This window comes from Pseudofrankia coriaricola (genome assembly GCF_001854805.1).
Classification (GTDB): Bacteria; Actinomycetota; Actinomycetes; order Frankiales; family Frankiaceae; genus Pseudofrankia.
This window is the reverse complement of record NZ_MBLO01000277.1, coordinates 1-57,671: the sequence shown is the minus strand read 5'-3', so window position 1 is coordinate 57,671 and position 57,671 is coordinate 1. Positions and strand designations below refer to the sequence as shown.

General features: G+C 68.9%; 44 protein-coding genes and 7 pseudogenes (1 of these 51 running past the window's edge). 27 read left to right on the top strand and 24 right to left on the bottom strand.

The window, feature by feature from the left end:
- A pseudogene (locus BCD48_RS57115) lies at positions 1 to 143 on the bottom strand (amidohydrolase family protein) (its annotated part extends 113 nt beyond the left edge of the window); the annotation flags it as partial.
- A 356-nt stretch (positions 144 to 499) separates the two neighbouring features.
- On the opposite strand from BCD48_RS57115, the gene BCD48_RS44205 reads away from it, so the two are divergent.
- The 8 genes from BCD48_RS44205 (at position 500) to BCD48_RS44170 (ending at position 12,478) form a co-directional block, all read left to right on the top strand.
- Complete coding sequence (locus tag BCD48_RS44205; protein ID WP_241842461.1) at positions 500 to 2,107, top strand: acyl-CoA carboxylase subunit beta; 1,608 nt, start codon at positions 500 to 502, stop codon at positions 2,105 to 2,107.
- Positions 2,108 to 2,111: 4 nt separating this feature from the next.
- Entirely contained in the window at positions 2,112 to 4,112 is a 2,001-nt protein-coding gene (locus tag BCD48_RS44200; protein ID WP_071054764.1) for an ATP-binding protein, read from the top strand.
- Entirely contained in the window at positions 4,109 to 4,918 is an 810-nt protein-coding gene (locus BCD48_RS44195; protein ID WP_071054762.1) for an enoyl-CoA hydratase/isomerase family protein, read from the top strand. The genes BCD48_RS44200 and BCD48_RS44195 overlap by 4 nt, the downstream gene beginning before the upstream one ends.
- 1 nt (position 4,919) lies before the next feature.
- Positions 4,920 to 5,819 (top strand): TIGR03084 family metal-binding protein, encoded by a 900-nt coding sequence (locus BCD48_RS44190; protein WP_071054760.1) that lies wholly within the window; start codon positions 4,920 to 4,922, stop codon positions 5,817 to 5,819.
- Positions 5,816 to 7,678, top strand: coding sequence for an acyclic terpene utilization AtuA family protein (locus BCD48_RS44185; RefSeq protein WP_071054759.1), 1,863 nt, complete (start codon positions 5,816 to 5,818; stop codon positions 7,676 to 7,678). Before BCD48_RS44190 ends, BCD48_RS44185 begins: the two co-directional genes overlap by 4 nt.
- Positions 7,675 to 8,289, top strand: a complete 615-nt coding sequence (locus BCD48_RS44180; protein WP_071054757.1) for a TetR/AcrR family transcriptional regulator — start codon at positions 7,675 to 7,677, stop codon at positions 8,287 to 8,289. The genes BCD48_RS44185 and BCD48_RS44180 overlap by 4 nt, the downstream gene beginning before the upstream one ends.
- A 533-nt stretch (positions 8,290 to 8,822) precedes the next feature.
- Positions 8,823 to 11,336, top strand: a complete 2,514-nt coding sequence (locus BCD48_RS44175; RefSeq protein WP_071054755.1) for a CaiB/BaiF CoA transferase family protein — start codon at positions 8,823 to 8,825, stop codon at positions 11,334 to 11,336.
- Between the two features lie 68 nt (positions 11,337 to 11,404).
- The gene (locus tag BCD48_RS44170; RefSeq protein WP_083420148.1) at positions 11,405 to 12,478 is read left to right on the top strand and encodes an amidohydrolase family protein; all 1,074 of its coding nucleotides are present in this window, start codon (positions 11,405 to 11,407) and stop codon (positions 12,476 to 12,478) included.
- A gap of 124 nt (positions 12,479 to 12,602) precedes the next feature.
- Here the strand turns inward: BCD48_RS44170 and BCD48_RS44165 are convergent, their stop codons facing one another.
- From BCD48_RS44165 to BCD48_RS44155, 3 genes are all read right to left on the bottom strand, one after another.
- Entirely contained in the window at positions 12,603 to 13,427 is an 825-nt protein-coding gene (locus BCD48_RS44165; RefSeq protein WP_071054750.1) for an SDR family NAD(P)-dependent oxidoreductase, read from the bottom strand.
- A 128-nt stretch (positions 13,428 to 13,555) separates the two neighbouring features.
- Positions 13,556 to 14,422: an SDR family NAD(P)-dependent oxidoreductase gene (locus BCD48_RS44160; protein WP_157910644.1), complete on the bottom strand. Its 867-nt coding sequence runs from the start codon at positions 14,420 to 14,422 to the stop codon at positions 13,556 to 13,558.
- A 127-nt stretch (positions 14,423 to 14,549) separates the two neighbouring features.
- The gene (locus BCD48_RS44155; protein WP_071054746.1) at positions 14,550 to 15,941 is read right to left on the bottom strand and encodes an aldehyde dehydrogenase family protein; all 1,392 of its coding nucleotides are present in this window, start codon (positions 15,939 to 15,941) and stop codon (positions 14,550 to 14,552) included.
- Positions 15,942 to 16,242: 301 nt separating this feature from the next.
- Between BCD48_RS44155 and BCD48_RS44150 the strand changes: the two genes are divergently transcribed.
- The 3 genes from BCD48_RS44150 (at position 16,243) to BCD48_RS44140 (ending at position 19,243) form a co-directional block, all read left to right on the top strand.
- Positions 16,243 to 16,710, top strand: coding sequence for an SRPBCC family protein (locus BCD48_RS44150; protein WP_083420151.1), 468 nt, complete (start codon positions 16,243 to 16,245; stop codon positions 16,708 to 16,710).
- Between the two features lie 198 nt (positions 16,711 to 16,908).
- Positions 16,909 to 17,820, top strand: a complete 912-nt coding sequence (locus BCD48_RS44145) for a crotonase/enoyl-CoA hydratase family protein (protein ID WP_071054744.1) — start codon at positions 16,909 to 16,911, stop codon at positions 17,818 to 17,820.
- 535 nt (positions 17,821 to 18,355) lie between these two features.
- On the top strand, positions 18,356 to 19,243 hold the full coding sequence (locus tag BCD48_RS44140) for a nuclear transport factor 2 family protein (protein WP_071054742.1): 888 nt from the start codon (positions 18,356 to 18,358) through the stop codon (positions 19,241 to 19,243).
- A 127-nt stretch (positions 19,244 to 19,370) separates the two neighbouring features.
- Here the strand turns inward: BCD48_RS44140 and BCD48_RS44135 are convergent, their stop codons facing one another.
- A complete protein-coding gene (locus tag BCD48_RS44135) occupies positions 19,371 to 20,069 on the bottom strand; it encodes a TetR/AcrR family transcriptional regulator (RefSeq protein ID WP_083420144.1) in 699 nt (232 codons plus the stop codon).
- Positions 20,066 to 21,118 (bottom strand): amidohydrolase family protein, encoded by a 1,053-nt coding sequence (locus BCD48_RS44130; protein WP_071054737.1) that lies wholly within the window; start codon positions 21,116 to 21,118, stop codon positions 20,066 to 20,068. The genes BCD48_RS44135 and BCD48_RS44130 overlap by 4 nt, the downstream gene beginning before the upstream one ends.
- A 54-nt stretch (positions 21,119 to 21,172) precedes the next feature.
- Between BCD48_RS44130 and BCD48_RS44125 the strand changes: the two genes are divergently transcribed.
- From BCD48_RS44125 to BCD48_RS50395, 5 genes are all read left to right on the top strand, one after another.
- Positions 21,173 to 21,574, top strand: a complete 402-nt coding sequence (locus BCD48_RS44125) for a Zn-ribbon domain-containing OB-fold protein (protein WP_071054734.1) — start codon at positions 21,173 to 21,175, stop codon at positions 21,572 to 21,574.
- A complete protein-coding gene (locus BCD48_RS44120) occupies positions 21,571 to 22,740 on the top strand; it encodes a thiolase C-terminal domain-containing protein (RefSeq protein WP_071054731.1) in 1,170 nt (389 codons plus the stop codon). Before BCD48_RS44125 ends, BCD48_RS44120 begins: the two co-directional genes overlap by 4 nt.
- Before the next feature lie 96 nt (positions 22,741 to 22,836).
- A complete protein-coding gene (locus BCD48_RS44115) occupies positions 22,837 to 25,251 on the top strand; it encodes a CaiB/BaiF CoA transferase family protein (protein WP_071054727.1) in 2,415 nt (804 codons plus the stop codon).
- An 11-nt stretch (positions 25,252 to 25,262) separates the two neighbouring features.
- Positions 25,263 to 26,294 carry an alpha/beta hydrolase gene (locus BCD48_RS44110; RefSeq protein WP_131804243.1) on the top strand — a complete coding sequence of 344 codons (1,032 nt, stop codon included), beginning with the start codon at positions 25,263 to 25,265 and terminating at the stop codon, positions 26,292 to 26,294.
- 122 nt (positions 26,295 to 26,416) lie between these two features.
- Positions 26,417 to 26,581, top strand: a complete 165-nt coding sequence (locus tag BCD48_RS50395; RefSeq protein WP_116271864.1) for a hotdog family protein — start codon at positions 26,417 to 26,419, stop codon at positions 26,579 to 26,581.
- 27 nt (positions 26,582 to 26,608) lie between these two features.
- Here the strand turns inward: BCD48_RS50395 and BCD48_RS44105 are convergent, their stop codons facing one another.
- Positions 26,609 to 27,781, bottom strand: coding sequence for an acyl-CoA dehydrogenase family protein (locus BCD48_RS44105; protein WP_071054719.1), 1,173 nt, complete (start codon positions 27,779 to 27,781; stop codon positions 26,609 to 26,611).
- Between the two features lie 123 nt (positions 27,782 to 27,904).
- Positions 27,905 to 29,200 (bottom strand): ABC transporter substrate-binding protein, encoded by a 1,296-nt coding sequence (locus BCD48_RS44100; protein ID WP_071054716.1) that lies wholly within the window; start codon positions 29,198 to 29,200, stop codon positions 27,905 to 27,907.
- 479 nt (positions 29,201 to 29,679) lie between these two features.
- Here BCD48_RS44100 and BCD48_RS44095 point away from each other — a divergent pair, with 479 nt between their 5' ends.
- On the top strand, positions 29,680 to 30,429 hold the full coding sequence (locus BCD48_RS44095) for a cytochrome P450 (protein ID WP_312623725.1): 750 nt from the start codon (positions 29,680 to 29,682) through the stop codon (positions 30,427 to 30,429).
- Between the two features lie 91 nt (positions 30,430 to 30,520).
- On the opposite strand, the gene BCD48_RS44090 is transcribed toward BCD48_RS44095, so the two are convergent.
- Positions 30,521 to 31,186, bottom strand: coding sequence for a TetR/AcrR family transcriptional regulator (locus tag BCD48_RS44090; RefSeq protein ID WP_071054711.1), 666 nt, complete (start codon positions 31,184 to 31,186; stop codon positions 30,521 to 30,523).
- A 445-nt stretch (positions 31,187 to 31,631) separates the two neighbouring features.
- Between BCD48_RS44090 and BCD48_RS44085 the strand changes: the two are divergent.
- The 3 genes and pseudogenes from BCD48_RS44085 to BCD48_RS57110 form a co-directional block, all read left to right on the top strand.
- Positions 31,632 to 32,027: pseudogene (locus BCD48_RS44085) on the top strand (alcohol dehydrogenase catalytic domain-containing protein); the annotation flags it as partial.
- Between the two features lie 152 nt (positions 32,028 to 32,179).
- On the top strand, positions 32,180 to 33,187 hold the full coding sequence (locus BCD48_RS44080) for an LLM class F420-dependent oxidoreductase (RefSeq protein WP_071054709.1): 1,008 nt from the start codon (positions 32,180 to 32,182) through the stop codon (positions 33,185 to 33,187).
- Positions 33,111 to 33,563, top strand: a pseudogene (locus BCD48_RS57110) (ABC transporter substrate-binding protein); the annotation flags it as partial. The gene BCD48_RS44080 and the pseudogene BCD48_RS57110, both read left to right, overlap by 77 nt.
- Positions 33,564 to 33,700: 137 nt before the next feature.
- Here the strand turns inward: BCD48_RS57110 and BCD48_RS44075 are convergent.
- The 7 genes and pseudogenes from BCD48_RS44075 to BCD48_RS48310 form a co-directional block, all read right to left on the bottom strand.
- Positions 33,701 to 34,561: an SDR family NAD(P)-dependent oxidoreductase gene (locus BCD48_RS44075; RefSeq protein WP_071054707.1), complete on the bottom strand. Its 861-nt coding sequence runs from the start codon at positions 34,559 to 34,561 to the stop codon at positions 33,701 to 33,703.
- On the bottom strand, positions 34,561 to 35,445 hold the full coding sequence (locus tag BCD48_RS44070; protein ID WP_071054705.1) for an SDR family NAD(P)-dependent oxidoreductase: 885 nt from the start codon (positions 35,443 to 35,445) through the stop codon (positions 34,561 to 34,563). Before BCD48_RS44070 ends, BCD48_RS44075 begins: the two co-directional genes overlap by 1 nt.
- A 231-nt stretch (positions 35,446 to 35,676) precedes the next feature.
- Positions 35,677 to 36,462, bottom strand: a complete 786-nt coding sequence (locus tag BCD48_RS44065) for a class II aldolase/adducin family protein (RefSeq protein ID WP_071054703.1) — start codon at positions 36,460 to 36,462, stop codon at positions 35,677 to 35,679.
- Between the two features lie 34 nt (positions 36,463 to 36,496).
- Positions 36,497 to 37,267 carry an enoyl-CoA hydratase-related protein gene (locus tag BCD48_RS44060; protein ID WP_071054701.1) on the bottom strand — a complete coding sequence of 257 codons (771 nt, stop codon included), beginning with the start codon at positions 37,265 to 37,267 and terminating at the stop codon, positions 36,497 to 36,499.
- A 60-nt stretch (positions 37,268 to 37,327) separates the two neighbouring features.
- A pseudogene (locus BCD48_RS44055) lies at positions 37,328 to 37,957 on the bottom strand (acyclic terpene utilization AtuA family protein); the annotation flags it as partial.
- 688 nt (positions 37,958 to 38,645) lie between these two features.
- Positions 38,646 to 40,031: an ABC transporter substrate-binding protein gene (locus BCD48_RS44050; protein ID WP_071054698.1), complete on the bottom strand. Its 1,386-nt coding sequence runs from the start codon at positions 40,029 to 40,031 to the stop codon at positions 38,646 to 38,648.
- Between the two features lie 1,079 nt (positions 40,032 to 41,110).
- Positions 41,111 to 41,362: pseudogene (locus BCD48_RS48310) on the bottom strand (alpha/beta hydrolase); the annotation flags it as partial.
- Positions 41,363 to 42,743: 1,381 nt separating this feature from the next.
- Between BCD48_RS48310 and BCD48_RS44045 the strand changes: the two are divergent.
- The 5 genes and pseudogenes from BCD48_RS44045 to BCD48_RS48300 all read left to right on the top strand — a co-directional run.
- A complete protein-coding gene (locus BCD48_RS44045) occupies positions 42,744 to 43,496 on the top strand; it encodes an SDR family NAD(P)-dependent oxidoreductase (RefSeq protein WP_071054696.1) in 753 nt (250 codons plus the stop codon).
- Between the two features lie 526 nt (positions 43,497 to 44,022).
- Positions 44,023 to 46,413 carry a putative bifunctional diguanylate cyclase/phosphodiesterase gene (locus BCD48_RS44040; RefSeq protein WP_083420139.1) on the top strand — a complete coding sequence of 797 codons (2,391 nt, stop codon included), beginning with the start codon at positions 44,023 to 44,025 and terminating at the stop codon, positions 46,411 to 46,413.
- Between the two features lie 74 nt (positions 46,414 to 46,487).
- Positions 46,488 to 46,661, top strand: a pseudogene (locus BCD48_RS44035) (IS6 family transposase); the annotation flags it as partial.
- A gap of 774 nt (positions 46,662 to 47,435) precedes the next feature.
- Entirely contained in the window at positions 47,436 to 47,603 is a 168-nt protein-coding gene (locus tag BCD48_RS48305; RefSeq protein WP_241842460.1) for a hypothetical protein, read from the top strand.
- Positions 47,600 to 48,208 (top strand): annotated as a pseudogene (locus tag BCD48_RS48300) (transposase); the annotation flags it as partial. The gene BCD48_RS48305 and the pseudogene BCD48_RS48300, both read left to right, overlap by 4 nt.
- Here the strand turns inward: BCD48_RS48300 and BCD48_RS44030 are convergent.
- The 8 genes from BCD48_RS44030 to BCD48_RS51835 form a co-directional block, all read right to left on the bottom strand.
- Positions 48,200 to 49,228: an aldo/keto reductase gene (locus tag BCD48_RS44030; RefSeq protein WP_071054691.1), complete on the bottom strand. Its 1,029-nt coding sequence runs from the start codon at positions 49,226 to 49,228 to the stop codon at positions 48,200 to 48,202. The pseudogene BCD48_RS48300 and the gene BCD48_RS44030 sit on opposite strands and share 9 nt — an antisense overlap.
- A gap of 122 nt (positions 49,229 to 49,350) precedes the next feature.
- Complete coding sequence (locus BCD48_RS44025; RefSeq protein ID WP_198543651.1) at positions 49,351 to 49,800, bottom strand: nitroreductase/quinone reductase family protein; 450 nt, start codon at positions 49,798 to 49,800, stop codon at positions 49,351 to 49,353.
- A 259-nt stretch (positions 49,801 to 50,059) separates the two neighbouring features.
- Positions 50,060 to 50,965, bottom strand: a complete 906-nt coding sequence (locus BCD48_RS44020) for an AraC family transcriptional regulator (protein ID WP_071054689.1) — start codon at positions 50,963 to 50,965, stop codon at positions 50,060 to 50,062.
- A gap of 311 nt (positions 50,966 to 51,276) precedes the next feature.
- Positions 51,277 to 52,032, bottom strand: coding sequence for an SDR family NAD(P)-dependent oxidoreductase (locus tag BCD48_RS44015; protein WP_071054687.1), 756 nt, complete (start codon positions 52,030 to 52,032; stop codon positions 51,277 to 51,279).
- A gap of 222 nt (positions 52,033 to 52,254) precedes the next feature.
- Complete coding sequence (locus BCD48_RS44010) at positions 52,255 to 53,418, bottom strand: alpha-hydroxy acid oxidase (protein WP_071054773.1); 1,164 nt, start codon at positions 53,416 to 53,418, stop codon at positions 52,255 to 52,257.
- A 146-nt stretch (positions 53,419 to 53,564) separates the two neighbouring features.
- Complete coding sequence (locus tag BCD48_RS44005) at positions 53,565 to 54,620, bottom strand: helix-turn-helix domain-containing protein (RefSeq protein ID WP_071054686.1); 1,056 nt, start codon at positions 54,618 to 54,620, stop codon at positions 53,565 to 53,567.
- Between the two features lie 75 nt (positions 54,621 to 54,695).
- Positions 54,696 to 55,691 (bottom strand): alpha/beta hydrolase, encoded by a 996-nt coding sequence (locus BCD48_RS44000; protein ID WP_071054685.1) that lies wholly within the window; start codon positions 55,689 to 55,691, stop codon positions 54,696 to 54,698.
- Between the two features lie 90 nt (positions 55,692 to 55,781).
- Entirely contained in the window at positions 55,782 to 55,958 is a 177-nt protein-coding gene (locus BCD48_RS51835) for a hypothetical protein (RefSeq protein WP_157910641.1), read from the bottom strand.
- A 257-nt stretch (positions 55,959 to 56,215) separates the two neighbouring features.
- Here BCD48_RS51835 and BCD48_RS57105 point away from each other — a divergent pair, with 257 nt between their 5' ends.
- Positions 56,216 to 56,698 carry a glycosyltransferase gene (locus BCD48_RS57105; RefSeq protein ID WP_071054681.1) on the top strand — a complete coding sequence of 161 codons (483 nt, stop codon included), beginning with the start codon at positions 56,216 to 56,218 and terminating at the stop codon, positions 56,696 to 56,698.
- A 15-nt stretch (positions 56,699 to 56,713) separates the two neighbouring features.
- Positions 56,714 to 57,244, top strand: coding sequence for a DUF302 domain-containing protein (locus tag BCD48_RS43985; protein WP_071054679.1), 531 nt, complete (start codon positions 56,714 to 56,716; stop codon positions 57,242 to 57,244).
- Positions 57,245 to 57,671 lie beyond the last annotated feature (427 nt).

Below are 57,671 nucleotides of genomic sequence, written 5' to 3'. Positions count from 1 at the left end.
TCCAGGTGGATGTGGCCGTCGACGAAGCCTGGCGTGACAACCAGGTCCGTCGTGTTGATCTCCCGGCGACCGTGGGCCAGCACATCGCGGTCCTCCAGGTCTGCGTCCAAGCGACGAACGACGAGGGACCGCCAGGGGCCGATCGGCCGTGTCGCTAGGACGGAACCAGGTCGAGAAGCTGGCTCCCGGCTCCGTCTGGAGCGGTCGTTCGCTACACCGAGGCCAGATGAGCCTCGCAACCGTCTTTCGGCGGCCGTTGACGCGCCGCCGCTTCTCGGCGCCCTGGGATGTGATCCCTGCCACAAACGGTTGTAGAGAATGCAGATTCACTAGTTCGCTGTCCAGGCACCCGGCGGTCGGTCCCGATAGTGCTTCAGAGTCGGGCATTGTGCCCGCCAGTGGCGGCCGGGGTAAGAGCCGGCGAATATCGATCATTCACTAACGGTGTGGCGGGAGACCTATGGGCGTCGGCATCCTGCACGGTCGGAGCTGTCCCCGCATGGACGAGGGGGTCGTCCTGCGGTCGCGGGTCGACCTGTCGTCGGAGGGCTACCGGGCCAACCGCGACGCCCAGCTCGCCAACCTCGCCGCGTTGGAAGAGCAGTTCGAGCTGGCCAGCGCGGGCGGCGGCGAGCGTTACCAGGCCCGGCACCGGGAGCGGGGGCGCCTACTGGTCCGGGAGCGCATCGAGCTGTTGCTCGACCGGGACGCCCCGTTCCTCGAGCTGTCGACCCTGGCGGCTTGGGGGAGCGAGTTCACAGTCGGTGCGAGCGTGGTCACCGGTATCGGTGAGGTGTCCGGCGTCGAGATCGTGATCATCGCGCATGACCCCACCGTCCGCGGCGGCGCGATGAACCCATATTCGCTGCGCAAGACCCTGCGCGCGCTCGAGATCGCCAGACGCAACCGCCTGCCGGTGGTCAACCTGGTCGAGTCCGGTGGCGCGGACCTGCCGAGCCAGTCCGATCTCTTCGTGCAGGCAGGAAAGATCTTCCATGACCTGTCCGAGCTGTCGGCGGCGGGCGTCCCGACGATCGCGCTGGTGTTCGGCAACTCGACCGCCGGCGGCGCCTACGTGCCCGGGATGTGTGACCACACGGTGCTCGTCGACCTGCAGGCGAAGGTGTTCCTCGGCGGGCCCCCGCTGGTCAGGATGGCGACCGGTGAGGAGGCCGACGACGAAGAGCTCGGCGGCGCCGCCATGCACACCCGGATCTCAGGGCTCGGCGACTACTTCGCGGTCGACGAACACGACGCCATCAGGATCGGCCGGCGCATTCTGTCGGAGATCAACTGGCGGAAGGCCGGCCCCGGGCCGAGACTGCCGGCCGACCCGCCCCTCCATGATCCCGAGGAACTGCTCGGCATCGCCCCGGCCGATTTCCGGGTGCCGTTCGACCCGAGGGAGGCCATCGCCCGCGTGGTCGATGGCTCTCGGTTCGGCGAGTACAAGCCGGACTTCGGCACCAGCCTGGTCACCGGTTGGGCCTCGATCCACGGCTTCGGTGTCGGCATCCTGGCCAACGCCAATGGCGTGCTGTTCAGCGCTGAGGCCAAGAAGGGCGCGGAGTTCATCCAGATTGCCAACCAGATCGACACCCCCCTGGTCTTCCTGCAGAACACGACCGGCTTCATGGTCGGGACCCAGTACGAGCGGGGAGGCATCATCCCGGACGGCGCTAAGTTGATCAACGCGGTGACGAACAGCGCGGTGCCACATCTGACGGTCAACATGGCGGCATCGTTCGGCGCCGGCAACTACGGCATGTCGGGCAGAGCCTACGACCCTCGGTTCATGTTCACCTGGGTTGGCGCTCGGTGCGCGGTGATGGGCTCCGCTCAGCTCGCCGGCGTGCTGTCGATCGTCGGCAGGGCCTCGGCGAGCGCCGCCGGCCGACCGTTCGACGAGGAGGCCGACGCGCGGCGCCGGGCCGAGATCGAACGGCAGATTGACGCCGAGTCCCACTCCTTCTTCATGAGCGGCAAGGTGTACGACGACGGCGTCATCGACCCGCGCGACACCCGCACGGTGCTTGGCCTCGCGCTGTCGGCCGTCCACTCCGCACCGGTCGAGGGACGCCGCGGCTACGGCGTCTTCCGGATGTGAGGCGATGCCGGTGAACCGAATCAAGAAGCTGCTGGTCGCGAACCGGGGCGAGATCGCCTCCCGGATCCTTCGCACCGCCCACGAGATGGACATCGCGACGGTTGCTGTGTTCAGCGACCCGGACGCGGAGACTCCTTTCGTCGACGAGGCCGACGAGGCTGTCCGGCTCCCCGGCGCGACGCCGGCCGAGACATACCTGCGCCTCGACGCGATCCTCGACGCGGCGCGGCGGACCGGCGCCGATGCCGTCCACCCCGGCTACGGGTTCCTGTCGGAGAACGCCGGTTTCGCCCGTGCCTGCGCGCACGCCGGGCTCGTGTTCGTCGGGCCGCCGCCGGAGGCCATCGAGGCGATGGGCTCCAAGACCCAGGCCAAGACGCTGATGGCGCAGGCGGGTGTGCCGGTGCTCGCTGGCCTGGTGGTCGACGACGAGCTGGCCGCCGACCCCGCGCGACTGGTACAGGCCACGGCGAGTCTGGAGTTCCCGCTGCTGGTCAAGGCGGTCTACGGCGGTGGCGGTCGGGGCATGCGGATCGTGCGCGAGCCGGCCGGGCTGGCCACGGCCGTCGCGGGCGCGCGCCGCGAGGCGGCGGCGGCGTTCGGCGACGGCGCGGTCTTCCTTGAGACCTACGTCGAGCGGCCCCGCCACATCGAGGTGCAGATCTTCGGCGACGCGTTCGGTGACGTGGTGCACCTGTTCGAGCGTGAGTGCTCGGTTCAGCGACGCTTCCAAAAGATCATCGAGGAGGCGCCGTCGGTCGCCGTCGATGACGAGCTGCGGGGGAGTCTGGGTTCGGCCGCGATCGCCGCCGCCAAGGCGATCGGGTACGTCGGAGCGGGCACCGTCGAGTTCGTGCTCGACCCGCGGGGCCGGTTCTTCTTCCTCGAGGTGAACACCCGCCTGCAGGTCGAGCATCCGGTCACTGAGGAGATCACCGGCCTGGACCTGGTCCGCGCCCAGCTGCGGGTCGCTGAAGGCGAGCCGTTGCCCGATGAGCTGCGCGCGGCCCGCATCGACGGGCACGCGATCGAGGCCCGCCTCTATGCCGAGGATGTCGCGGCCGGATTCCTGCCCGCGATCGGTACCGTTCACCGCTTCGACGTCCCCGCGCTCGCCGGCATTCGGGTCGACCGGGGCGTGGCGGACGGGTCGGTGGTCGGCGTTCACTACGACGCAATGCTGGCCAAGGTGATCGCCCACGGAGCCACCCGGGACCAGGCGATCCGCCGGCTGGCCCGCGCCCTCGACCGGACCCGCGTGCACGGGCTGACCACGAACCGGTCCCTGCTGGTGGCGATCCTGCGCGACGAGCGGTTCCGCTCTGGCCAGGTGGATACCGGCTACCTCGACGGCCTGGACCTCACCGCGCTCGGATCGAGCGGACTGCCGGACGCGGTGGTGGCCACCCATCTGCTCGCGGCCACCCTCGCCGGGGTCGAGCGGCGGCGGGCGGCCGCCGTCCTGCCGACCGCCCCTGCGGGCTGGCGCAACGTCGCCGTCGTCCCCCAGCGGGTCGCCTTCGAGGTCGACGGCCGGCAGATCGAGGTGCTGTATCGACGCCGCGCCGATCGGATCGAGGCGACCGTCGACGGCAGGGACTACGAGGTGCTCGCGCACCGGACCGAGGCCGAGATGGTGGACCTCACCGTAGCCGGGATCCGCGCGACGGTGCACCTCACCCACGCCGCCGACGGCTGGTGGTATGCCGACGGCCGGGGCGGTTCGACGGCCGCCCGGGAAGTGCCGCGCTTCGTCGAGCCGGGGGCGGCCGAGGCGCCGGGCTCGCTCGCGGCGCCCATGCCCGGCGTCGTGGTGCGCCTGGCCGTGGCCGTAGGCGACCGGGTCACTGCAGGTGACCCAATCCTCGTGCTGGAGGCGATGAAGATGGAGCACACCGTCCGCACGCCGGTCGACGGCGTCGTCACCGAGATCTCCGCCGGGCCGGGCGACACCGTCGACAGCGGGCACATCCTGGCCATCGTCACCGCGGACGGCACGGCGTGACCGGTGAGGCCGCGCCGGACGAGGGCGCGGCGGACGGCAGCGAGCGTCCGGCGGTCGGCTACGCCCTCGACGGGCCGGTCGCCTGGCTGACGATCGATCGTCCAGAACGCCGCAACGCGCTGTCGGCGGAGGTCCGCGCGGGGCTGTGGACGGGCGTGCGGCGGTTCCGCGACGACGTCGATGCCGCGGTGCTCGTCATGACCGCGGCCGGGGACAGGGCCTTCTGCGCGGGCGGCGACCTCAAGGAGATGGCAACCGAGACACTGCGGGTCCCGCCACCCGACTACCTCCCGCAGATCGGGCGGAACATCGAGATCGACAAGCCGGTCATCGCGGCGGTCAACGGCGTCGCATATGCCGGCGGTTTCCTGCTGACCCAGTGCGCCGACCTGGTCGTGGCCGCCGAGCATGCCCGCTTCGCGATCACCGAGGCGAAGGTGGGGCGGGGAACACCGTGGGCCGCGTCGCTGCCCTACCTGCTGCCCCCGCGGGTGGTCATGCACATGCTGCTGACCGGCGAGCCGGTCTCCGCGCGGCGCGGCTATGAGCTGGGCCTGGTCAACGAGGTCGTGCCGGCCGATCAGCTGCGCGCGGCCGCCCACGACCTCGCGCTGCGCGTGGCCGCCAACGCACCACTGTCGGTCCGGCTGGCCAAGCAGACCGTCGGACTGTTGGCCCGGTATCCGGTGGAACGTGCTTACGAGGAGGCCGAGCGGCTGTGGGAGCCGGTCTACCTGAGTGACGACGCCCAGGAGGGGCCGCGGGCATTCCGAGAGGGCCGCCGGCCGGTATGGAAGGGACGCTGAGATGGGGGACGACGCGAGGGCGGCGCGGGTCCGCGCGCTGTGTGACGATCTGACAGCCGAGACCGTCGATCTGCTGGCGCTGCTGGAGCCGTTGGACGAGGACGCCTGGCTCACCCCGACTCCAGCCGCCGGGTGGAACATCCGCGACCAGGTCACGCACCTGGCCTACTTTGATGAGGCGACGGCGCTCGCCGCGACCGACCCCGAGGCCTTCGCGGCCAGGGCACGGGAGCTGACCGGACTCGGCGACGACTTCAGCGACGTGATCGCCGCGCGCTGCCGTGATCTCGCCGGGCCCGCCGCCCTCGACTGGTTCATCCAGGCCAGGGCCGCGCTGTCGGCGGCCCTGCTGGCAGCAGATCCGACCGTGAAGTTGCCGTGGTTCGGCCCGCCGATGAACTCCGCCTCGTCAGCCACGGCGCGGCTGATGGAAACGTGGGCCCACGGTCAGGACGTCGCCGACGCGCTGGGACGGGAGCGGGTCCCGACCGTCCGGCTCCGCCCCATCGCCCATCTGGGTGTGGCCACCATGGCCTGGGGTTTCACCGTGCGCGGCCGGCCCATCCCAGCCGATCCAGTCCGGGTGGAGCTCACCGCGCCCGAGTGCGACCGATGGGAGTGGGGCCCCGATTCCGCCACCTCCGTCCTGCGAGGACCGGCCCTGGACTTCTGCCTGCTCGTCACCCAGCGCCGCCACCGCGACGACCTGCGGCTGGAGGCGACCGGCGAGCCGGCGCGGCGCTGGTTGGAGGTGGCCCAGATCTTCGCCGGCCCACCGGGGCCTGGCCGACCGCCTGGTGCCAACGTCCCTGACCCGTCGGGCGGCGACCGGATCCTGGCCGGCGGCGCCGTCCCCGCCCGCTGCGTCCCCGGCGGATCGACTGGCGGGAGCCAGTCGTGAGCGGACTCAGGCGGCCGGTGCGCATCGCCAATTGCTCCGGGTTCTACGGCGACCGGATCGATGCCGCCCGACTCATGGTGGATGGCGGGCCGATCGACGTCCTCACCGGTGACTACCTGGCCGAGCTGACCATGTTCATCCTGTGGAAGGCCCGCGCCCGCGGCGGCGCTGGCTACGCCCGGACCTTCGTCGACCAGCTCACCGAGGTCCTCGGTAGTTGCCTGGACCGGGGGATCAGGATCGTCACCAACGCGGGCGGGCTCGACCCCGCCGGGCTGGCCGAGCGAGTGGCGAGGATCGCGGCCGAGCTGGGGCTGGCGCCGAACGTCGCGTACGTCACCGGCGATGACCTGGTGGGCCGGCTCGGCGACCTGCAGGCGACCGGTGAGCGGTTCACGCACCTCGACACCGGGCGGGACCTGGCCGCGGCCGCCGTGGAGCCGCTCACCGCCAATGCCTACCTCGGGGGATGGGGCATCGCCGCGGCCCTGGCCGGCGGCGCCGACGTCGTCGTGACCTCCCGGGTCACCGACGCCTCCCTCGTCGTCGGCCCGGCCGCCTGGTGGCACGGCTGGGGGCGGACGGACTGGGACCGGCTGGCCGGCGCGGTCGCCGCTGGGCATGTCATCGAATGCGGGCCCCAGGCGACCGGCGGCAACTACGCGTTCCTCGACGAGATCACCGATCTGCGCTACCCAGGATTCCCGATCGCCGAGGTCGCCGCCGACGGTTCCAGCGTCATCACGAAGCATCCGGGCACCGGCGGCCTGGTATCGGTGGGAACCGTGACCGCCCAGCTTCTGTACGAGATCGCCGGACCGGAGTACGCCGGCCCGGACGTCACCACCCACTTTGACACTGTGCGCCTGACCCAGGATGCACTCGACCGGGTGCGCCTGTCCGGAACGCGGGGCAGCGCGCCGTCGGGCCGTCTCAAGGTGGCCTTGAACTATCTGGGTGGCTACCGCAACACGATGACGCTGGTCCTGACCGGTCTCGACATCGAGCGGAAGGCGGCGTGGGCCCGCCGGGAGCTATTCGATCTCCTCGGCGGCGAGGAGTCGTTCGACGAGGTCGACGTGCGGCTGCTGCGCTTCGACCGGCCGGACGCCGACGCCAACGCGCATGCCACGGCGCACCTGAGAATCACGGTCAAGGACGCCGACCGCAGTCGGGTCGGCCGGGCGTTCTCCAACGCGACCCAGGCGCTGGCCCTGGGTGGATACGCCGGCTTCCACACCACCACCCCGCCCGGTCCCGAGAGCGCCTACGGCGTGTACTGGCCGACGACCGTGGCCAGGGATGCCGTCGAGCATCGAGTAACGTTCGCCGACGGTTCGTCGTCCGTCATCCCGCACAGCCCGCGCGGCCAGGGAACCGATGTCGCGCTCGGCACCCTGGAAAATGGCGGCCCCGCGCTGACGACCGAGAGGCAGCCCGTTTCGCGGCCGACAGCCGATGAAGGCTCGACGGTACGAATACCGCTCGGCCGCCTGGTCGGTGCCCGGTCGGGAGACAAAGGCGGCAACGCGAACGTCGGGCTTTGGGCCAGCGACCACGCCGTCTACGACTGGCTGCGGGACACACTGACCATCCAGCGGTTCACCGAGCTGCTGCCGGAGGCGCGGGGGCTGGTGGTCCGGCGGTACGACCTGCCCAACCTGCGGGCGCTCAACTTCGTGATCGTCGGCTTGCTGGGAGAGGGCGTCGCCTCGTCGACCCGTCCCGACCCGCAGGCGAAGGGGCTCGGGGAGTACATGCGCTCCCGTCACCTCGCCGTCCCGGTAGCCCTGGTTCCGGCCAACGCCGTCCCGGACGCCCCCGCCCCGACCACGCGTCGGACCCGGGCTGCCCAGTGAGCGAGGGTGCGCAGGCCGCGCCGGCGACCCGCGTTCGGGTGCGTGACCCGGAACGGCGGGAGCGGATCCTGGCCGCCTCGGCCGAGCTGATCGCCGCCCGTGGCTACCACGCGGTGACCATGGCGGACATCGGTGAGGCCGCCGGGATCGTCGGCTCCGGGATCTACCGACACTTCAACGGAAAGTCCGAGGTGCTGGCGGCCCTTCTCGAGGGCGTCATGGACAACCTGTGGGCGGACGCGATGCGGATCGTCGACGCGGGCGCTGACCCGGCGACCACGCTGAGCCAACTGATCGCGGCCCAGGTGGCCTTCTCCATCGATCGTCGGGTTTTGGTCGCGCTCTACCTGCGGGAGGCCGCCACGCTGCCACCCGATCGCGGCCGCGGGCTGCGGCGCATGCAGCGGCGCTACATCGAGGAATGGGTGACCAACCTCCACGAGGCCCGGCCCGAGCTGAACGAGGCCGAAGCGCGGACTCTGGTGCACGCCGCGATCGGCGCGATCCAGTCAGTGGTCAACCATGACAGCGGCCTGCCGCGTGGCGACCTCGCAGCCGTTCTGACCGGCGTGGCTCACGCCTGCCTGGGTCTTTCCCGGATGACCACGTGAGGAGGGCATGGGTGAGAGCGGTGGATGAGGGTCGAATCTCCTACTCTGCTGGAGGCACCCGTGGAGTTCGCTGAGGACGCGGAGCTGCTGTCGCGCAGCACACGCTCGGCCTGCCACGGTCGTACTGAGTCGTCCCGACCAGTGCCACCGCGTACTCCTGTGCGCTGGGAGGCGGGGACGGGCGGACCTTGTTCGTGGCGACGTCGTCCGGCGTCGACGGAGTGACGCCATCCGGTCGGATCAAGACCGCGCGGGTCGCGATACCCGCCGCCCGCGCGCCAAGCGGGCCCTCCCTGGCCGCCTCCCGGAGGAGCACGGTGTCCTCCGGGAGCGCCGGAGCAGGCCGCGACGGCTCACCGCAGTTATGGTACCTACCACATAGTGCATGCTATCTTCGTAGCTGAGTGGCTGGATCGCGTGATCGTCGATCGGCGGATCCTGCCCGCTGTTGCCGTCCGAGGGGACGCCCGCGCCCTCGCGGGCATGCTCGCCCCCGCCGTCTTGGTACGCCGATCCGATTCCGGGAGGATCTGGTGCTTGATCCGACGCCTCTTCGGGGCGGGCCGCTCGCCGGCCTGAGTGTGCTCGATCTGTCCTGGGGCGCGGCCGGTCCGATGACCACGATGCTGCTGGCCGACTCCGGCGCGGACGTGCTGCGGATCGAGTCGCCCGCTGGAGATCCGGCACGTGACGAGGTCGCCTACCGGGTGTGGAACAGGGGCAAGCGCAGCGCCGTCCTCGACCTGCGCGACGACGACCAGCGCGCGGCGTTCCTGCGGCTGGCCGAGCGATCCGACGTACTGGTGGAGTCGTTCGAGCCCGGCGTGACCGAGCGGCTGGGTATCGACGAGGCGACGCTGCGCCGGCGCAGCCCACGGCTGGTGTACTGCTCGATCACCGGCTACGGGCCGGACGGCCCGGACGCGCACCGCCCGGGCTATGACTCCCTCGTCGCCGCCCGCACCGGATTGCAGTGGGAGGCCCGGGGCTATCCGGGGACGGCGCTGAACCGGATCAGCCGGGCGGGGATCCCGTTGCCGGACCTGGAGGTGCCGGACCTGCCAGCGAGCCGGTTCGGCCAGGAAGGACCGGTGTTCCTGCGCTCGATGTGGCCGAGCCTGGGCGCCGCCTACCTGGCCACCGCCGGCATCAGCGCGGCGCTGCGCGCCCGCGAGGTGACCGGGCTCGGCGAGCACGTCCAGACGTCCCTCCTGCAGGGCGCGATGGCCGCGGCCGGGCCGAACTGGCAGCGGGTGGACAACGCGGACGCGCCCGGCTACTGGATGTGGGTGACCGACCGGCGAGCGCCCGAGGGCCTGTTCGAATGCGCCGACGGTCGCTGGGTGCATTTCTGGACGATTCGTCCCACCTTGGTGCTCGACGCGGCGGTCGGCGACGAGCTGATGCTCGACGGTCCGCGGGACGACATGCGGGGCGGAGGCGGCGTGCGCATCGGCATGGACGCGGACGAGCTGCCGATCCTGTACCTGTTCCACCAGGAGCTCGTCGAGGCGTTCCGGAAGTTTCCCAGTGAGCAGTGGGTCGCGTTCGGCGCGGCGCGCAACCTGGGTATCGCCCTGGTCCGCTCGCCGGAGGAGGCGTTCGCCGACCAGGCGCTGCTCGACCACGGATGCGTCGTCGAGGTCGCCGACCCCGAGGTAGGGCCCATCCGGCACGCCGGAGTCCTCCTGGAGTTCGCGGCCGCCCCCGGCGCCGTGACCGGCCCGGCACCGCGCCCCGGCGAGCACACCCACCAGGTCCTGGCCGCCTCCGCCGGCGTCGGCCTCGCTGACGGAGGCGGCCAGCACGGGCAGGCGTCGACTCCCGCGGCCACCCGGCAGGGCGCGCCGCTGCGGCGCGGACCGCTGGACGGCGTGCGGGTACTCGACCTCGGTATCGGGGTGGCCGGCCCGTGGGGCGGCCGGGTGCTCGCCGACCTCGGCGCCGATGTGATCAAGGTGCACGCCCTGCACGACGGTTACTGGTCCACCACCCACCTGGGCCTCGGCACCAACTGGGGCAAGCGCAGCATCGCCCTCAACCTCAAGGACCCAGCTGGTCGCGAAGTGCTCGACCGCCTCCTCGCCACCGCCGACGTCGTCGCCCACAACATGCGCCCCGGCGCGGCCGAGCGACTCGGCATCGGCTACGAACAGCTGCGCACCCGGTTCCCCGGGCTGATCTACTGCCACACCCGCGGCTTCGAGGACGGGCCGCGCTCGTCGCAGCCGGGCACCGACCAGACCGCGAACGCGCTGGCCGGCACCGAGTACGAGGACGGCGCCTGCCGGCTTGGCGGCCCGCCGCTCTGGAGCCGGGTCAACATGGGCGACACCGGCAACGGCTACCTCTGGGCGATCGCCGTCATGCAGGCGCTCTACCATCGCGAGCGCACCGGCGAGGGGCAGCGGGTCGGCACCGCGATCATCAACGCCGCCCTACTGGCGACGTCCTACGCCTACAGCCTGGCCGACGGCACACCGGTCGAGCGGCCACGCATCGACGCCGCCCAACGTGGCCTTTCAGCCCTGCACGGGCTGTACCGGCTCGCCGACGACAGCTGGCTGTCCATCGCCGTCCTCGCCGCGCCTGCCTGGTCCGACCTGTGTGACGTGCTGGAGGCCGCCGAGCTGCGAGACGACCCGCGGTTCGCCGACTTTGCCGCTCGCCGCGCCCACGACGCGGAGCTGAGGGCCGCACTCGAGCCGCTGTTTGCCCGCCGGACCGCCGAGGAGATCGTCCCCGCGTTCGACAAACGCGACCTGCCCTGCGAGATCTCCTCCACGACCTACTCCACCCAGCTGTTCGACGACCCGGACATCCGCGCCCGCGGCTGGATCGCCACCGCCCATCGCCCCGGGGTCGGCCGCCTCGAGCAGCCCGGCGTCCTGGTCGACCTCACGGTTCACCCCGGCGGAGTCTCCGGGCCGCCCTGCCTCGCCGGCGAACACACCCGACCGGTGCTAGCCGAGCTCGGCTACCAGTCCGACGCGATCGACGCGCTGATCGCCTCCCGGACCGTGCTGGAAACCGCGCCCACCCCCTGAACCCGGAACACCCAACCAGCTGTGTTCCCCCACGGGACCAAAGCCACCATCACCGTAGGAGGTGCCCTGTGCCCGGACTCGATCGACTCATCTCCGTGGACTCCCACTACCGGGTCACGATCGACCAGCTCAAGGAAGCGGTACCAGCCCGCTTCCACGACGGGATCGACCACGCCAACCGACTGGTCGAGGCACCCAGGTTGGCCGCGATGCAGCGCCGCGGAACCCCGCCGCTCGGCCTGGGCTCCTACCTGCACGAGGCCGCCCGCCACCCCGGGTACTCCGACCCCACCGCCCGGCTCGCGGCGATGGACGAGGACGGCGTCGACGTCGAGATTCTCTTCAGCGACCTGTCCGCGTTCCGGATCTTCCACAAGATGCTCGACGGCTGGAAGGAGACCGCCCGCGCCTTCGCCGACATCAGCTCCGCCTTCGCCGCCGCCGATCCCGCCCGGCTGCTCGTCGCCTACCAGCTCCCCCTGCTCGACATCGACCAGGCGGTCGCCGAGCTCGAACGGCTGGTGACCGACCACCAGGCGCGCACCGTGCACCTGCCCACCAAGCCCGGCTCGGTCGGCCTGCCCGAGTACTACGACCCCCGCTACGACCCGCTGTGGGCGCGGCTGCAGGAGCTGGACATGCCCGTCTGCCTGCACCTCGGCGTCGAGGACGAGTACTGGCAGCTCGCCGCCGTCGACCCCACCCCGCAGCTGGGTGTCTTCACCTCCCAGCCGCCGATGCGGCTGTCCGAACAGCTCGGCATGTTGCTGCTGTCGGGTCTGTTCGAGCGCTTCCCAGGGCTGAAGTTCGTCTTCGTCGAGCCCGGCCTGAGCTGGGTGCCGTACTACCTCGACATCCTCGACTACATGACCACGCACGGCTACGAGTTCCCCGCCCTGAAGCAGAAGCCCAGCGCCTACTTCCAGAGCAACATCTTCCTCACCTTCATGGACGAGCGGCGCGGCGTGAACATGCGCCACGACATCGGCATCGACAACATCATGTGGTCCACCGACTTCCCCCACCCGGCCTGCACCTGGCCCAACTCGCGCAAGGTCGTCGCCGAACTCATGCGCGACGTCCCCGCCAACGAGGCCCACAAGCTCGTCTACGGCAACGCCAAGCGGGTCTTCCACCTCTGAGCCCGGGCCCGGGCCACCCACTGTCGCGGAGCCGACCCCCGGCGCCGGGGGTCGGGGGAGCAGCCGTCGCCGGTGGCAGCTGCCGTCCACCGGGACGACGCGCGGCCCGGCCCAATACGGCCGTCTACAGCCCGAGCATGGAGACGCTGCGGTCCCACAGCTCCTCCGCGAGGCGAGCGTCTTCCGCCTGGGGGGCGCTGCGGGCGAGCTTGTTGCCGGAGTAGTACTCGCCGGGCTCCCAGGTCGAGCCAGGGGTTCCCTCGGCGAGCCAGGCCAGGGCGTCGCCGCCTTCGTCCGCTCCCTTGAGAAGCAATCGCGAGAACGGAGGACGGTAGATCCAACGAAACCAGCTGGTGGTTTCGCTGGCGAAGTTGGTCGCGAGGTTGCCAGGGTGGAACGCGACCGCCGAGACACCCCGGTCGTGGTACCGGCGGTGCAGCTCGCTCGTGAACAGGATGTTGGCCAGCTTGCTGTCGCCGTAGGCCTTGTTCGGCGAGTACCTCCGTTCGTTCTGCAGGTCGTCAAGGTCGAGGTGGCCGTAGCGCTTCGCCGCGACGCTGGAGGTCTGCAGCAGCTTGGCTCGCGACGACACGAGCGTCGGCATGAGTAGGTAGGTGAGCAGGAACGGCGCGAGGTGATTGATCTGGAAGGTCTTCTCGAAGCCGTCCTTCGTGACCTCCCGGTCCCCGAAGATGCCGCCGGCGTTGTTGGCGAGCACCTCGATCCGCGGATACCCGGCGGAGAGCTGGTCGGCGAGGCCGCGGACGCTCTCGAGGTCCTCGAAGTCGGCGAGGTGGTAGGGAACGTCGATCTCGGCGGCGACCGCCGCCGTCCTGTCCTGGGAGCGGCCGACCAGCACCACCCGCTCGCCCTTGGCCGCCAGTTGTCGGGCGGCGGCGGCACCGACACCACTGCTTCCGCCCGTGATGACGATGGTCTGATCTCCCACGACGTTCCTCCCCGTGCTGGCCAAGCCCGCAGCCTCGACTGTCGACCTGGATGTGGTCCCGCGAGCTGGTGCCTTTCCGACCTGGGTCCTGATATGGGACCTGCAGGCAGCAGCCCAGTCCCGCTACGTCACATTCCCCACAGGTAGGGATCGGGAGCCGACCGGTCGATGATGGCCGCCGCCCGCCGGCGAATCACTTCATCCTGCCAGTCGATATCGGCGGCGAACCGGCCACCGTGGAGCCGCTTGTCGGCCTCGTGGTCGTGGTGAGCCCAGAAGTTCCCGCTACGCACGGTCTCCAGCACCGTCGTCGCGACTTCCGCCGGCTCCGCGAGCACGGCCGCCACGCCGCCCGCCTCAAGGCCTCGCTGCACGAACGTCATAGTCTCGCGGTCGCCCGCCAGGTTCGTCTTCGTCAGGGGAGGGAGCACGACGTGCGCCTGGATCAGTGACCGCTGGTCGCGTAGCTGGCCGTGTAGGCATTCCATCAGCGTGCAGACAGCCTGCTTGGAGGTCGAGTACGCAGGCGTCTGGTACATGACGCCAACGGCTCCGGACCCGGACGACGTACCGAGAATATGGCCGGGAGTTCCCTGGGCGATCATGCGTGGGGCGAACGCCTTGATGCCGTGCAGGATCCCGAAGAAGTTGATGTCGTAGATGCGGCGCCAGTCGGAGATCTCGTCGTCGAACAGGCCGCCGCCCCCGGCGACACCGGCGTTGAGGAACAGGATGTCCACCTGTCCGTACTGCTCGAAGGCGGCGTCGGCCAACTGTCGGACCGAGTCGAAGTCCGCGACGTCGGTCGGCACGCCGAGCACGTCGTGACCGAGGTCGTGCAGCTCCCCGACGGCGTCCGCCAACGCCGCAGCGTCGACGTCGGACAGCACGACCCTGCAGCCCTGCTGCGCGAAGAGCCGGGCCGTGGCCCGGCCGATGCCGTGCGGCCCGCCGCTGCCAGTGACGACGGCGACCTTTCCTTCGAGGTCCTCCACGCACTTCTCCATTCCATTCTGCGGCGGCCTCGCCCGGTGCGGCTTTGCTACAGCGGCCGCTGTTCTGGCTTCTGTCTGGCTCATTGGGGTGAGCCTTCTTACCCGCGGAGACGAAATGAGATTTCGATCAGACCCGCTCCGGGTCCTTGTAGACGATGACGGTCTTGAGCTCGGCGTAGGCGTCGAGGCCGACCTGGCCGTTGTTCCGACCGATGCCGCTGGACTTCACGCCGCCGAACGGGATTTTCGGGTCGATCTCGGTGTGCTGGTTCACCCAGGCGGTGCCGGCTTCGAGGCGGGTGGCGAGCTGCTCGCCCCGTGCGAGGTCCGAGGTCCAGACGGAGGCGCACAGCCCGTACTCGGTGGCGTTGGCCTGCTTGACGGCCCACTCGACGTCGCTGAACGGGATGACCGGCAGGACCGGCCCGAACTGCTCCTCGTCCACGACCCGCACGCCAGGGCCGACGCCCGTCAGGATGGTCGGCGGGTAGAAGTAGCCGGAGCCGTTGACCGCGGCGCCGCCGGTGACCGCCTTCCCGCCGTTGTCGAGGGCATCGGTGACGAGCGCGCTGACACGGTCGAACTGGGGCTTGGTGGATAGCGGGATCATGCCGGCAACCCGTTCGCGGGCGATCACCGCGAGTTCGTCGACGAGGTCCTGGTAGACCGTCTCATGGGCGTACACCCGTTTGATCGCGGCGCAGACCTGGCCGTGGCCGGTGAACGCGGAATCGAAGATTCGCTGCGCGACCTTCTTCGGGTCGACGTCGTCGAGCACGATAGCGGCGTCGTTGCCGCCCAGTTCGAGCAGCAGGTTCTTGAGGCCCGGCGCGGCGGCGGCGGCGATCGCGCGGCCCGCCGCGACGCTGCCCGTGAAGCTGATCAGCCGGGTGGTCGGGTGCGAGACCATCGCCTTTCCGACCTCGTCGTCGCCAGCGAGGATGTTGACCACGCCCGGTGGGACGAGGTCTTTCCAGATCTTCGCGACGTAGAGCGTGGCCAGCGGCGTGAACGGTGAGGGCTTCGCGACGATCGTGTTTCCGACCAGCAGGGCGCTGAAGACCTTCTCGGCGAGAATGAGGATTGGCGCGTTCCATGGGATGATCGCCGCGACGACGCCGACGGGGGCGCGAACCACCTTGACGGTGCGCTCGGCGGAGTCCTCGATGACGTCGACGGGGAGCTCCTGCTCGGCGATGTGGTTGCCGAACCAGGGCGCGGCCAACGCCTCCAGCGCGATCGAGGCGGCGCCCTTCTCCAGCGCGGTGAGCTCCTCGATCGTCGCGTAGTTGGCCCCAATCGCCTCGGCCATCGCCTTGATCACCGCGCGACGGTCTGCCTCCGGCCTGGCCGACCATGCGGGGAGAGCGGCGGACGCCGCCGACATCGCGTCGTCCACCATCGCGACCGTCGCCGCCGGGAAGTGCGCGACCAGCTCCCCGGTGGACGGATCAGCGACGGGCATGGACCGATCACTCGTTACCAGCGCGCCGTTGATCAGCTGACCTAGCTCACTCACCGTTGCCTGCGCACTCATCAGGAAGTCGCCTCATCCGTCGGCCATGCGCATGTCGCGCCCCACCTGCCATCTGTGACCACATACAAGATAGTTATCGCTATGTAGTAATGCAACAGTCCGGCGAATAGTGCGGGACCTCCCAAGATCGCAGGTCTTCCGGTAGGTGTCGCCCGGCGCCGACCGGCTACCGAACGTGATGAAGGTGGAGCTCGCTTCTCTGCGGACGTCTGTCGAGATGGCCGTGGCCTGGGTGAATGTTCTGTTCTGGCCTGCGTTTGGTCGCCGTGGCAGGGTGGTGTCCATGATGGAAGCGGAGCGGTTCGAGGTCTCTCGGCAGGTGACGGCGTCGCCCTCGACGGTGTTCGCCGTGCTGCGGGATCCCGCGGGGCATGTGAAGATCGACAGTTCCGGGATGCTTCAGTCGGCCGACGGCGAGCCGGTGAGTACGGTCGGCGACTCGTTCGTCGTGCACATGGACCGCGAGGCGCTGAACGACTACCCGCTCGGTCAGTACGACGTGACCGTGATCATCACGGAGTACGAGCCGGACGCGCTCATCGAATGGACGATCGGCAGCAAGGTGAACGACCAGCCGCTGCGGCACCTGTACGGCTACCGCCTGGAACCTAAGGGCGCCGGTACCCGGGTCACCTCGTACTACGACTGGTCACAGATCCCCGACGCCTACCGCGGCAAAGGGATCTTCCCCGTGATCCCCGAGGCCGCGCTGCGCGCCACCCTCGGAATCCTCGCCCGCACCGTCGAATAACCAGCACAGTCGAATAACCAGCACCGTCGAATAGCCAGCGGCGCCCCGGCGAGGTTCGCGCGGCGGGCGGCCAGCCGCCGCCCGGTGCCGGACCGTCGTGTGCCGAGATCGCCCGAGCCAGCAACTGGCATCGCCGAGGCCGCGCCGGGCGGGCGGCTCTCGGCGCCGTCGTGGCGCCCGGTGAAACGAGGTCTGTTCGTGGGTTTCACGACCCTCCAGCACGAGGTCAGTGACGGGGTTCTCACAGTCAGGCTCGACCGTCCCGACGCGCTCAATGCGTTCACCGTCGAGATGGCCGACGAGCTGGAGACGACCTTCCGCGATGTCAACGACGATGACCGCGTCCGTGCCGTCATCGTCACCGGCTCTGGTCGCGCGTTCTGCGCGGGCATGGACCTCGCGGTCGGGGGCAACGCCTTCGGCCTCGACGAGACGGCCACGCCGACGCTCGCGGACCTGGTGAACCTTGACGATCCCGCTCTTCGGCGGATCCGGGACACGGGTGGCCGGGTGACTCTGGCGATCTACGACTGTCGCAAGCCGGTGATCGCGGCGATCAACGGGGCCGCCGTCGGCATCGGGGCGACGATGACGCTCGCGATGGACGCGCGGCTGATGTCGACCCGTGGCCGGTTCGGCCTGGTGTTCGGGCGTCTCGGGATCACCCCGGAGGCCTGCTCGACCTGGTTCCTGCCGCGGCTCGTCGGCATGGCGACCGCGCTCGATCTGGTCTACAGCGCGGAGATCCTCGACGCGGAGAAGACCGTGGCCGTGGGGCTGGCGGGCTCGGTCCACGACCCCGCCGAGCTCTTGGTCGCGGCGAGAGCGCTCGCGGACAGCTGGACGGCGGGCCGGTCGCCCGTCGGCGTCGCACTGACGCGCCAGATGATGTACCGCAACGCGGCTGTTGCGCACCCGGCCGACGCGCACCGGATCGACTCGCTGTCGATGTTCTACACGAGCCGCGGCGACGGGGCCGAGGGCGTCGCCGCGTTCCGCGAGAAGCGCGACGCACGGTTCACGACCTCCGCGGCGACCGACCTGCCGCCGTTCTACGACGACTGGATCCGGTCGACCGAGCCCAACGCCGGATCTCGCTCGGACGCGTAGGACGGCAACGGACGTACCGCGGCGCATCCTGGTCCGGTCGCGAGCCCGCGCGGTGCCGCTGTGGAGACGGCCCACACCCCTTCGTAGGTAGGGAGCGGTCCGGCCTGGTAGCAGTCCCTGCCTACGAATACTGGTCCAGTCCATCCATGTGAGATAGTGTTTACTATGTCGTGTTAACGATCTGATGGTGATCGCGAGGCCTCCCTTGGAATTGGCCGCTGTCGCAATAGCGAGATCGGCCGTCAGTGATCCTGGGGACAACGGCCGCCGGGTGTGCGAAGGAAGATCATTTTCGCACACCCTTTGGCCCTCTAGGCCCTGGCTTACTGAGGCGGCACCCACGTCGGGTCCGCTGGCCGCCTGACGGCCTGCCGACCAGACGTGGATCCGGGCGACCTCCGACCGGTTCACCGCGAACGGATGACACCGCCGGCCACGCGCCGACGTCGTAGATAACTGAACTTTCAGGTGCCAGGGTGCGCACGCTCCGCGGGGGATGACTGCTCCGCGGAGCGTGCGCCGGACAGGGTGGCGTATGAAGATCGAGGGATTCAACCGCGTCGAGTTGGTCGTCGCCGAGAGCGAGATAGATCGGGCGGTCCAACAGTTCAACGAGGTCCTGGGCCTGTGCTTACCGAAGCCGCACGCGATCGATGGCCGGCCGGTCCTCTCTGCGACGGACTTCGGTGGATTCATCGAGCTGGTCGCCCCGATCGGAGCGGCGGGCGGCTTCGGGGAGAAGCTCCGGCGAGGTCCTGGGCAGATCGGGCCGCTCGTCTGGGAGGTCGCCGATGTCGACGAGACCAGGAGCTGGCTGCAGGAACACGGGTACCGGATCGTCTTCGAGTACGACAGTCGTCTCGGCAACGACTGCGAGCAAGCGCAGGCGGTCTATCAGCTGGTCTGCGATCCTGCTCAATGGTTCGGCTTCAACGTGACCTTCATGCGGCGCTATGGCAACCCTCGTACCGGAGGAGATGGCGACCATCTCGCGACGAACAAGGGCTTGGCGCGCCGCTTCTGCGAGCTCTACACAGCAGGTGACTGGACTGCCCTCGCAGAGCTGCTCAGCGAGGACTTCCGGTGGCGGCAGCCCACCAGCGGCCGGCGCCAGTCGTCGATGCTCGCCGCGGCGCCCGCGCTCAATGCGGACATCGGCTACTCCAAGGCCGAGACGCTGGAGATCTTCAGAAACACGGTCAAAGGATGCGTGGACGGTCGGTTCGACCTCATCGCGCGCACCCTCACGGCCGAAGACGACCGCGTCGCCGTCGAGGCCCGTGGCTACGCCGTAAACGCAGCGAACGGACGCACGTACGACAACCGGTACCACCACCTGTTCGTCTGCCGCGCGGGCGAGATCGTTGAACTCCGCGAGTACCAGGACACCTTGCTGCTCTTCGACGTCTGGATGGCCGACTGACGCCCGAGTGACGGACCTACACCCACACTCGTCCCGCAGGCCCATGCCGCGCCACCGGGTCTCGCCGGCCGAGCTCGGTCGCACCTGCACGATTCCTTCCTGTGTCCCTGGCTGGTGATCCAGCCCGTCATCCGCCTGCCGGAGAATTCGAACTGCCGGTCGCCGGGCCCGGCGCCCGGCCGGTTCGCGTCGCGTGTTCTCGGATCGCGCGGGCGATGCCCTGCAGCAGCAGCGCGCGCACGGCTCCGTCGGGAGGCTGCGGGCCAAGCCGGGCCGCCATGGCGTTGGCGCTGAGGTAGCCGCGGATGGTCAGGAAGGCGTAACGGACCAGGTCTTCGTCGCTTGCCGCGTCCCCGAGAGCCTTCGCGAGCAGAGGGTGCCACACTTGGGAAAGCTCGGCGGCGTGGGTCTCCACGGCGCGTTTCGTCGACTCGGCGGTGGCCGGCGACTGGGCCAGGTCGAGCATGATCTGCATGATCGCCAGGTGCTCGGGGGAGCCGTAGTGCGTTTCGAGCGCGCCCATCACGCCGGCGAGGCGCTCCTCGAGGGTCTCACCGGACACGGCGGCGGTGCCGAGGTGCCTGGTCAGGCGCTGCCATCGGTCCTGGACCACGGCGAGCAGCAGTGCCTCGCGGGTTCCGAACTGGTGCTGGATGGTGCCCCACGTGACTCCGGCGTGGCGGGCGATGGCGTTGGAGCTGGCCTGGTAATAGCCGTTCTTCAGGATGCACTCGACGACGGCGTCGAGCACGCGGGCCCTGGTGGCGGCGCCGTCTGGCCGCGGGCGGCGGCTCGCGTCCACGGGCCCGGACCCCGATCCGCTCATGCCAGGCCGTAGATCCGTTCCGCGTTGCCGGCGCAGATCAGGTCGCGTTCGTCGTCGGGGATGTCCGCGAACTGGCGGGCCACGATCTCCTGGGAGTGCGGCCAGGTGGTCGCGGGGTGTGGGAAGTCGGTGGACCACAAGATGTTCTCGATCCCGATCAGGTGACGCAGCCCGAGTCCGACCTCGTCGTCCATGAACGTGAGCGCCATGTTGCGGCGGAAGTACTCGCTGGGCTTTCGCCGCACCCCGGGCAGGTCGTAGACGTCCGCCTTGCGGTCGAGGCTGGCCAGGAAGCCCGGCACCCAGTACAGGCTGGGCTCGACGAAGACGATTTTGAGGTCCGGGAACCGTTCGAGGGTGCCGGTGAGGATCCACCAGGCGATCACCTCTGACAGCGCCAGGGCTGGCATCGACGTGAAGATCGCTGCCTGTGGGGTCGGGTCGCGGCGCATGATGTCGTACAGCCAGTGGCGGTTGCCGAGGTGGTGGCTGATCGAGATTCCGGTCTCCTGCAGCACGGCCCACAGTGGGTCGTACAGCGGTTCGTGGTAGTCGGGCAGGCCGAGTTCGCTCGGGAAGTTCGGCAGGTGCACCGAGCGGGCGCCGAGTCCGGCGAGGCGCTCGACCTCGGCGACGGCGTAGGCGATGTCGAGGATGGGGACCTGGTAGGACACCGCGAGCCGGTCCGGGTCGTGGGAGGCGAACTCGACGAGGTGGTCGGTGAAGGCGCGGCTGATCGGTTTCCAGTCGCCCTTGACGAGGCCGAACGATCGGAACGCGCTCACCTCGGAGTAGAGGACCTCGGCCCGTACGCCGTCACGGTCCATCGCGGCGAGGCGTGCCACCGGGTCGCGGTAACCGGGGTCACGGAATGCCTCGAGGTCCCAGTCATCCATCGAGATCTTCCGCCCGGCCCGCAGGTGTTCATCGATCCTGGCTTGGGCGGCGATGGCGTCGTCGAACGCGCCGTGCAGCGACCGTGGCACCCGCTCTCGGATCGCGTCGAGGCTCACCGCCACGTGCGAGTCCGCTGAGATCAGCTTGGCCATGTGTCCTCCCAAGATCTTGCGTCCCGGGAACCATAGCACTTACTATCTAGCAGTGTGAGACCTTCTACTGTCGTCACGGACGATTCGGCCATCTTCTGGGACGCGGCCGCCGAGGGCCGGCTGGTCGCGCAGCGGTGTGGCGGGTGTGGGGTGTTGCGTCATCCGCCCCGTCCGATGTGTCCGCACTGCCAGTCGCTCGACTACAAGGCCGAGCAGCTGTCCGGTCGCGGCGCCCTGTACAGCTACGCCCTGCTGCACCACCCGCGCAACCCTGCCTTCGACTACCCGGTCCTGGCCGCGCTCGTCGACCTCGACGAGGGCATCCGGCTGGTGTCGAACCTGGTGGACGTGGCGCCGGGGGACATCCGGATCGGCATGCGGCTGGAGGTCGCGTTTGAGCCGACGGCCGGCGACGGGTCGGTACCGGTGTTCCGGCCGGCACGGAGCGCGTCGTGAGCGGGTTCGGCGGCCGGGCCGCGATCGTCGGGGTCGGCGCGACCGAGTTCTCGCGCCAGGCCGGCCGGACCGAGCTGCGGCTGGCGTGCGAGGCGATCCGGGACGCGCTTCGCGACGCGGGGCTGACCGCCGCGGACGTCGACGGAATCGTCAGCTACACGGTCGACCCCGTCGAGGAGACCGAGCTCGTGCGGGCCGTCGGCTTCCAGGAGATCGGGTTCTCGTCCCGGGTGCCCTACGGCGGCGGCGGCTCCATGGGCACCCTGCTGCACGCCGCCGCCGCGATCACCAGCGGCGCCGCCGAGGTCGTCGTCGCCTACCGGGCCATCCGGGCACGGTCGGGCGCGACCCGGTTCGGTGGCGCGAAGACGGCGGCGTCACCGACGTCCGGGCATTCGGGGACGACGGCGATGCAGTGGTGCATGCCCTACGGGGTACTGACGCCGGCGTCGTGGATGGCGCTGAACGCCACCCGGTACATGCACACCTACGGCGTGACGAGCGCCGACATCGGGCGGGCCGTCGTGCAGCTGCGGGCCTACGCCGAGACGAATCCGGCGGCCTGGGGATACCAGCGGCCGATGACGCTCGAGGACCACCAGGCGTCGCGCTGGATCGCCGAGCCCTGCATCCGACTGTTCGACTGCTGCCAGGAGACCGACGGGTCCGTCGCCCTCGTCATCACGTCGCGGGAGCGCGCCGCCGACCTGCCGAACCGGCCCGCGTTCATCGCCGCCGCGGCGGGCGCCGGCCTCTTCGAGCAGGAGATCGCGTCCGACCACTACAGCCGCGACCTGGCGGTGATGGAGGGGTCGGTGGCGCTGGGCCGCCGGCTGTTCGAGCGGTCCGGGTTCCGGCGCGACGAGCTCGACGCCGCCATGATCTACGACGCGTTCTCACCGATCCTGCTGATGCAGCTCGAGGCCCTCGGGTTCTGCGGGTTCGGCGAGGCGAAGGACTTCGTCGCCGCCGGCAGCCTCGCCCCGGGCGGCGCGCTCCCCACCAACACCAACGGCGGACTCATCGGCGAGGGCTACATCCACGGGCTGAACCTCGTGCTCGAGGCGGTCAGCCAGCTGCGGGGAACGGCCGTGAACCAGGTGCCCGATGCGGCGCGGGTCCTGGTGACCGCGAGCCGCACCGGCGCCATCCTGACCCGGGACTGACCGGTCCATGGGCATCGGCCCGCAGTACCGGAGGCCGCGGTCTCAGTGACGTCGCGGTCCGAGTGACGCCGCAGTCCAGCGACACTGAGGAGAAGTATGCCAAGCGTTCTCGACGGCGTCCGCGTGCTCGACCTGTCCTGGGGCATCGCCGGCCCCGTCACCGGGATGCTCCTGGCCGACCACGGCGCGGACGTGGTCAAGGTCGAGCCGCCCGGCGGCGACCCGTTCCGCGGCAGTCCCGGCTATGACGTCTGGCTGCGGGGGCGGCGCAGCGTCGTCCTCGACCTCAAGCGGGCCGACGAGCGCGACCGGTTCCTGACACTGGTCGAGAAGGCGGACGTCGTGCTGGAGGCCTTCGCGCCGGGCGCGATGGCCCGTCTCGGCCTAGACGCGGAAACGCTGCTGGCCCGCAATCCCCGGCTGGTCGTGTGCTCGATCACCGGGTACGGGCCGCACGCCGGTCACCGCGACCGGCCGGGCTACGAGGCGCTCGTGGCCGCCAGGCTCGGCATCCTGGACACGCAGCGCGGCCACGACGGCGGCGCCGTCCCCTACATGCACGGCGAGGAGCCGTACCTCGCCGACCTCGAGATTCCCGCGGGCATGGAGCCCGGCGCGCCTCGTCGCGGGCCGATCTTCACCTACGCGCCGTGGCTGAGCATGGGGGCCGCGTTCCTCGCCTCCACCGGCATCAACGCGGCGTTGTTCGCCCGTGAGCACACCGGTCGCGGCCAGCACGTCGAGACATCCCTGCTGCAGGCCGCGCTGAGCGGAACCGCGTCGAAGTGGCAGCGGGTCGGCCGGCCCGACGCGGTCGGTTACCGCTCCTGGGTGTACGACCGGCGAGCTCCGAAGGGCTTCTTCCAGTGCTCCGACGGGCGCTGGATCGAGCAGTGGGTACCGAACCCCCGCTTCGCAATCAGCAGCGCCGACGGCGACACCCTGGCCGAGCGCCGCGACATCACCAGCGCGCGCGAGGACCCGGACCGGATCGGGCCCGACCCTGAAAGCATCGTCATCCTCGCCCACTACTTCCCGGAAATGGTCGAGGCCTTCGCCCGGTTCCCCAGCGACGAGTGGGTCACCGTCGCCGCGCGGGCGGGCGTCCCGCTGCAGCCAGTCCGCACCCCGGAGGAGGCGCTGCGCGACCCGGCGCTGCTTGCCGAGCACGCCGTCATCGAGCTCGACCATCCCGAGCACGGGCCGCTGCGTCAGGCAGGCATCCTCTACGGACTCAGCCGCACGCCGGGGGAGGCGCGGGGCCCGGTGCCGCGCGTCGGCGAACACACCGACAGCGTCCTGGCCGGCGGATCCGCTTCCAAGGGATCTCCGGTACGAGCCGGCGCGGCGCCGACGCCGGTGGCGAGCCGGCGAGCCCCGCTCGAGGGGATCACCGTGCTCGACCTCGGCTTCGCGGTCGCCGGCCCGTTCGGCACCCAGGTGCTCGCCGACCTCGGCGCGAACGTCATCAAGGTCAACGCTCTTCGTGACCGCTGGTGGCACGCCCAGCACATCGCCTACGGCGCCAACCGCGGCAAGCGCAGCATCGGCATCGATCTGAAGACCCCGGACGGCCTCGCGGTCCTGCACCGGCTCGTCGCCTCCGCCGACGTCGTGCACTCCAACATGCGCCGGGGCGCGCTGGCGCGGCTGAAGTGCGACGAGGCCGCCCTGCGCGAGATCAACCCGAACATCATCTACTGCCACACCCGCGGCTTCGACCGCGGCCCCCGCTCCGACTCGCCCGGCAACGACCAGACCGGCAACTCGCTGGCCGGCGTCACCTGGGAGGACGGCGGCTGCTGGGACGGTGGCAAGCCGTTCTGGAGCCTCACCTCGCTGGGTGACACCGGCAACGGATTCTTCTCCGCGATCGGCGTCATCCAGGCCCTCTACCACCGGGCGCGCACCGGCGAGGCACAGTCCGTCGATACCTCCATCCTCAACGCCGGTCTCCTGGTCGCGTCCATGGCCGCCGTCAAGGCCGACGGCAGCGCGCTCCCGCGGCCGCGCCTCGACCGCATGCAGCTCGGGCTCGATGACCTCTACCGGCTCTACGAGACAGGCGACGGATGGGCGTGCGTCGCCGCGGTCACCCCGCCACACCGCGACGCGCTCGCCGCGGCCACGGGCATCGACCTCGACCGGCTCGACGCGGCCCACCTCGAGCCCTGGTTCCGTGCCCGGCCGGGTACAGAGGCGTTCGCCCTTCTCGACGCCGCGGGCGTCCCCGTCGAACTGTGCGACGCGGAATTCGGCCGGCACGTCTTCGACGACCCGGAGATGGACGCCCACGAGCTCGTCGTGCATCAGCAGCACCCGAAACTCGGCAGCTTCGAACACTTCGGCAAGACCATCCAGCTGTCCGACACCCCGCAGCACATCTGGGGCCCGCCACCCGTCTGCGGCCAGCACACCCGCGAGCTCCTGCGCGAGCACGGCTTCGACGACGCCGACATCGACAAGCTCGTCGCCGCCGGAGCGGTGTTCGAAGAGCACTGGGTCGAATGAGCCAGCGTCGAATGAGCCAGCCAGGAGCACCGGACCGGCCAGGGCAGGCCGCGAGCGGGGGTCTCGACGTGGTGACAGGGGTCAACGGCCACCGGCCCGGCCAGCCCGGTCTGACGGGCCGGACCAACCTCGAGATCGACGTGTCGGACGCCGTCGACCTGCCGGGCACGCACGTGCTGCATGGCTGGCTGCGCATGCCGACGGCGACCTGGCCGGGGCCGCGAACCCCGCTCGTCTACTGCCTCGCCGGCGGCCGCTGCACCACCGCCTACTTCGACCTGCACGTCGACGGTCTCGACGGGTGGAGCATGGCCGAGCATCTCGCCAGCCGGGGCGCCATCGTCGTGGCGCTCGACCATCTCGGCATCGGCGCGTCGAGCGCGGTGGACGACATCTTCCTGGTGACGCCTCGGATGCTCGCGGCCATCCACGCCCGTGCCCTGGGCATGGTCAGGGAGATGGTCGACGGCGACGTGCTGGCCGTCGGCCTTGGGCATTCCATGGGCGGCATGCTCGCCACGGTCCAGCAGGCACGCCACCGCTGTTTCGACGCGCTCGTCGGCCTCGGCCACGGCGGCGACGGGCTGCCGCAGTTCATCAGCGACGCCGATCGGCCCGCCGGCGACGCGCTGCACGACCACCTTCGCGCCCTGGCCCGGGCCCACGCCGAGCGGCCGCCCGGCCGCCGCCGACGACTACCACCGAACTCGTTCTTCCTGCCCGACGTCCCCGCCCCGGTCCGCGCCGCGTTCGTCGCCCAGCAGGCCGAACTACTGCACAGCTGCGGCATGGCATCACTGATCCCTGGGGCGACGGATACGGAGAAGGCCAGCATCGACATCCCCCTGTTCCTCGCGTTCGGTGACCACGACCTCACCGACGACTACCTCGGGAACCTCGCCCGCTACCGATCCGTGAAGGACGCGACCCTGTTCGTCCTACGCGGCTCAGCGCACTGCCACAACCAGGCCATGACCAGGACGGTGCTCTGGGACCGCATCGCCAGCTGGCTCACGTCCGTCGGCATCTCGTTACCGGGCTAACCCGACGGGGCGGGTAGCCGGACCACCCTGTTCTGGCTGGCGAGTACACCGACTGATCCGCACCGAGCCCGTATGCGGCGACGCCAAGCGGGTCTTCCACCTCGAACGTCCTCAGGCCAGCCATCCATAACTCGGGTCCAGCGGGCGGCTGGGTGCTGCTCGATATTTCGGTGGAGGCATTTGTGCGCGGCGTCGCGCAGCTGCACGCCCGGATGTTCGATGAGGACGGCCGGTTGCTGGCGACCGTTGGGCAGTCCGCTGTGCTGCGTCCGCGCCGTCGGCTGTGACGTGGGCGGGCGGCCCGGTCTCGCTGATCAGCGCTGGGTGTCTGTGGTGGTCCGCCGGGCGATGTCGCGGCCGATGATCTCTTTCATGATTTCGTTGGTGCCGCCGAAGATCGGCTGGATGCGGGCATCGGCATAGGCACGGGTGATCGGATATTCCCACATGAAGCCGTAGCCGCCGTATAGCTGCACGCACCGGTCGACGACCCGGTTCTGCAGGTCGGTCAGCCACCATTTGGCCTTGGCGGCGTCCACCGCCGTCAGTGAGCCGTCGCCCAGGGCGAGGACGGCGCGGTCGTGGTACGCCTGCGCGACGTCCAGTTCGGTGGCGAGTTCCGCGAGGGTGAACCGGGTGTTCTGGAAGTCGCCGATCGGCTGGCCGAAGGCGCGGCGCCCGAAGCAGTACTCGACGGTCCAGTCGTAGGCGGCGCGGGCGAACGCGTAGGACGTGGCGGCGATCGACAGCCGCTCGAGCGGCAGCCGTTCCATGAGGTGGGCCAGGCCGCGGCCCTCGGTGCCGAGCAGGGCGGCCGCGGGCAGCGTGATGTCGTCGAAGAACAGTTCGGCGGTGTCGTTACCGCGCAGGCCGAGCTTCTCGAGCTTGCGGCCATGGCGGAAGCCGGCGGCCGTGCTGTCGACCAGGAACAGGCTGTACCCGCGGGAGCCGGCGGCGGGGTCCGTGCGGGCGAAGACGATGACGACGTCGGCCAGGATGCCGTTGGTGATGAAGGTCTTGCTGCCGGACAGGCGCCAGCCGTCGCCGTCGCGGACCGCGCTGGTGCGGATGCCCTGCAGGTCGCTGCCCGCGCCCGGCTCGGTCATCGCCAGCGCGCCGATCGCCTCCCCCGCGCACAACCGCGGCAGCCAGGCCGCCTGCTGCTCGGGAGTGCCGAGGTCCCTCAGATAGGGGACGACGAGGTCGTCCTGCACGGACGTGCCGGCGTTGAAGGACGCCGCGCCGACCCTGGCCAGCTCCTCAATGAGCACCAGCCGATACCGGTAGTCGCGTTCGCCGGCACCCCCATACTCGGCCGGTGCGGCGATACCCAGCAGCCCCTGGGCGCCGGCGGCCAGCCAGGCCGACCGGTCCACGAGACCCTTCTCCAACCAGGCATCCTGATGGGGAACCACCTCACGCTCGACGAACGTGCGTGCGGTCTCCCGCAGCGCCTCGTGGTCAGGCCCGAAGAGTTCTCGCCGCACGTCGACACGCTCCTCACCCAGACTGGGGCCAACTCCAACAAGGTGTGACAATAGCAGTAACTATGTTGTAGGAGCCGCGATGAAGTTGGTGGCATTGCGTGACCGGGCGGGAAGTGCCGTGGGTCACCTGCCAGAACGGGGCGTGCCGTTGCCGGAGCCCAGGGCGGTGCCACACCAGAACCCCGCTGGACCGTTCCCGCCGGGGACCACGGCGTAGGCGTCTCCAGACGCGTTCACCCGCAGGAAGTTGAAGCATCTTGCCGGTGCCTTCGGCTGGCTGAGATCGGTGGGCGCGATCAGGCCGCCGGCCGAGTAGTCGTGCACCTGGCGCAGGTTGTGGATGAACGCCTCGCGGGTGGGGCACTGCCCGGCGCGGTCGAGGCCGACGAGCATCTCGTCGGCCGCCACGTAGGAGGCGAGCGCGACCTCCTCGTTCGGGTCGGCGAGTTCCGGCGCGTAGGCGGCCATGGCCTCGTGGTAGACGCGCATGGTGGGGGAGTCCTGCTGGAAGGACTGGTAGCCCACGAGAACCGACATGCCGGCCATGTCGCGGCCCCTGGCGGCGAGCAGCTCCATGTTGTAGCCGGCGGTGGTCAGTGCCACCTTCAGCCTGATGCCCGCGGCCTTCGCCGCGGCGTAGATGTCGACGTAAGCGCCCAACTGCAGCACGCCGATGAGCGCGTCGGCGCCGGTCCTCTCGAGGCTGTCGATCACGTGGGTCGGGTTGGAGACGGACTGGGTGTAGTCGCTCGTGCCGACGACCGTCACGCCCTGGGAGGTCAGGCTGGGCGCGAACTGCGTCGCCAGGCCGTGCGACGCCGGGGCGGACGGGTCGATGACGAGGTAGGCCCTCGTCCCACCCTGCTTCTTCACGTACTCACCGAAGGTGGAGACCGGGTTTCCCTCGTTGAACAGCGACCCGAAGGTGAACATGTTGTCGTGGTCGTCGGTCCAGGAGCTGTCGGTGGCGACCCCGACCACCGGCACGCCGGCCTCGTCCAGCCATGCGGCGGACGGCCCGATGCCGATGGTCTGCGCGATGAGGCCGAAGACCTGCTCGTTGTCGAGGAGGTCGTGCGCCGCGTGGGTGAACCCCTCGGCGCTCGACTCGTCGTCGCGCCACTCGAGGACGACCTGCCGCCCGTGTATGCCGCCGTTCGCGTTCTGGTGGTCGATCCGCGCCTCGACGGCGCTGCGTGCCGATCGGAAGCCGGTCGCGACCGCGCCGCCGGTGTCCGGGTAGATGAGTCCGATCTTGATCGACTTGCTGGTCACGCCCGGCGATGCGCAGGGGCCGCCCGCGGCGTCCGCCGCGCTGGGCGAGGACGAGGAGGCTGCACAACCAGTGAGGGACAGCCCGACGAGTAAGGCGGCGGTCGCTGAGGTGACCACTCGCGCACGCATGCGCTGAGGGCTCATGACGTCATGTCTCCTGCCCGAATTCGAAAGAAGCGACAGCATAGCAACAGTGATGTATCTCGCACTATCTCATCTGAGGTGGCTCGTTACGACCGAGGGGCTGCCAGCCCCGAGCAAATGATTTCGACGTCGCCGTCAGCTACGCGGACATCCGTCAGGTGTCGGGCTCTCGAAACCCGTTGGCCGCCCAGTCGCTTCGCGGCCATCCCGTTCGGTTCGGTGACCGGGCTGGATCCTGACCGAACGATCGTTGGAGTGGCCACCAGCGGCGCCCTGCGGCGGACGCCATGGCTCGCGGCGAAGCCGTTCGGTGGTCATCACCACATAGTGAGTGCTACCTTTGGTCGCCTGAGGTGGCGTCAGGGAATCGAACATGGTGGTCGGAGCGGAGGTCGAGGCGGCCCGATGAGCGTTCGGTCGACTATGTCCGCGATTTCGCCGCGCAGGTGCCGTCGCGGGTCATCTCGGCTCTCGTTGGCGTGCCGAGCGAGGACCAGGAGGAGTTGCGCCGGCTCGTCGACGGGATGTTCCACATCGAGCCGGGTGTGGGCATGGTCAACGAGAAGGCGGCGACGGCGGGACTCGCCCTGGCCGGCTACCTCGCGGACCTGGCGGCGGAGCGTCGCCGGTCACCGCGCGAGGACATGGTCACTGACCTCGTCAACGCGGAGATCACTGACAATACCGGTGGGTCCCGTCGGCTCGGCACCGACGAGTGCGTCCGTTTCGCCCTGCTGCTCTACTCGGCGGGAACGGAGACCGTTGCCAAGCTGCTGGGCAACGCGGCCGTCATCCTCGCCGATCACCCGGCGCAGCTTGCCGACCTCACTGCCGATCCGAGGCTCATCCCGGGTGCGGTCGAGGAACTGCTGCGCTACGAGGCGCCGTCTCCCGTTCAGGGACGCTGGACGACCCGTGACGTGACCCTGCGCGGCGTGGACATTCCCAAGGACTCCAAGGTCCTCCTGCTCACTGGCAGCGCCGGGCGTGACCCGCGAGCCTTCGACGACCCCGACCGCTTCGATGTCCGCCGGGCGGGGCAGCGGCACCTGGCGTTCGGCCACGGCGTGCACTTCTGCCTCGGCGCGGCGCTGGCCCGGCTCGAGGGACGCGTCGCGCTGGAGGAAACCCTGAGGCGCTTCCCGTCCTGGAGCGTCGACCACAGCCGGCTGGAACGGGTGCACACCAGCACGGTGCGTGGGTATGCGTCGGTCCCTATCTCGGTCTGACTGACGGGTTTCGGCACCGTGAACAGCGACCCGTTCCATCGTCGTGACCTACTGGTCTGCCAAGGAATAGCGACGGACTTCGCTGGCTGGCCTACGCGTTTCTCGCCTGCAGCTCCGTGGCGACGATGCCGGCGAGAAAGCGCGTTCGGGTCGCGGCCTCGCGCTCGGCGATGGGTGGGCAGGCGGACTCGGCGAGCTGCTGGCTTATGGCGAAGCCGCGGATGGCGTGGAACAGCACGGTGCTGCGGCCCGGGTCGGCGTCCTCGCCGAGGGTTTCGGTGAGGAGGCGTCTGATTTCGCCGGCGACGCGCTCTGCCTGACTGCGCAGGCTTTCCGTCGCGTCGGCCGAGGTGTCGGGGTCATGTTGGAGGTTGAGGAGAATCTGCAGGCGAGCGAGGAAGGTCGGTTCGCTGTAGTACTGGGCGAGCAGGTCGTAGAGGGAGTGAATCCGTGTTTCGAGGGTGTCGCCCTCGACGTGGCGTTCGGCGATGGCGTCGATGAAGCGGCGGTTGAGTTCTTCGGCAGCGGCGATCATCAGGGCTTCGCGGGAGCCGAAATAGTACTGGATGGCACCCCAGCTGACGTTCGCGCGCCGGGCGATCTCGTTGGTGCTGGCCCGGTAGAAGCCGAGCTCCAGGATGCAGGCGACGGCCGCGTCCAGGATCTGGGTCCGGCCCGCCGGGTCCTTCGTCGCGCGGCCCCTCCGGGACCGGTCCCGAGGTGCCTGCCCCGTGACACCATCGATCGCCTCCGCCACGGTGCTCCTTCCAGTACTTCCAGCCGGTCTGCCGCGCCGATGACGGCGCCGGGGCCGCCGATGCGGATCGCCCGGATCGGCAGCGTCTGCCCGGTGCCTGCCCGAGCGTGTGGGTGTTGCCAGGCGATCCTTTCATCCCCGCGCGACCGCATCGTCCGGTCGTCGAGCGCAACGGTGACGTCGTGCACGGGGTTAGCTCCAGTACGGCCGACCGGTACCGATCAGTATGCGGCTGGATCGGCGGCCGTAGACGTAGGAACCGCTGAGCGCGTCCGTGCCGTCGACCCTCCCAGACGGTCGCATCGCGAGGCTGAATGCCGAGGATGGGGCCTGTATCGGAGACGGGACCATCCGGCGGGCGCGGCCGCTCTGTGGTCAATGCCACATAGTGTTCACTATATAAATCTGTGGCGTCTGTCGCAGGAACAGCCATAGCTTGCTGGCCATGCTCGCCGCCGCCGTCTCCGCGCACCCTGATGATCCGCTCGCCGGTCTGGCTGTGGACGAGCAGCCGGAACGACCTGCGCCCGAAGGCTGGACGACGGTCTCGGTCCACGCCGCGACGCTGAACCATCACGAGCTCTTCAGCCTTCGAGGGGTCGGCCTGCCAGCGGAACGACTGCCGATGATCCTCGGCTGCGATGCCGCCGGCGTGGCCGAGGACGGACGGGACGTGATCGTTCACGCGGCCATCGGGGACCCGGCCGTCTCTGGCGGCGACGAGACGCTCAACCCCAGGCGCACCCCGTTCTCCGAACTGCACCCCGGCACGCTCGCCGAGCGGGTCGCCGCACCGACCCAGAACCTGGTGCCCAAGTCGGCGTCGCTGACCTGGGACGAGTTCCGCGCAGCGGATGGACGGCTGGTCGCGGAGATGAAGACCATCGTCATCGTCACGGCCCGGATGCCGACCGCTCCTGACGCCGACGACGCCGCAAAACCATGACCACTGGCCGCCGGTCCCAGAACGGGCGGCCAGTCAGAAGGAGACGGATGAAGATCGACGCGAGCCTGTCCGACGACATCGGAGTGACGCAGGCGGATGCCGCGAGAATTGAGAGTAGCGGCTATGCGGGAGCCTGGACCGCCGAGACCAAGCACGATCCCTTTCTGCAGAGCCTGCAGGCCGCCATGGCGACCGAGACCCTCACCGTGGGGACCGCGATCGTCGTCGCGTTCGGCCGATCGCCTATGACACTCGCGAACGCTGGCTACGACCTCGCGCTCTACTCCCGGGGTCGTTTCGTGCTCGGCCTCGGCTCGCAGATCAAGCCCCACATCGAGCGTCGCTTCTCCATGCCGTGGTCAAACCCGGCCGCTCGCATGCGAGAGCTGATCCTAGCGACCCGCGCCATCTGGGCAGCCTGGCACGACGGCGTGAAGCTCGACTTCCGCGGCGACTTCTACTCGCACACCCTCATGACCCCGTTCTTCACACCTGAGCCGCACGAGTTCGGGCCGCCCCCGGTCTACCTCGCCGGGGTCGGTGAGAAGATGACCGAAGTCGCTGGCGAGGTTGCAGACGGGTTCTTCGTCCACCCGTTCACGACCATGCGGTACCTAGAGAAAGTCACGATTCCGGCACTCCTGCGCGGGCGTGCCAAGGCGGGCAAGGGTGGCCTCGATGGCTTCGTCATCAACGGTCCATCCTTCGTCACCATCGGCCGCACGGAGGACGACCTGGCGACCGCGATCCGCGGCACGAAGACCCGGATCGCCTTCTACGGCTCCACGCCTGCCTACCGCCAGGTACTCGAAATACACGGATGGGGTGACGCGCAGGACGAGCTCAACACCCTGTCCAAGCAGGGCCGCTGGGATGACATGGCCGACGTGATCACCGACGAGATGCTGCACGAATTCTCCATCGTCGGCACCCCGGCCGAGGTCGGACCCAAGCTCGTCGCCAAGGTCAACAAGGCCTATGAGCGCATCACATTCTACAGCGGGTACAACGCTGAGCCGTCGCTATGGGCCGATCTCCTCGCCGCCACCAAGTAGGAAGTCCCCGTCGCCTACGTCGTACTCGGTCGTCAGCGAGGGATCGATCACCACCTATGGCCAGTTTGTCGCGGCACGTGGAGGCAGGAGAGCCGCCATCGTCGAGGACCCGAACTCGGCTGCTACCCGCTCCTACAGCGACGGGATGGTGCGAAGCCTGACCGCGGCGGGCGTTCAGGTGGTGGCACGCATCGCTTACACGGCGGGCCAGAGTCCCGCCGCGCAGACGGCTGCGAACATCGCGGCCAGTCGAGCGGATGCGGTGATCGGCCAGGTGGCCCCCGACAGTCTCCGCGAGATCATCGCTGCCGCACGCCAAGCCGGTCTTGGTTTCAAGGCCGTTTTATCTGGCGCCGTGTACGACAGGGAGCTGCTTGAGCGTCCCGATAAATATGCTCTACTCGGCCGGGCTGCCTGTGCGCCGAATACATCCGCGGCTCTTCCAGGCTATTCACGGTACGGGTCGTCACCTTGGACGGTTCGCCGCTACCAACGATCAGGCGGCGAGTCGCATCATAGGTCGGGTACGGTGGTGGCGTCCCCTACCACTGTTCTCCCGTCGAGACTACGGACTGACTGTTGCAGGCTGTGGAGAAACGCTCGGCTGCTGGTGGACAGCCCGGTGAACGAACCCGTTACGAGTTGGTATGCGGCCTCGGCCATGGTCTCCAAGCTCTCCGCCGCCTGTGGTTGAGCGCGCATCCCGGCGACTGCTCGGGCGGACTGGCTCTCCGTGACGGCGACCTTGTGCGGGTAGAGCCCGTTGATATGGACACCGGTTCCGTGTAATTCGGCGGCGAGACCGAGTGTAAAGCGTTCGAGGGCGGCTTTCGAGGCGCCGTATGCCGTCAGTCCGTGGACCGTCCCTGCCGGGGCGAGGTACGGCACAGGTTGTTGGTGGATGCTGTCGCTCAACAGGTTGACGATCCTGCCCCAGCCTTTGTCCTTCATCATTGGAAGAGCTTGCTGGATCAGATCGACGGGTGCATGCAGGTTCACCTCGAACATCGTCCGCCGCTGGCCCAGCGTGACGCCGCTTGGAGGCGCCTGATGGACGTCGCCGAGCGCCGCATTGTTTACGATGATATCTGGAGGGCCGAAGAGCGATGACGCTCGATCAACGAGATCCGATCTTGACGCCCCGTCTGCGAGATCAGCCTCGATCAGGCCATGAGCGGCGCCAGCCTTCCTCAAGATCTCGAGTGTTTCGCTGACGAAGTCCTCGGAGGTATCGACGCAGGTGAATACCACCGCTGCTCCATGGGCCGCGAGGCGACACATGATCGCTCGTCCGATGCCACGGCGACCACCGGTGACCAACGCTATATGGCCCGTGAGAGCACTCAGCTCGCGATCGTGTGATGACGTATCCATTACCGGGCCCTCCTTACGTCGGCAAGAAGCTGGATGAGATCGGCCTGCTGCCAGCCGTTGACGAGCGTGGTCCCGGAAAGGTCCCAGACCGGCCGTCCCAACTCCGCCAACAGCTCGAGACTTGTAGTCACCCGTCCAGTCAGGCCGCTCGACGGCTCGGCGGTCGCGAGCGTGAGGATCGCCTCGGCCATCGTCTCGAGCGGCTCGCAGGCCGTCGCGGGCATCTGGCCGGCTTTGATCGACATGAGCACGGCTTCGGTCGCCGCAGCCCCGGTGGGCGCGATCGCATTGAGGGCCACCCCAGCGTCTTCGTACTCGGCCGCCGCGCTGACGGTCCATCGGTCGAGCATCGCCTTGGTGGAACCGTACGCCGAACCTCGGTAGGCGACAGCGCCCGCCGAAAACGGCGGACCATTGGGGATACGAGCGGAGATGGACGTTACATTGACTACCGACCCTCGACCTCGCGCCGCCATTCCTTGGAGCGCTCTGCGGGCGAGTTGCCATGGTGCCCAGACGTTGACCTCCTGCATCGCCCGCAGTTCCTCGTCGGCCCAGGCCGTAAAGCGTTTGAAGCCGCCGATCGCCGCGTTGTTGACCAGGATGTCGACTGGGCCGAGATCGGCCTCGACTCGGTCGATGAGCCAGTCCCTGCCTGGGATCGGCTCTTCGAGGTTGATTTCGACCGGGAGGACGTTGCCGCCCGCGGCCTCGATATATTCAGCGGTGCGCCGAAGCGAGCTGCCGAACCGCTCGGCATCGAGGGAGCGCGCGGTGATCGCAACCGCCGCACCCTCGGCGGCGAGGCGGATCGCTGCCGCCTTTCCGATGCCACGGCTGGCGCCAGTGACGATCGCGACGCGCCCATGACACAAATCACCCAAGATGGCAACTCCCTACATTTACCATGCGGCCTGTTTTCGGCCGGAACCTATAGCTCCGTTGAGTCGCGTCGGTGTGCGGAATCCAGCTCGCTCGTCGTTGTATGGCAGCCACGATGTCGTGTTCACCGCGGGGCGCAGGACCGGGCGTCGCCGATGAATCCCGAGACGTCACGAGGATCGCCGGCCGGTGTGGACCTAGCCAGGGCGGATGATCCACTCAGGTTGCGCAGTTCAGTCGAGGAGGTCTGGCTCCTCGGCGGTGATCCAGTCGTAGAGCGGTTGGAAGGAGAACCAGCCGAAACGGTGGGTGCCGACCTGGGAGGCGGTCAGCGCCGCGTCCTCGGGTGGGATCAGGTGGGGCTTCGTGAGGGACGCCTCGGCCATGAGCTGGGAGTGGGCGCAGCGCTCGTAGCTCAGGTGCCACCAGAACGCCTCGTCGACGGAGTGGCCGACGGTCAGGACGCCGTGGTTGCGCAGCAGAACCGCCTTGTGATCGCCGAGCGCCGCGGCCAGCTTCCTGCCTTCCTCCTCCTCGAGGACGACGCCGGTGTAGTCGTCGAGAATGCCCTGGTCCCGGTAGAAGGCGCAGGCGTCCTGGGAGATCGGGTCAAGCGGGCGGCCGAGCGCCGCCCAGGTCCGGCCGTAAAGGCCGTGGGTGTGCACGGCGGAGATGACGTCGGAACGGGCGTCGTGGACGGCGCCATGGATGGTCAGCGCGGCGTAGGCAACCAGGTTGCGCGCTCTGGGGCCCCTGTTCGGACCGTCGACGACCGTGCCGCTCCCGTCGACCAGGCAGAGGTCGGAGACCTTGACCTGGCGGAAGCTTTGTCCGTAGACGTTAACCCAGTAGTGGTCGGGCAGCTCCGGGTCGCGGACGCTGCCGTGTCCGGCGACGCCCTCGTTGAACCCGGACCGGCCAAGTACCCGAAATGCCGCCGCCAGCCGCTGCCTGCGGTACAGCCGCTCCTGTTCGACAGAGCTGAAGGTCGGCGGCGTCCGGGTGACGAATCCAGCCATTTCGTACTCCCTACCTGGCCCGGATCGGTTTCTACTACCTGACCTGGCGCTTGCTGAGACTCTTCTTGATCTCGGCAACCTGGGCCGCGAAGCCGGGCCGGGAGACCGCCCACTCCTGTGCCGCGAGCTCCAGCTCCAGCGCGGCCTTTGATTCGGTCAATGCAAGGCTGGCCCGCAGCGACTGCTTGGTCCGTGCCACTAGCTCCGGGTCCCTGTTGGCGGCCCGACGAGCGAGCTTCAGCGCCGCGTCAAGCAAGTCGTTCTCCGGAAGGCAGCGCCAGGCGAGGCCACGCGCCGCCGCCTCCTCGCCGGTCAGCGTGTCGCCGAGCAGGACGAGCGCCGCCGCGCCCTGGCTGCCGACCTGCCGGGACAGACGCCACAGATGGCCGCCGCCCGGGTGGATGCCGACATCGAGGAATCGCGGGTCGAAGACCGCTGACGGCGAGCAGAGCACGACGTCACAGGCCATCGGCAGGTTCAGGCCGGCCCCGATGACGGGGCCGCTGACGGCGGCGATCGTGGGAACCGGGGCGTCCGCGACCTTGAGAAAACCCTCGTACATCTCGCGTAACGGAGCCTTGGGCCTGACCAGGTCCTCCAGCGAGCCGCCAGAGCAGAACACAGGCGGCGTGGCACTAAGGATGATGGCCTGCGCACCGCCCTCGAGCGCTGTGTCCACGGCGTGGGCGAGATCCATGCTCAACTCATAGGACAGCGCGTTGCGTCGGGCGGGGGCGTCCAAGGTCAGCATCGCGACCCCGTCGTCCAGCGTCACCCGGACCAAGGCGTCGTCGCCTTCGGTCATGCGGGTCTCCTTCGGAGCAGATGAGCGACCATGATGATCGATAAATAGGATAATGTATACCTAGATTATAGTAGCTGCTATCCTTACTGTCGAGGGATCACCCACCCTCGGTCGGCACGGCCCGAGCCGCTGCGGGCTCGGCCCGGCGACGGCGCCAGCGAGCCGGTCCCAGTCGGTGCGTTCCGAGCCGTGCCACCAGGCCGCCGGGCCGACGACCAGGGAGGCGTCGGTGACCCGCGGGGTGATGACGATGTCGGCGCCGGCGGACAGCGCCGCGGCGATGCCCCAGCCGCCGAGGTAGGCGTTCGCCGTGACCGGCTCGATGCCGGTGTCGGCGAGACACCGGCCGGTATCGAGGTGGACGAACTTCTCGCCGGCGGCCTGTAGCGCGCTGACGCGGTCGACGAGGTTGTCGCCGGTGACGTAGGCGATGTTGGGGCGCAGGCCGAGGTCAGCCGCCACCGTGCGGACCTTCTCGGCAAGGCCCGCCGGGTCGAGCCCGCCCGCGTTAGAGACGATCCTGATGCCGCGGTCCAGGCAGGTACCGAGGACATCCTCGATCTGGGCGAGGAACGTGCGCGCGTAGCCCGTGCCACCGGGCCTGCTTCTGGTCTTCCAAAGTATGAGCATCGTCAGTTCGGCGAGGTAGTCCCCGGTGAGCACGTCGATCGGGCCGCCGTCGACCATGAGGCGGGCTCGTCGCGTTGACGGCGGATGCGACGCCGGGAGGACCGGTGCCGGGACAAAAAAGGCCTATCTTGATGGAGTTCGCTGTTATGCCCGGCGCCTGTGTCGGGCAGGTTTCGCCTTCTGCGGCGATGGTGTCTGACGCCAGTCCGCATCCGTGAGGATGGCGGGGAGGCCGACCAGCATGGCGGCCAGAGCAGTGGTAATCGCCCGCGCCCGCAGTCGGCGGAGGCTCATGACGCTCGGTCTCCCCGTTGTAGGAAAATGCGAAGCGTTACCGCGGGATGCCGTCGCCCGGTGGGATCCAACGCGGGCTCCTCATTTCAGCCGGGCACAGCGCGTGGCGGACACCGTTCCAAGCCATTCGCTGAGGCGGCCACGTGTAGGCCTCCATCTGGACTTGCTGGCCCTTGCCTGGTGGTCCGCGGCAGCCATTCGCGAACTCCCCGCCTGACGTTCCTGTTCCCTAACAGTCGACGTAACGAGTGTGGCGAGGCGCAAAACTTTTCGGCCGGCGCCGAACTGGGCGGCTGTATCGGCGCCTTGCCCCCAGAGAGGGTGCTGGTGATGAACAGGCGGGCGGCCGTGGCCGTTGGCTATCAAGAGGCTCAGGGGGCAGGTAGCTCGCTCTGGGGCACGTCGGGGCACACATCGCCGACGTGCCCCAGAGGGGAAGTACCTCGGCCTACGCCTATCCCTTGGCCGGCTTTTTCACGAGTAGTGAGCCGCAGGTGAGTTGGGTGATTGGCTTCCAGGTTCCGCCGGTGAGTTGAACAAGGGAGCTACAGGGTGTTGTCACGAAGTGGTTGAGTGGCCAGCGGGTCTCCGGTACGGCGCCATCGCCGTTGTGGACAAAGCCGGCGTTCAGGAAATTGACGAACTTGTCGACGGTGAGGTCCTTGCCGGCGGCAGTGGCGGCGGCGACGAACAAGTCGGCTGACCAGTAGCCGGCGAGCGCGGCGATGCCGATTCGCTGGTCGGGGGCGTACTTCTTGAAGTCCGCGACCATCTGGCTCGCGACCTTGTTGGAGTCGTCGATGCCGGGCAGCCAGCTGCCGGTCGCGTACATACCGTCGAGGTCATTCAGGCCGGACAGCGCCGGGTCGTAGATTGGGGTGAGGTTCTTGCCCGGGTACCCGGCGGCCTTCAGCGACTGGATGAGCTTCAGCGTGGTGGCGAAGTCGGTGATGTAGTAGACGACCTCCGGCGGAGTGCCGCCGTTGGCGGTCATGATTGCCTGGACGATGGCGGTGGCGTCGGTCAGGCCGCCGGCTGGGATAGGCGTCTTAGCGTAGATAACCTTCGTGCCGCCTGCTTCGGCGTAATGTTTGAGGGCGTCGACGGCGGTACGACTGGAGTCGAGGTCCTGGCCGACGATTGCGAGGGTATGTGTGGCTTTCGAGTCCGGGAACATCGAGTTGACCAACCCGGCGAGGTTATTGGCCAGCACGGCGGTATTGTAGTTGCATCCTGTGACGCCAAAAGCAAGCGCGGAGTCGCAGAAGCCGTCGTTGGTGCCCCAGCCGAAGTAGGGAACATTGTTCTGACAGAAGACATCGGCGTATCCGGAAAGGCTGGTGACAACCGGGACGGCGGCGAACGCTCTGTCCCGAGTCGCGATGATATTGGCCTGGGACAGGTTGCGGCTGGCATCCTGGCCGTCGTCGAGCACACCCCTAAAGTCGATCTTGCGGCCGTTGATGCCACCCGCCTCGTTGGCGGCATCGAACCGGACCTTGGCGCCGACGTCGGCACCTTGCATCGAGGCTCCGCCTGGACTGGTCAGATAGGCGAGGCCCTCGACGGTGATTGAGGTGTCAGTGATCCCGCGCGTCTCATCCTTGGACGGCTGGGTGCATGTCAGCTTGCTGGTGTCGACCTTGTAGCCGCCGTCGCTCCACCCAGTAGACGGGCCGGTGGTCGGTCCAGTCTTCACCCAGGCGGATGTGTCGTCGAGCGAGGCGACGTCCGAACCGCCGGCCGAGGAGCCACCGCAGGCCGCTGCGGCCACCACGAGGACCGCAACGACGGCCACGGGAGCGGCGCGTAGAGCCGATAACTGGCGCAGGATGCGCATGATCTTCCTCCGGCGAGGTTGAGTCTGGCGCGATGGCAGTCCGTCATCGCAGTGGTTACAAACGCCGAGGCCACGGGCGTCAAGGAGCGTCGACATAGCGGCTGCGGGTCCCTCCATCGCGAATGAGCGCGGAGATGTCCGCCCGCGACCAGATTGTGAGGTACCTCACGATAGCAGGTACTATTCTATATTGCAATGTTGGATCAACCACGCGGTCTACGCTGCCGTTGGGCCCGCGTGGTCGAGGTGGGCCACCGGGGTGCTGGCGGCCGGGTGGCGCCCGGATGGCGCGCGGGCTAGCCGGCATGGCGCCCCTGCCCTCGAGCGACACCGGGCTGGCTTGTGGCCGACGATAGTGACTATATATTCACTATCGTGAGGTGAGATCGCGTCAAGGCCCCTCAACCGTAGACATCCGGAACGCAGGCCTCGGGCTCATAGTCAACCGCAAGTCACTAGAGGGGTGCTGGGTGGTTCCCCTCGCGGCCTGGTGCACGACCACGGCCTGACGGCCGGAGGATCATCGACGATGGCGAAGTACGTCATGGCCGAGGAGGCGCTCACGGCGGTCTGCCATCCAGACCCATGGGCGACGTCAGCCCCGGTCGAATCTGGCCGGGCGCCGATGAGGGCTCGGTGGATGGGGCGGCCCGGGTACCGCAGGTGGGCGCGATGGCTGGTCCTGATCTCGGCATCTCGCCATACGAGCTCGCAGTGTAGGGACTGCTCGGGGACGGCGACCGGGGCACGGCCCCTACCTGCCGTGACAAAAGCAGTTGGCCGCACTGATGGAGACCAGCACGTAACGCCACGCGTGCGCTTGGGGTGCGACGGCTCGGCCCCAAACTGCCCCTGAACGAAAACGCCGTGCCAACGGCCGCGGCTTCGAACGCGGCGAGCACGTTGCCGACGACGTCCGAGGCGGTGGACATCCGGGAGCCGGTTTGGCCAGATGCCGCGTCTCATAGGAGAACGTCGAGGAGAAGCTCAATGAGTTGGCGGCCCTCATGAGCATCGTAGTGTCGGCCTATGGGATCGGGCGGACGCGCTGCTCCGGACCCGCTTGGGGTCGAGAACCCTCAGTCGGACCAGTGGGCGTCAACGAAGCAGCGGACCTCGCGGTCCAGCTCGGCGTCTTCAGGGGCCATGCCGAGGAAGCCCCCGTGGCCAGCCGCCTCCATTACATGCAAATCCGCCGTGATACCGGCGGCGCGCAGGGCGCGGTGCATCCGCACCGTGTTCGACAGGAACAGATCCCTGGTACCTGTGGTAAGCAGGGTTGGAGGGAAGCCCTTGGTGAAATCGCCGAACAGCGGGGAGAGATAGGGATCGACCCGAACGGCGAACCTGGGGTGATCTCCAACATCGGTCTCAAACCTGGCTGGACGCCGCCGGCCGGTATTCCGTGAATGAATCGGCGTACAGTGCTGATACCAGGGCCTGCGGCCTGATGATTCCGGCCCGCGGCCTCGATCGCCTCCCTGGAAATATCGGTGTAGAGTTCGCTTGGCCTTGGCGGGAAAGAGCGGTAATGATGAGCGAGGGCGAGACCGGTGCGGGGTGGCTCACTGCCGTAGATGACGACTGGCTGGTTGGCAGCAATTGCGGCTTGAACAAGAGAGGCAGACTCGGCGTCGTGCTGACCGGTGCGTAGCTCGTCGAGTCCGGTGACCCAGTTCTCATTGTGACGACGCTACTCTCGGCACGCCGGCGCCCATCCACCCCATCGCTCGGACGACCCCAACGACTTATTCAGATTGCCTTGATCTTGGCGTTCTAGTGAATGAAGTGCAACTGACGTGGGCGTTGCGAGCGAGTGGCTTAGCCGCAGACCATGTAACTGTGACAGTTTGTCGCAGATCCGCTCTCCTTCGTCACCACCTTTGGGGGCTCGTGGCGGGCGCGTGATCGACGGCGGTCGTCGGGTTGACCGGGTAGGTAGCCCTGCGGGCTGGTCGGGCCGAACCGACTCGTTGCACCACTACATAGTGGATGCTATCGTTCGTCTCGTCAGGGTACTCTAGGGCGGCAGTCGTGGCGGATCTCCGCTTCGACATGTGATTGGGGCGCTGGCGGCCCGGGTGCCATGGCCCCGCGCATACCGAGATCCTGAGTCGACGGAGGGCCTGCGTGCGTCTGGGCAGTACTGGGGCGCTGACGCCGGCCACCTATACCAAGGAGCGGCCCACCGCACAGCCGATCAAAGTTGGCATTCCGTGCTCGCTGTTGGGCGGCATCCCACCCGAGGCCGCCTGGAACAGCGTGCGGCCTGCGGCCTCGAACTGGGCATCGCACCGGCTGGAAGCCAGAGGAGTACGAGACCTTCGGGCTCGAAATTGACAGCCGCATCCAGCTCTTGGACGACAAGATCGCCGCCTGCCACGCACGCCCGGCGCTGCCGCGAGAGACGCAAAGATCCGCTAGGCGTGGGACCCTCCCGGTTGTGATAATGCGGCTCCCCAGGTAGGCGGCATCCTGCCGCTGGTCCGCAGTGAGGACGGCACCGCTCGACCTCACTGCGCGCTCACCGGCGCGGCTGTCCTCGTCCCGATCGGACAACCGGACTCTCGACACCAATCTCCGCGCTCGTGTCGGCGGCCTCCGATACGACTGAATGGATCGGGACCTCGGTCAGAGCTCGGAGAAGGTGTGAAGCCGATCATCCGTCCTGCGGGCATCCTGACTGCCGAACGATCGACGAAAGGTAAGCGCGTGGGCACGCTCGATGGCAAGGTCGCCCTCGTCACCGGGGCCGGGCAGAGCATCGGCCGAGGAATCGCACTCGCGCTGGCTGCCGAAGGCGCGGCTGTCACGATCGCCGAGCTGAACGCAGAGAACGCGAAGGCGGTCGCGGCGGAGGTCGAGGAACGCGGCGCCAAGGCACTTGCCTATCCATGCGACATCCGGGACACCGCGCAGGTCACGGCGTGCGTCGCAGCGACCGTGGACCGGTTCGGCGGGCTGAATATCCTGGTCAACAACGCGATGGCGAGCGTCGTCGGTGTTCCCCTGGAGGAGACGACCGACGCGACTCTCGCGCTGTCGTTCGCGACCGGGCCGGTCGCGACACTCGCGTTCATGCGGGCGGCCTTCCCGCATCTCAAAGGTGACGGGCGGATCGTCAACTTGCGGTCCGGCTCGGAGCTGTCCGGGCTGCCTGGCTACTCGGCCTACGTCGCGGCGAAAGCAGCCGTCGGCGGGCTGACGAAGGTCGCGGCCCGTGAATGGGGCACGCATGGCATCACCGTGAACGCGGTGTCCCCGTTCGCGCCCGGGCCGACGACACAGGCCAAGATCGAGGAGCACCCGAAAATGCTCGACGGGATCCTGCGCTCGCTGTCCATCAAACGAACCGGCGATGCCGAACAGGACATTGGCCGCGCGGTCGCTTTCCTAGTATCCCCGGCCGCCAGCTACATCACCGGCTGCACCCTGATGGTCGATGGCGGCGGCAGCTTCCTCTAAGCGAGCACTGTGTCCTCGAGGGATAAGGCGGATGGCGTTCCTTGACGATCTACACGCCCTGGTCGTTGATGGCGGCGGTGACCTCGGCTTGGTGAGTGCCGCGCACCGGATCGATCAGCCAACTGATTCCGGCCGAACCCGCCGAGGCGGCGGAGAGGAACGATTCGTTGCTATGCCGCTTGCGGAACGTGACTGTGATACTCGTGGCGTGGCCACCGTCACGCCAATCATCTCGCGGGCCTTCTCGACGAGCCTAGGGTCGGTCGAGTGTTGACGTGGCCGATCCGCCGATCCGCCGGTCCGTTCGCTGTCCGTCGACGGGCGCTGGCCCCTCAGTAGGCCCGCTAAAGGACCGTACCATGCACCTGCAGACCGACTAATCGGATTTCGTCCGACAATGGGCGAAAAGACGCCCGGGTATCGGTGTTTGATTACCGGATGGTGGTGGTAGAACGATTCCGTGGACGGGCCAGCGGGGCTAGCCGGCAAAAGTGCAGCGCCCTGCACGTCGACGAGGCGTGTTGGGATGATCGGCGCCCGGAGAAAAGCGCGATGCGTGGCGCTGGCCTGCGCGGCCTATGTCCTTGTCGTGACGGTATGTGGGTTTGTGTTTCCGCCGGATCTTGGTGAAAAGGTTGCGGGTTGCGCGGCCCTCGGCGCATGTCTGGCCGCGGCGGTCTGTCTGGTGTGGACTGGTTGGCGGGTCCGAGGAGCGGACCGCCTGTGGCGGCTGATCATCGGCGGCGCGACAATCTTGACTGCCGCCGCATCCACCTGGCACGTCCGGTGGATTATCGAACACGGCTCGGCTCTTCCGTCCCATATGCCGTGGTCGGCGAACGCCTTCCTTGTGATCATGATTGTGTATCTGGCGGGGGTGCTGGCGTTCCCTACGGACCCGCTCGACGCCGGAAGTAGCGGATTCGCCGTAGGGCGCGACGGATACCACTGGTATGTGATCACAGCGCTGGACAGCCTGGTGGTCGTTGGCTCCATGTTCCTGCTGACCTGGGCTACGGTCCTGGCGCCGGCGGTCCGAACACGACGTCTCGACGCCCCGGGGATCGTCTCCAACACGGGGACTGTGGTCGGTTACCTGGTCCTGCTAGCTGCCATCCTGCTGTTGTCGACCTTCCGGCAACCGCGGTCGGGGCTCGCGCTGGCTCTCCTCGGAGCCGGCCTCGGCGTGACGATGCTGTCCACGGCGATCTACCTCATCGTCATCGCCGCGGGGGGACACAGCATCGCGCCGATTGTGGACATCACTTGTGCCGCAGGCTGGCTGCTGCTCCTGCTCGCCGGCCTGGTCCCGGTGCCAGGCTCCCCTGTGCCAGCTCGCCGCGGTGGCAGTCCACGCACATTGTGGATACGCGCCGCGCTGCCCTACCTGGCACTGGGAGTGGCCGGTCTGATGGTGATCGGCCAGCTGATCGCGAACAGCGCCATTGACAGCATCGAACGCGGTGCCCTGATCGGCCTACTGCTGGTAGTCCTCCTCCGCCAGATGATGACTCTGGACGAGAACACCCGGCTCCTCGCATCGGTTCAGACCAGCCGACAGCAGCTGCACTACCTCGCGTTTCATGACCCTCTCACCGGCCTGGCAAACCGAAGGTTGTTCACTGACCGGATCCAGCAGGCGCTCATATGCCGTGCCAGTCATCCCTTCGCATTGGTCTACTGCGATCTCGACGATTTCAAGAGGATCAACGACACCCTCGGCCACGCCGCCGGCGATGCCCTGCTCAGGACCACTGCGAGCCGGTTGCGCAATGGTGTCCGATCGGGCGACACCGTCGCCCGGCTTGGTGGTGACGAGTTCGCGATTCTCCTCAAGGACGGTTACAGCAACCCTGAGCGAGCATGCCAACGGCTTGCCACTAAAATCCGCGCGCCGACCATCCTCGCCGGACACACTCGGCCCGTCGGTGTCAGCCTCGGACTCGTCTTGGCCGACGACCATAGCCCGCCCTGCGCCGACGCCCTCCTGCGAGACGCCGACATCGCCATGTACGCGGCAAAACGGCAGGGTAAAGGTGGGCTGGTCGTGTACCGACCCGAGCTGTCCACTCCAGCTGCTGCCCCACAGATCCGCGCTGATCTCGAAGAGGCGATCCACAGTGTCGACCGCGCCGGAAACCTGGAAGTCCGTTACCTACCTGTGGTAGATCTCAACACCGGGAAGACCGTCGCCGTCGACGCCGTGCCCTGCTGGAAATACCAGCAGTTCGGAGAGCTCGCGCCCGACCTGTTCACTCGGCTTGCCGACGAGGCAGGGCTAACTGCGGCTCTTGCCGGCCGGGTCCTCGAACAGGTCTGTCGGGACGTGATGGATGGCGGCCCGCAGGCGGCTAAGCCTGTCTTCGTCTCCGTTCCCATGAGCTTCGATCTTGAGCAGGCGCCCGTCGCATCCGCCGTGCGTCTGCTCACCGAACAGCGCACGGCCGGCCGGGCGATTATCCTCTCGCTCGCCGAAACCTGCGCGATCTCCGGCCTCACCATCAACGATTCTTTGCTACAACGCCTTGCCGCCCGCGGTGTTCGCCTCGCCCTCGATGGCGTTGGCGGCAACGCCGGCAGCTTCGCCTGCTGGCACCTCGCGTATATCGAGATCATCAGACTGCACCCCTGCCTCACCGGCCTTGACACCACCCCGGCCACCCCGCACCCCCGCCGCGTCCGCGACGCGATCCTCGCGGTCACCACCCGGCTCGACCTGACGGCGGTCGCCACCGCCATCGACAACGACAGCCAAGCGCGGCACCTCGCCAACGCCGGATGCCACCTCGGCACCGGCCCGCTCTACGGCCCACCTCGCCCCCTGAACAAGATTCCGACGGCCACCCGACCGCTATCGGCGCCAGGGCTAACGCACTCGCACATAGCGCGAGCAGGAAGACCGCCGCCGATTACTTAAATCGGCGCTGCCGTACATCCGAAGTCGTAGCCCTCCTCGGCAGCCAAGGCATGATCGAGCGATGGCGCGCCGCCCGCCCTCGTCTGCGGCCGATGCGGGGACCGAAACGGCTGCGCCCGCCCCAGACGATCAGTACCGGACATGCGCTGGTCCGGAACATCCGCCGCGGCCACTACGAACTCGGAACCGACGCCGAACCACAACGCCGGCTCGAGGCGGCATTCGCCGAGCTCGCCCACGCCATCTGACCACGAGGCCGGCCGGGGCTCCGCGCGCCCTGGCTCCTCGCACCGCAACAGGCCTGCTGACCAGGCCAATCTTATGGCGCTTGTAGGGATTGCTGCTCCAACAGGCGTACCGATCGGCTACGGTCCGTGGCGTGACGGGGGCCACACTCGAGATGGCGATCTGGGGCCTGTTGGTGGCTTCGCCATCGAAGGTCTCGATCTCTACACCGCCATCCGTAGGCATCACCGCTGGCCGTGGCAGAGCAGAAACGCCGTGCGGCCGGCCCTTGGGCCTCTACCTATGCGCCGAGCTCATTCGGCTGATCATCGGCGCCGGTGTCGCAGCGGCGAGCCGGCTCGCGACGTAGCGCCGGGCCGTTGCCGCCGACCTCGTCGGGCGCGACCCGGTCCGTCCTCACTTCGGCCTCGAGCCGTCCGCCCACGGTGATCGGCAACCGAAGGAGTCCGGCGACGACCGGCGACCGACGGGCCAGAGGAGGAGCCGGACTGCCTGTACCTAGAGGGTTCTATGTGATTGGTGATGTCAAAGGTCGCGAGTGGTGGTGACGAGTCCACAGGAGTGGCTGTGGTTCGGTTGCCTTCGGAGGTGGTCGCGTGGACGGCGGGAATACGGCACCCTCAAGTACTCGGTGATCATCTATGGGAGCCGTCGACGACGCTCACCCTTGAGCCGTCGCGGAAGCACCCGATCGGGGACGGGGGCTACTGGGGTCGGGTCTGGACGGCGATGAACGCCGTCAACGCCATTCCCGCGGTCTGCGCGTCGATCTGCACGTGCTCTCGGCCCGGGCCAACTGCGCGACGCCGGTGATCCTGTGCCACCTGCTCGGCGCGAGGATGGCCGCGCGCGGCCGCGGCGGGATCGCGCTGGTGAGCTCCACGGGCGGCACCCAGGGCGCGGGTCACCAGCAGCACCTACAACGCGGGCCGAATGGGAGTTGATCGCCCCGCTGATTCCCGGTCCCAAGCCAGGTTGTCGGCCGCCAGCGCATGAGCGCCGGGAGATCGTGAACGCGTTGGCCTACTGGATGCGGGCGGGGTGTGCCTGGCGGCTGTTGCCGCATGACCTGCCGCCCTGGCAGACGGTCTACCACTACTGGCGGCGCTGGCGGATTGAAGGCCGCTGGGAGCCGATTCTGGCCCGGCTGCGCGAACGCGACCGTGTCGGTGGCGGCCGCGACCCGACTCCGGCTGCGGGCGTTCTCGACAGCCAGAGTGTGCGCGCCACCGACCGGGGTGGGCTGCACGGCTACGACGGTGGCAAGAAAGTCCCTGGTATCAAGCGTCATCTGCTCGTCGACACCGGCGGCACCGTGCTGGTGGCCTGCGTCAGTCCGGCGCTGCGGCCCGACTGCGTGGCGTACATGGCGTACCGGCCGGACTTCGACCACCTCGAGCGGATCCTCGCCTCGGGCGCGAACGTCGTGACGACGATGTACATGCTGGCCGGCTCCGGCTACGGCGAACAGGCCCATGCGTGCTACTCCGGGGTGGAGGCAGTCGCGGTCCACATGACGGCCCCTCCACGCGGCGGTCGTTCAGGCGGCGGAGCGCTCGGCGACTGGCCGGCGACGCAGGCTCACGTTCGAGACGGCCGGTGGTGTGTATGCCACGTCGTTGGGGCCGGCGTCGGTCCCGGGCGGAACGATCTCGTCGATCCGGTCGAGGACCTCGTCGTCCAGGGTGACGTCGACGCCGGCGAGCAGGTCATCGAGGTGTTCCATGGTGCGGGGCCCGATGATCGCCGAGGTGACGCCCGGGTGGGCGATCGCGAACGCCATCGCGAGGTGGGTCATCGGCAGGCCGGCCTTGTCGGCGAGCGGGATGAGCTGTTCGACCACGTCGAGCTTGCGCTCGTCGCTGAAGTGCTGCGGCATGCCGCCGGATCGGTGGGTGTCGGTCTGCTGGCCCTTGCGGTACCGGCCGGTGAGCAGGCCTTGGCCCAGCGGGCTCCAGACCAGCGTGCCCATCCCGTACCGCTGGCAGATCGGCAGCACCTCGCGTTCGACGCTTCGGTTGACGATCGAGTACGGCGGCTGCTCGGTGCGGAAGCGCGCCAGGCCGCGCCGCTCGGCGACCCACTGCGCCTCGACGATCTCCGAGGCCGGGAAGGTCGACGTACCGATCGCGCGTACCTTGCCGCTGTGGATCAGATCGGACAGGGCTGACAGTGTCTCCTCCACGTCGACCGTCGGGTCGGGGCGGTGGACCTGGTAGAGGTCGAGGTGATCGGTCTGCAGGCGGCGCAGGGAATTCTCGACTGCGGCGATGATCCAGCGCCGTGAGTTCCCACGGTGGTTCGGATCGTCGCCCATCGGGTAGTGCATCTTGCTGGCGAGCACGACGTCGTCGCGGCGGCCCTTGAGTGCCTTGCCGACGATCTCCTCGGATTCGCCCTGGGAGTACACGTCGGCGGTGTCGATGAAGTTGATCCCTGCGTCTATGGCCCTGTGGATGATCCGGATCGAGTCGTCGTGGTCGGGGTTTCCGATGGCCCCGAACATCATGGCGCCCAGGCAGTAAGGGCTGACCTGGATTCCGGTCCGGCCCAGCGTGCGGCACTTCATGCTTCTCCTCCTTCGGAGCGTGTGGTGAGTGGTTGGTGAGTGGGCGGCCCCGTGCCTCGACGCGCTGACGCCGGGAACCGACCCGACGACGGACACGACATCACCGGCCGGCGAGGTTCGGACTATTCGGACCGCGCCGAGGACGCTGTCCGCAACTGCTCGTCGTCGAACACGATCTCGACCAGCGGGCTGCGCGCGAACCAGTCGTCGAAGTTCTGGGGCTGGCTGACTCGCGCGGCGATCTCGGGCCGGTTCTGCAGGTCGAGGACCGCAGTGATCACCCGCCGCCGTGTCGGCTCGTCGACCGGCACCGCGGTCGCGGGCAGATCGGCCGTGACCCCGTGCTTGAGATGCACGACGAATCGAGCATGGGCGCGCAGGTTCGCATACCAGCTACGGGGTACGGGCATGCCGCTCAGATACCAGCGACCGTCGACGCGGTGGAGCCAGATCTCGATACGCCGCGGGATACCGCTACGTGCACCCAGTGTCGTGATGTCGATCGTGCGCTCGGCCGCGGAGGAGTCCGGTCCGATGTCGAGTGCGCGGATGACGGCGTCGTCCACGGTCACAGCCCGGTCCGCCGCTCGTCGTCGAGGGGCACGTCGCGGTCCTCGACTCGGGTCCGCCCCAGCGTGCGGTACTTCATAACTTCTCTCCCCGGAGGCGGTCAGTGCGCGGTCTGTGACCATCATTACTCGCTTCCTTCGTCGTGGTGAGGGCCCCGGGATCCGTCGCACGTTCCGGTGACTCCATGAAAACTCCGCCACGAGCGCCGGGCCAGCAGGATCCTCTCGAGTCGTTGCACGATCCTCTTCGCTTCGCCGGCTTTTACGGCAGCGCCGCGGCAACGGGACCGGCTCCGCCGCGCAGGCGCACCGCATCAACGCTGGGCGGGAAACCGAACTGGCGCCGGTACTCCCGGCTGAACTGGGCCGGACTGTCGTATCCGACCCGGTGGCCGACACCGGTGACGTCGTTCGGACGGTTCGCCAACAGCAATCTCGCGGCCTGCAGCCGGATGTGCTTCTGGTACTGGATCGGGGTCATCGCCGTTACCGCCTGGAAGTTCCGGTGGAAGGCGGAGACACTCATCCCCGAAAGTTGCGCTACTTCCTCGACCCGGAACGGCCGGGTGTAGTTCTCCCGGATCCACCCCACAGCACGTCTGATGTGCGCCAGGCTACTGTCGGCCAGGCCGAGCTGACGCACGACGTCACCTTGTTCCCCGGTCATCAACCACCAGAGGATCTCGCGCTTGACCAACGGGACCAGTGCCTTCCGGTCCCGTGGCCGGTCAAGCAGACGCAGCAGCCGCACGACAGCGTCCAGCAACTCGTCCGGGGCGTCACTGACCGCGATTCCCGGCCGTGCCGTGCCCGGCGACCGTGGCAGATCCCCCGGCCCTGCCGCCAGCAGCAACTCCGCGATGGCGGCAGGCTCCAGAGTCATCCCGAAACCGAGCCCGGGGCGCCCCGCGTCGGCATCGATGAAGTGCCCCGTCACCGGAAGGTCGACCGAGGTGACGACGTACTGACCAGCGCCGTACTCGTAGACCCGGTCTCCCAGCGCCAGACGCTTGCGACCCTGAGCGACGACCGCCAGCACCGCGCCGGACATTGAGGACACCGGCGCCACGTTGTGGTCGGCTCTGCAGGTCCGGACCCCGTCGATAGCAATGGCTCCATCGGGACGCACATGCCGCTCAAGCAGATCGCGAAGCTCCTCCAGAGACATGCCACGATTGCAGCACAGGTCCCGCGGCGATCTTCATCCGCGCGAGGAATATGCAAGAAGTCGCGAGTTTCGTCGACCTGGATCTTCCACCGGGATCGTGAGAGTGCCCCGTCGGTCACGATCCGACGCTTCTGATTATTGTTTCGTGGTTGGTGGGCAGGGTCGGGGCCGGTTGTCGCCTCGGCGGGCGCCGGGTCCACGGCCCCGGGGGGTCAGGCGGGTCCTTCCTGGGCCGGGGCGGGTTGGCGGGTGGTCAGATCGGGGTGGCGCTCGATGCCGGCTGTCTTCACCATCCCGCGCGCTTCCCACGGTCAGTTCATCGTGGCCCCACCGTTGAGGTTGATAGTCTGGCCGGTCAGCCAGGACGTTTCTTCGGCGGCGAGGAAGACCACCGCCGCGCCGACGTCACCCGGGGTCCCCAGCCTTTTCACCGGGATCGAGGCGGCCTGTGCCCTGGTGATGTGCGCATCCCCGGTCGCGGTGTTGTTCATGAGTCCGAGGGCCAGGCTGTTGGCGGTCACCCCGGTTCCGGCGACCTCTTGGGAGAGGTGGCGGATGAAACCCTCGATCCCGCTCTTGCCGGCCCCGTACACCGATACGCCGATGCTCAGGCCGGTACGGCCCGCCCCGGAGGAGATCTGTACAATTCGACCCCACCCGTGCTCACACATGTCCTCGAGCACCGCATGGATGCAGTACATCGACCCGAAGACATTGATCTCCACTGGGCCACGCCAGCGTTCCACGGGAAGCTGACGGAACGGTGTCGCCGTCATGTCGGGGTGGATGCCTGCATTGTTGACCAGGATGTCCACGTGCCGACCGAACGCCGCCTTGACATCGGCGACCCCTGCCATGACGGCTTCTGGGTCGAGAATGTCGAACGGCACGGCAATGGCGCGCCCGCCGTCTGACTCGATGTGCGCGCGGGTTGCTTCGGCCCGCTCGGGCACGAGATCGTTGACGGCCACGGCGGCTCCCTGCGCGGCAAGAGCCAGGGCCGCTCCGGCACCCATGTTCCGACCGGCGCCGGTCACCAGCGCCACATGGCCGGTTAACTCGAACATACTATTCCTCTCTCTGGCGGAGCCCGTCGACTGCGCGGGCAGCTCCACCAAGGTTCCAATGCGCTAAAGAGTGCGCCGTGCCCAGCTCCGCGCGCATCGACACGAGACCGGCGTGCTGGCGCGGCGCACCAATGTGTTCCGATCCCCCGAGCGGCCCGCCGGTACGAACGGCCCGGCGCGAGAAGCGGACGCCGACATCAGCAGCAGCCGGTGCCGGTATCATCACCTTTCTCCGCCCTGTCCGGTCGGCCGGCGTAGGTAGGTGTCGTCGAGGTCGGCCAGGCTCGGGCAGCCGAGCAGGGACAGCGTGGTGGAGATCCCGTGGCGCAGGATTTCCAGTACCTGACGGGCGCCTTCTTCGCCGCCAGCTGCGAGGCCCCAGATGTAGGCCCGTCCGACGAGTACCGCGCTGGCGCCAAGGGCGAGGGCTTTGACGACGTCGGCGCCGCGGCGGACACCGCTGTCGAGGAGCACCTCGGCGTCGTTCCCGACCGCGGCGACGACCTCGGGCAGCACCCGCAGCGTCGCCGGTGTCCCGTCGAGGGCATTGCCGCCGTGGTTGGACACGACGACCGCGGCCGCCCCGGTGTCTACCGCGCGGCGGGCGTCGTCGCCGGAGAGCACTCCCTTGATGATGATCGGGCCGTCCCAGCGTTCGCGGATCCAGCTGACGTCGTCCCAGGTCGGAGGGTGGCGGCGCATGCTGGCGCTGGCCTCGGCGACGGACAGCGGGGGGCCGTCGTGGGTGAGCCGCACGTTGGGCACGTTCAGGCCGAGGCCGTCGCGCAGGAATCCGGCCAGCCACCGGGGCCGCAGCACCATCTCGGGGGCATAGGTCAGCGCGCTGCGCAGGTCGACTCTGATCGGCGCATTGGCGCGGCGGCGGCGGTCCCGTCCGGCGGTGCCGGCGAGATCGACGGTGAGGATCAGAGCGGTGCAGCCGGCCTTCCGCGCCGCGTCGATGGCGATCTGGGCGCCGGGCCGGCCGCCGGCGAAGTACAGCTGGTACCAGGTGGCCCGGGCGCCCGCGGCGGCGATCTCCGCGATCGGGTAGCTGGACAGGGTGCTGACCCCGATCGCGGTGCCGGCGGACGCCGCGGCGCGGGCCGCGGCCAGTTCGCCGCCGCGGTGCGCGAGCCGGATGTACCCGGCCGGCGAGACGATCACCGGCATGGACAGCTGCGTGCCGAGCACGGTGGTGGTCAGGTCATGGTTGGTGTAGGCGGTGGCGGCCCGCGGGCGGAAGGTCACCTCCTGGAAGGCGCGGCGGTTCTCCCGCAGGGTGAGCTCCTCCTCGGTGCCCCCCTCGATGAACCAGTACACGGAGTTCGGCAGGCGTCGACGTGCCCGTCGATGCCCGTCCTCAACGCTGTCCAACCGCCTCATCGCGATCAATCCCTAATCAGCAGAAATCCGGCCCGTATGGTCCACCGCCGTGTCATGGCGGTGGACCGCGCCACGCCGCCGTCCGCGTCCGCGCCGTCGCCTTGACGGGCCGCGCCTCCGGCCCGCAGAGCCCGGTCGTCATGCGGCTACGTCCAGGGTGGTCGTCGATCCCATTCCGCCTCGAGGGGCCGGTTCCTGTGCAGGCGTCGTAAGACGAGCGCGAGCTGGAGACGGAGGCGTCCCTGCGGCTCGCGGATCGACCAGCCGAGCAGGTGCTCCGCGCGAGCGATCCGATCCTGCAGCGTCGAGTGGTGCACCGAGAGGACGCCCGCCGCGGCGCGCAGGCTCGGGCTCGAGGCGATGGCGTCGAGGGTGGCGAGCATCCACGGCGCGTCGGCCCCCACGCGTTCCAGGGCGCGGACGTCGGGCGCCGGCTCCGTCGCGGCGACGACCGCGGCGGCGAGGACGGCGAGCCCGCCCAGATGGTCGGCGTGGACGATCCTCGGGCCTGGGTCCGATGCGGTGCCGTCGGCGGTCAGGCGCAGCGCCGTCCGCGCCGCCGCCCAGGACGAGGGTAGCTCCAGCACCGCCACCGCCGGGCCGACACCCGCACGCCGGCGGCCGACATCCGGGTCCGGCGCTTGGGACCCCGAAGCAGCCTCGACTCGCGCCAGACCACCTTCCAGCGCCACCGCCCGTGCCCGGGCGGTACGGTCCAGACCAAGACGCCGGGCGGCGTTGAGACGGAGGTCCGCGGGGACCGTCGCGTCGAGCACCACCTCGACCGAAGCCGGGTCGTGCGGTGTCACGCAGCCGGCCGCGACGCCGCGCCTGGTCCGTGCGAGGACGACGCGGGCCGCCGCCGTGGCCCGCTCGAGCACCATCGCGTCGATCGGACCTGCCGGGCCAGGGCGCTCCAGCCAGAGCGCCTGGGGACCGCCGGGGACAACAGGTGCGCTCAGCCACGCCGGATCCGGGCGGGTGACAGCGTCGCGCCGCCGACCGTCGGCCTCGATCTCGATGTGCACCCGGCGCTCGTCGTCGATGAGCCGCGCCGGGCAGCCCGCGAGCACCGCCGCGCCGCGCACGATCGGCTCCAGGCCAGCTTGCCCTTCGATGAGCCGGTCGAAATAGGCGATCACCTTGACGGCGGCGCCCGCGTCGGGGTCGAGCGCTGCCAGCTTCGCGACGAGCTCTCTCACCGCTACATCGTGCCTGCCGCAACCGCCGGTGCCCAGCCGTATACGGACGGCTGCGCCCGGTCCGGGGGCCTCGAGTCATGCCTGCAGAACCCTGCGCAGCCAACGTACCCGCGCCGCCTTGGCGTCCCGCGAGATCGCGGCCTGCGGAGCCGTGCGGTCGAATCCATGGAAGCCTCCCGGCCACACGTGCAGCTCAGCGCGGCCGCCGGCCTGCCAGATACGGGTGGCGTAGGTGACGTCCTCGTCCCGGAAGGTCTCCGCCGAGCCGACATCGACGAAGGCCGTTGGAAGCCCTGACAGGTCGGCGGCCCGGGCCGGCGCGGCGTAGGGCGAGACGTCCGGGCCGCCACACCCGGCCCCAAGCAGTGCCGACCAGCCCGTGCTGTTCGCATTGCGATCCCACACCCCCTGTCCGGCCATCTGGCGACTGGACGGGCTGTCGTTCCGATCGTCGATCATCGGGCACATCAGCATCTGCCCGGCCAGGGGTGGGCCGCCGCGGTCCCGGGCGAGCAGCGCGACCGCCGCGGCCAGACCGCCCCCCGCACTGCCACCGGCGACAATGATCCGATCCGGATCCACGCCCAGGTCGCCGGCATGGGTGGCCGTCCACACCAGCCCCGCGTAGCAGTCCTCCACCGGCGCGGGGTGCGGATGCTCGGGGGCGAGACGGTATTCCACGGAGACGATCGCGAGGTTCAGCTCCTGCGCCCAGTCGAGCGCCTCCGGGAGGCCCAACCGGTTGTCGCCGAGGATCATGCCTCCGGCATGCATGTAGTAGATCGCCGCCATCGGCGCGCTGGTCGCCGTGGGCCGGCACACCAACAGGGAGACCGCTGGCGCGCCGGGCGGCCCGGGCACCGACAGATCCTGGACCTCGAACGCCCCGCCGCGGCTCAGATCCTCATCCGAGGTCCTCCACTGTGCGAAGGACGCCCGCATCGCCGGGATCATGTCCACTGTCACCGGGAGCGACATCTGATCGCCCAAGACGTCCAGAACGGCGGCCAGCTCGAGGTCGAACGGAGGCGGCGGGCCGACAGCAGAAGGTGCCGGAGTCGTGGTCGTCATTGGCTCTCCCGTCATCGACGTCCTGACCTGACCGTCAGACGCATGCTGCACCTCACGCATCCCGCACCACGACCCGCCGTCCGACGGGCATCACCCGCCAGGTGGCGGGTGACGCCCGACTCCCCGGTCCTCGGTGCCTTCCGGCGCCAGCACGTTGATGGGCGGCGCCACCAGGTGCCGGTCGGTGTTCTCGCCCGCGTCATCGGCGCGGGCGCCGAAGGTCCCAGGGACGAGTAGCGCCGGCCGCCCGTCCACCGCTCCCCGCACGACGGCCTGAGACAGGCTCCGGCCACGCCATCCGGCCTCCACCGCAGCTGAAGCCGCTCGCCGGCCCGGATCGGACTGATGTACTGCACGTTCGCCCAGATCACGGAACGCCCCAGCACCTGCTCGGCGACGGCGGCGCCCAGACCGGCGCCGCCCCACAGCGTGCCGTTCGAGTTGAGCAGGGGCGGCCCGCCCCGGCGGTCGCCCCCGTCGTTGTCCGGGCGCCCCGGCCGGCGATCACGGGGCTCGACCGCGACGTGCTCGTCGACGTGACGGTCCGCCACATCCGCGCGATGGTCGACGGCGACCTCGACGACTTCGTCGCGCTCACCCATCCCCAGGTCGCCTTCGTCGGACCGCCACGCCAGCCGGTCGACCTCGGCTGGCGGGCGCCGGCCTGGTGGCGCGAACTGTCCGGGCGGCGGGTCGTGCTTGTCAACCAGGGGACGGTCGCGACCGACGCCGACCAGCTGATCCGGCCCGCGCTGGCCGGGCTCGCGGGCGAGGACGTGCTCGTCGTCGCGGCCACTGGAGGCGGCGACCCGGCGGGGCTAGAGCCGCTGCCGGCGAACGCACGGGTACCTGAACCTTGCCGCCGTGGTTGGCGACCTTGCCGGACCACCAAAGCCACCTGGTCCAGGCGATGCACGGCGGACAGCCGTTTGCCCGCCGACGTCGACCGGGTAGACATCCCTCTGTATTTGACCGACAGCGGCGTGTTGTGCTGTCGAGCGAGCTGACATGCGGAGAAGTTCATGACAGTCCCCGTACACACTACTGAGCCCGTATGCGTCACTGAGCACCTGGTGCGCCGGCTCGACGTTGCGGTGCCCCTGCCCTACGACCGGGCCGTGTCGCGATATGAGGAGCTCGTCCCCGCGGTAGACCTCGCCCGGTTCGGGCTGCTCGCCACCTGGGACGCCGCCCTCGAACTCGCCGAGATCAACGCGCCGCACGGGTTCATGATCTACTGGCGCAGCGACGTCACCGCCACGATGGCCGGTTCGCCCTCGGACTGGAAGTGCGTCGAGTACCTGATGGGCAACCACACGATCGCCGAACGCATGTTCCGCCACGACCCGACCGTGATGCTGTACGCACCCCTGCGCACGGTCATCTACGCCAACACCGAGGGCGACACTCGTTTCGCGATAGACCAGCCAAGCACGCTGTTCGACAGCTACGGCAACCCCGCCATCGCCGAGGTCGGCCGCCACCTCGATCGGCTGGTCGCGAATCTACTCACGAGGCTCGGCGCCCCAGTGCCCGAGGAACTCGCTTCGTGACCGCCCCGTGAGCTCTCGCAGACCGACGGCGGGAGCCGCGGCAACCTTCTACACCTCATGCGCCGAGGTACCCGCTTAGTGGTGAGGGCCGGCGTCGCCGGCCACGTGGGGCGTCGGAAAATGCCTGTGGTCACCTGGACGACGTCGGGCGAGCTTGGTGCCGAAGGTTGAGCCCGTCGCTTAGTGTGACGTGGGGATCTGCAGGCACGTGGGACTGCTGCTTCGAGCGCGACCTCTAGACTCTTTGATCATCGGATCCCCCCGGGTGGCCGCCCTGTCCTGTCGGGACGACCGTCTGGGGGTCTGATGGAAGCGCAGGTGGCGCGGTGCGCCGGTCTGGACGTGCACAAGGACGAGATCGTGGCCTGTGTGCGGGTCACCGAGCGGCCGGGTGGGTCTGCCCAGGTCCAGTTGCACACGTTCGGGG

Excerpts from the sequence above, each read along its gene's own strand:
- BCD48_RS44205 (WP_241842461.1), top strand. The coding sequence starts at position 500 with ATGGACGAGGGGGTCGTCCTGCGGTCGCGGGTCGACCTGTCGTCGGAG.
- BCD48_RS44200 (WP_071054764.1), top strand. The coding sequence starts at position 2,112 with ATGCCGGTGAACCGAATCAAGAAGCTGCTGGTCGCGAACCGGGGCGAG.
- BCD48_RS44190 (WP_071054760.1), top strand. The coding sequence starts at position 4,920 with ATGGGGGACGACGCGAGGGCGGCGCGGGTCCGCGCGCTGTGTGACGAT.
- BCD48_RS44150 (WP_083420151.1), top strand. The coding sequence starts at position 16,243 with ATGATGGAAGCGGAGCGGTTCGAGGTCTCTCGGCAGGTGACGGCGTCG.
- BCD48_RS44140 (WP_071054742.1), top strand. The coding sequence starts at position 18,356 with ATGAAGATCGAGGGATTCAACCGCGTCGAGTTGGTCGTCGCCGAGAGC.
- BCD48_RS44135 (WP_083420144.1), bottom strand. The coding sequence starts at position 20,069 with ATGAGCGGATCGGGGTCCGGGCCCGTGGACGCGAGCCGCCGCCCGCGG.
- BCD48_RS44130 (WP_071054737.1), bottom strand. The coding sequence starts at position 21,118 with ATGGCCAAGCTGATCTCAGCGGACTCGCACGTGGCGGTGAGCCTCGAC.
- BCD48_RS44115 (WP_071054727.1), top strand. The coding sequence starts at position 22,837 with ATGCCAAGCGTTCTCGACGGCGTCCGCGTGCTCGACCTGTCCTGGGGC.
- BCD48_RS44110 (WP_131804243.1), top strand. The coding sequence starts at position 25,263 with ATGAGCCAGCCAGGAGCACCGGACCGGCCAGGGCAGGCCGCGAGCGGG.
- BCD48_RS44100 (WP_071054716.1), bottom strand. The coding sequence starts at position 29,200 with ATGAGCCCTCAGCGCATGCGTGCGCGAGTGGTCACCTCAGCGACCGCC.
- BCD48_RS44080 (WP_071054709.1), top strand. The coding sequence starts at position 32,180 with ATGAAGATCGACGCGAGCCTGTCCGACGACATCGGAGTGACGCAGGCG.
- BCD48_RS44075 (WP_071054707.1), bottom strand. The coding sequence starts at position 34,561 with ATGGATACGTCATCACACGATCGCGAGCTGAGTGCTCTCACGGGCCAT.
- BCD48_RS44065 (WP_071054703.1), bottom strand. The coding sequence starts at position 36,462 with ATGGCTGGATTCGTCACCCGGACGCCGCCGACCTTCAGCTCTGTCGAA.
- BCD48_RS44060 (WP_071054701.1), bottom strand. The coding sequence starts at position 37,267 with ATGACCGAAGGCGACGACGCCTTGGTCCGGGTGACGCTGGACGACGGG.
- BCD48_RS44050 (WP_071054698.1), bottom strand. The coding sequence starts at position 40,031 with ATGCGCATCCTGCGCCAGTTATCGGCTCTACGCGCCGCTCCCGTGGCC.
- BCD48_RS44040 (WP_083420139.1), top strand. The coding sequence starts at position 44,023 with ATGATCGGCGCCCGGAGAAAAGCGCGATGCGTGGCGCTGGCCTGCGCG.
- BCD48_RS44030 (WP_071054691.1), bottom strand. The coding sequence starts at position 49,228 with ATGAAGTGCCGCACGCTGGGCCGGACCGGAATCCAGGTCAGCCCTTAC.
- BCD48_RS44020 (WP_071054689.1), bottom strand. The coding sequence starts at position 50,965 with ATGTCTCTGGAGGAGCTTCGCGATCTGCTTGAGCGGCATGTGCGTCCC.
- BCD48_RS44015 (WP_071054687.1), bottom strand. The coding sequence starts at position 52,032 with ATGTTCGAGTTAACCGGCCATGTGGCGCTGGTGACCGGCGCCGGTCGG.
- BCD48_RS44010 (WP_071054773.1), bottom strand. The coding sequence starts at position 53,418 with ATGAGGCGGTTGGACAGCGTTGAGGACGGGCATCGACGGGCACGTCGA.
- BCD48_RS44000 (WP_071054685.1), bottom strand. The coding sequence starts at position 55,691 with ATGACGACCACGACTCCGGCACCTTCTGCTGTCGGCCCGCCGCCTCCG.
- BCD48_RS43985 (WP_071054679.1), top strand. The coding sequence starts at position 56,714 with ATGACAGTCCCCGTACACACTACTGAGCCCGTATGCGTCACTGAGCAC.